General features: G+C 67.4%; 50 protein-coding genes, 1 other RNA gene and 2 pseudogenes (1 of these 53 running past the window's edge). 25 read left to right on the forward strand and 28 right to left on the reverse strand.

Annotated elements, in window-relative coordinates:
* A partial coding sequence (locus tag CWS39_RS09225; RefSeq protein WP_102142622.1) for an HNH endonuclease occupies window positions 1-1,018 on the forward strand: 1,018 nt, incomplete at its 5' end.
* Here the strand turns inward: CWS39_RS09225 and CWS39_RS09230 are convergent.
* The 3 genes from CWS39_RS09230 to CWS39_RS09240 are packed head-to-tail and all read right to left on the reverse strand — an operon-like array spanning window position 1,015 to window position 2,413.
* Window positions 1,015-1,512 (reverse strand): methyltransferase family protein, encoded by a 498-nt coding sequence (locus CWS39_RS09230; RefSeq protein WP_102142623.1) that lies wholly within the window; start codon window positions 1,510-1,512, stop codon window positions 1,015-1,017. The two genes, CWS39_RS09225 and CWS39_RS09230, sit on opposite strands and share 4 nt — an antisense overlap.
* Complete coding sequence (locus tag CWS39_RS09235; RefSeq protein WP_102142624.1) at window positions 1,513-1,947, reverse strand: VOC family protein; 435 nt, start codon at window positions 1,945-1,947, stop codon at window positions 1,513-1,515.
* Between the two features lie 10 nt (window positions 1,948-1,957).
* On the reverse strand, window positions 1,958-2,413 hold the full coding sequence (locus tag CWS39_RS09240; RefSeq protein ID WP_102142625.1) for a helix-turn-helix domain-containing protein: 456 nt from the start codon (window positions 2,411-2,413) through the stop codon (window positions 1,958-1,960).
* A 60-nt stretch (window positions 2,414-2,473) separates the two neighbouring features.
* Here CWS39_RS09240 and rnpB point away from each other — a divergent pair.
* An RNA gene (rnpB, locus tag CWS39_RS09245) (RNase P RNA component class A) lies at window positions 2,474-2,867 on the forward strand.
* Window positions 2,868-3,084: 217 nt separating this feature from the next.
* On the opposite strand, the gene CWS39_RS09250 is transcribed toward rnpB, so the two are convergent.
* Window positions 3,085-6,594 (reverse strand): DUF4020 domain-containing protein, encoded by a 3,510-nt coding sequence (locus CWS39_RS09250; protein WP_102142626.1) that lies wholly within the window; start codon window positions 6,592-6,594, stop codon window positions 3,085-3,087.
* 79 nt (window positions 6,595-6,673) lie between these two features.
* Entirely contained in the window at window positions 6,674-8,170 is a 1,497-nt protein-coding gene (locus tag CWS39_RS09255) for a CYTH and CHAD domain-containing protein (protein ID WP_102142735.1), read from the reverse strand.
* Window positions 8,171-8,343: 173 nt separating this feature from the next.
* Between CWS39_RS09255 and CWS39_RS09260 the strand changes: the two genes are divergently transcribed.
* Together CWS39_RS09260 and CWS39_RS09265 are read left to right on the forward strand one after the other, a co-directional pair.
* The gene (locus CWS39_RS09260; protein WP_102142627.1) at window positions 8,344-10,116 is read left to right on the forward strand and encodes a fatty acyl-AMP ligase; all 1,773 of its coding nucleotides are present in this window, start codon (window positions 8,344-8,346) and stop codon (window positions 10,114-10,116) included.
* 21 nt (window positions 10,117-10,137) lie between these two features.
* Window positions 10,138-10,917 (forward strand): enoyl-CoA hydratase/isomerase family protein, encoded by a 780-nt coding sequence (locus CWS39_RS09265; protein WP_102142628.1) that lies wholly within the window; start codon window positions 10,138-10,140, stop codon window positions 10,915-10,917.
* Here the strand turns inward: CWS39_RS09265 and panB are convergent.
* Complete coding sequence (gene panB / locus CWS39_RS09270) at window positions 10,914-11,762, reverse strand: 3-methyl-2-oxobutanoate hydroxymethyltransferase (RefSeq protein ID WP_102142629.1); 849 nt, start codon at window positions 11,760-11,762, stop codon at window positions 10,914-10,916. The genes CWS39_RS09265 and panB overlap by 4 nt on opposite strands.
* Window positions 11,763-11,919: 157 nt before the next feature.
* Here panB and CWS39_RS09275 point away from each other — a divergent pair, with 157 nt between their 5' ends.
* From CWS39_RS09275 to CWS39_RS09305, 7 genes are all read left to right on the forward strand, one after another.
* A complete protein-coding gene (locus CWS39_RS09275) occupies window positions 11,920-13,311 on the forward strand; it encodes a WS/DGAT/MGAT family O-acyltransferase (protein ID WP_102142736.1) in 1,392 nt (463 codons plus the stop codon).
* 44 nt (window positions 13,312-13,355) lie between these two features.
* A complete protein-coding gene (locus CWS39_RS09280) occupies window positions 13,356-14,870 on the forward strand; it encodes an alpha/beta hydrolase (protein WP_199178019.1) in 1,515 nt (504 codons plus the stop codon).
* Between the two features lie 69 nt (window positions 14,871-14,939).
* Window positions 14,940-16,436 carry an alpha/beta hydrolase gene (locus CWS39_RS09285; RefSeq protein ID WP_102142631.1) on the forward strand — a complete coding sequence of 499 codons (1,497 nt, stop codon included), beginning with the start codon at window positions 14,940-14,942 and terminating at the stop codon, window positions 16,434-16,436.
* A 52-nt stretch (window positions 16,437-16,488) separates the two neighbouring features.
* Window positions 16,489-17,829, forward strand: coding sequence for a glutamine synthetase family protein (locus CWS39_RS09290; protein ID WP_102142632.1), 1,341 nt, complete (start codon window positions 16,489-16,491; stop codon window positions 17,827-17,829).
* Window positions 17,830-17,838: 9 nt separating this feature from the next.
* Entirely contained in the window at window positions 17,839-20,790 is a 2,952-nt protein-coding gene (locus tag CWS39_RS09295; RefSeq protein WP_102142633.1) for a bifunctional [glutamine synthetase] adenylyltransferase/[glutamine synthetase]-adenylyl-L-tyrosine phosphorylase, read from the forward strand.
* A 15-nt stretch (window positions 20,791-20,805) separates the two neighbouring features.
* The gene (locus tag CWS39_RS09300; RefSeq protein ID WP_199178027.1) at window positions 20,806-21,435 is read left to right on the forward strand and encodes a PaaI family thioesterase; all 630 of its coding nucleotides are present in this window, start codon (window positions 20,806-20,808) and stop codon (window positions 21,433-21,435) included.
* Entirely contained in the window at window positions 21,432-22,292 is an 861-nt protein-coding gene (locus CWS39_RS09305) for a TIGR03619 family F420-dependent LLM class oxidoreductase (protein ID WP_102142635.1), read from the forward strand. Before CWS39_RS09300 ends, CWS39_RS09305 begins: the two co-directional genes overlap by 4 nt.
* Here CWS39_RS09305 and CWS39_RS09310 read toward each other — a convergent pair.
* The 4 genes from CWS39_RS09310 to glnA form a co-directional block, all read right to left on the reverse strand.
* Window positions 22,289-23,248 carry an asparaginase gene (locus CWS39_RS09310; protein WP_102142636.1) on the reverse strand — a complete coding sequence of 320 codons (960 nt, stop codon included), beginning with the start codon at window positions 23,246-23,248 and terminating at the stop codon, window positions 22,289-22,291. The genes CWS39_RS09305 and CWS39_RS09310 overlap by 4 nt on opposite strands.
* Window positions 23,249-23,295: 47 nt before the next feature.
* A complete protein-coding gene (locus tag CWS39_RS09315) occupies window positions 23,296-23,700 on the reverse strand; it encodes a DoxX family protein (RefSeq protein WP_102142737.1) in 405 nt (134 codons plus the stop codon).
* Between the two features lie 32 nt (window positions 23,701-23,732).
* Complete coding sequence (dtd, locus tag CWS39_RS09320; protein WP_102142637.1) at window positions 23,733-24,164, reverse strand: D-aminoacyl-tRNA deacylase; 432 nt, start codon at window positions 24,162-24,164, stop codon at window positions 23,733-23,735.
* Window positions 24,165-24,241: 77 nt separating this feature from the next.
* Window positions 24,242-25,678 (reverse strand): type I glutamate--ammonia ligase, encoded by a 1,437-nt coding sequence (glnA, locus tag CWS39_RS09325; RefSeq protein WP_102142638.1) that lies wholly within the window; start codon window positions 25,676-25,678, stop codon window positions 24,242-24,244.
* 119 nt (window positions 25,679-25,797) lie between these two features.
* Here glnA and CWS39_RS09330 point away from each other — a divergent pair, with 119 nt between their 5' ends.
* Window positions 25,798-26,274: an RDD family protein gene (locus tag CWS39_RS09330; protein WP_102142639.1), complete on the forward strand. Its 477-nt coding sequence runs from the start codon at window positions 25,798-25,800 to the stop codon at window positions 26,272-26,274.
* Here CWS39_RS09330 and CWS39_RS09335 read toward each other — a convergent pair whose 3' ends face one another.
* From CWS39_RS09335 to sucB, 5 genes and pseudogenes are all read right to left on the reverse strand, one after another.
* Complete coding sequence (locus tag CWS39_RS09335) at window positions 26,275-27,027, reverse strand: DUF4191 domain-containing protein (RefSeq protein ID WP_102142640.1); 753 nt, start codon at window positions 27,025-27,027, stop codon at window positions 26,275-26,277.
* A gap of 4 nt (window positions 27,028-27,031) precedes the next feature.
* Window positions 27,032-27,991 carry a lipoyl synthase gene (gene lipA, locus CWS39_RS09340; RefSeq protein WP_102142641.1) on the reverse strand — a complete coding sequence of 320 codons (960 nt, stop codon included), beginning with the start codon at window positions 27,989-27,991 and terminating at the stop codon, window positions 27,032-27,034.
* Between the two features lie 27 nt (window positions 27,992-28,018).
* Window positions 28,019-28,716, reverse strand: a pseudogene (gene lipB, locus CWS39_RS09345) (lipoyl(octanoyl) transferase LipB); the annotation flags it as partial.
* A complete protein-coding gene (locus CWS39_RS09350) occupies window positions 28,713-29,621 on the reverse strand; it encodes a TIGR01777 family oxidoreductase (RefSeq protein ID WP_102142643.1) in 909 nt (302 codons plus the stop codon). The gene CWS39_RS09350 and the pseudogene lipB, both read right to left, overlap by 4 nt.
* A gap of 6 nt (window positions 29,622-29,627) precedes the next feature.
* A complete protein-coding gene (sucB, locus tag CWS39_RS09355; RefSeq protein ID WP_102142644.1) occupies window positions 29,628-31,340 on the reverse strand; it encodes a 2-oxoglutarate dehydrogenase, E2 component, dihydrolipoamide succinyltransferase in 1,713 nt (570 codons plus the stop codon).
* A 159-nt stretch (window positions 31,341-31,499) separates the two neighbouring features.
* Here sucB and CWS39_RS09360 point away from each other — a divergent pair, with 159 nt between their 5' ends.
* On the forward strand, window positions 31,500-31,850 hold the full coding sequence (locus CWS39_RS09360; protein ID WP_102142645.1) for an oxidoreductase: 351 nt from the start codon (window positions 31,500-31,502) through the stop codon (window positions 31,848-31,850).
* 51 nt (window positions 31,851-31,901) lie between these two features.
* Complete coding sequence (locus CWS39_RS09365; RefSeq protein WP_102142646.1) at window positions 31,902-33,659, forward strand: SDR family oxidoreductase; 1,758 nt, start codon at window positions 31,902-31,904, stop codon at window positions 33,657-33,659.
* A gap of 1 nt (window position 33,660) precedes the next feature.
* Here CWS39_RS09365 and CWS39_RS09370 read toward each other — a convergent pair whose 3' ends face one another.
* Together CWS39_RS09370 and CWS39_RS09375 are read right to left on the reverse strand one after the other, a co-directional pair.
* A complete protein-coding gene (locus CWS39_RS09370) occupies window positions 33,661-35,187 on the reverse strand; it encodes a leucyl aminopeptidase (protein ID WP_233213425.1) in 1,527 nt (508 codons plus the stop codon).
* Window positions 35,188-35,202: 15 nt separating this feature from the next.
* The gene (locus CWS39_RS09375) at window positions 35,203-36,291 is read right to left on the reverse strand and encodes an adenylate/guanylate cyclase domain-containing protein (protein ID WP_199178020.1); all 1,089 of its coding nucleotides are present in this window, start codon (window positions 36,289-36,291) and stop codon (window positions 35,203-35,205) included.
* A 46-nt stretch (window positions 36,292-36,337) separates the two neighbouring features.
* Here CWS39_RS09375 and gcvT point away from each other — a divergent pair, with 46 nt between their 5' ends.
* Window positions 36,338-37,441 carry a glycine cleavage system aminomethyltransferase GcvT gene (gene gcvT, locus CWS39_RS09380; RefSeq protein WP_102142648.1) on the forward strand — a complete coding sequence of 368 codons (1,104 nt, stop codon included), beginning with the start codon at window positions 36,338-36,340 and terminating at the stop codon, window positions 37,439-37,441.
* 22 nt (window positions 37,442-37,463) lie between these two features.
* The gene (locus CWS39_RS09385; RefSeq protein WP_102142649.1) at window positions 37,464-38,570 is read left to right on the forward strand and encodes a branched-chain amino acid aminotransferase; all 1,107 of its coding nucleotides are present in this window, start codon (window positions 37,464-37,466) and stop codon (window positions 38,568-38,570) included.
* Between the two features lie 166 nt (window positions 38,571-38,736).
* Here the strand turns inward: CWS39_RS09385 and CWS39_RS09390 are convergent, their stop codons facing one another.
* Genes CWS39_RS09390 through CWS39_RS09405 form a run of 4 tightly spaced genes read right to left on the reverse strand, consistent with a single transcriptional unit; the run spans window position 38,737 to window position 41,646 of the window.
* Window positions 38,737-39,468, reverse strand: a complete 732-nt coding sequence (locus CWS39_RS09390) for an adenosylcobinamide-GDP ribazoletransferase (RefSeq protein ID WP_102142650.1) — start codon at window positions 39,466-39,468, stop codon at window positions 38,737-38,739.
* Window positions 39,465-40,505, reverse strand: a complete 1,041-nt coding sequence (gene cobT / locus CWS39_RS09395; RefSeq protein WP_102142651.1) for a nicotinate-nucleotide--dimethylbenzimidazole phosphoribosyltransferase — start codon at window positions 40,503-40,505, stop codon at window positions 39,465-39,467. The genes CWS39_RS09390 and cobT overlap by 4 nt, the downstream gene beginning before the upstream one ends.
* Window positions 40,502-41,032, reverse strand: coding sequence for a bifunctional adenosylcobinamide kinase/adenosylcobinamide-phosphate guanylyltransferase (locus CWS39_RS09400; protein ID WP_102142652.1), 531 nt, complete (start codon window positions 41,030-41,032; stop codon window positions 40,502-40,504). Before CWS39_RS09400 ends, cobT begins: the two co-directional genes overlap by 4 nt.
* Before the next feature lie 2 nt (window positions 41,033-41,034).
* Entirely contained in the window at window positions 41,035-41,646 is a 612-nt protein-coding gene (locus CWS39_RS09405; protein ID WP_233213430.1) for a DUF3043 domain-containing protein, read from the reverse strand.
* Between the two features lie 209 nt (window positions 41,647-41,855).
* Here CWS39_RS09405 and CWS39_RS09410 point away from each other — a divergent pair, with 209 nt between their 5' ends.
* Window positions 41,856-42,215, forward strand: a complete 360-nt coding sequence (locus tag CWS39_RS09410) for a HesB/IscA family protein (RefSeq protein WP_102142739.1) — start codon at window positions 41,856-41,858, stop codon at window positions 42,213-42,215.
* Between the two features lie 4 nt (window positions 42,216-42,219).
* Here the strand turns inward: CWS39_RS09410 and CWS39_RS09415 are convergent, their stop codons facing one another.
* Entirely contained in the window at window positions 42,220-42,870 is a 651-nt protein-coding gene (locus CWS39_RS09415; protein ID WP_102142653.1) for an Rv0361 family membrane protein, read from the reverse strand.
* A 155-nt stretch (window positions 42,871-43,025) separates the two neighbouring features.
* On the opposite strand from CWS39_RS09415, the gene CWS39_RS09420 reads away from it, so the two are divergent.
* Entirely contained in the window at window positions 43,026-44,024 is a 999-nt protein-coding gene (locus CWS39_RS09420) for a carbohydrate kinase family protein (RefSeq protein ID WP_102142654.1), read from the forward strand.
* Here CWS39_RS09420 and asnB read toward each other — a convergent pair.
* A complete protein-coding gene (gene asnB / locus CWS39_RS09425) occupies window positions 43,993-45,924 on the reverse strand; it encodes an asparagine synthase (glutamine-hydrolyzing) (RefSeq protein WP_102142655.1) in 1,932 nt (643 codons plus the stop codon). The genes CWS39_RS09420 and asnB overlap by 32 nt on opposite strands.
* A gap of 113 nt (window positions 45,925-46,037) precedes the next feature.
* Between asnB and ctaC the strand changes: the two genes are divergently transcribed.
* From ctaC to CWS39_RS09445, 4 genes are all read left to right on the forward strand, one after another.
* On the forward strand, window positions 46,038-47,072 hold the full coding sequence (gene ctaC, locus CWS39_RS09430) for an aa3-type cytochrome oxidase subunit II (protein WP_102142656.1): 1,035 nt from the start codon (window positions 46,038-46,040) through the stop codon (window positions 47,070-47,072).
* A 9-nt stretch (window positions 47,073-47,081) separates the two neighbouring features.
* Window positions 47,082-47,501, forward strand: a complete 420-nt coding sequence (locus CWS39_RS09435) for a cytochrome c oxidase subunit 4 (protein ID WP_102142657.1) — start codon at window positions 47,082-47,084, stop codon at window positions 47,499-47,501.
* 131 nt (window positions 47,502-47,632) lie between these two features.
* The gene (locus tag CWS39_RS09440; protein WP_102142658.1) at window positions 47,633-48,502 is read left to right on the forward strand and encodes an MmpS family transport accessory protein; all 870 of its coding nucleotides are present in this window, start codon (window positions 47,633-47,635) and stop codon (window positions 48,500-48,502) included.
* Window positions 48,502-49,101, forward strand: a complete 600-nt coding sequence (locus tag CWS39_RS09445; protein WP_102142659.1) for a DUF2561 family protein — start codon at window positions 48,502-48,504, stop codon at window positions 49,099-49,101. The genes CWS39_RS09440 and CWS39_RS09445 overlap by 1 nt, the downstream gene beginning before the upstream one ends.
* Window positions 49,102-49,134: 33 nt before the next feature.
* Here CWS39_RS09445 and qcrB read toward each other — a convergent pair whose 3' ends face one another.
* From qcrB to ctaE, 4 genes are read right to left on the reverse strand one after another with little or no spacing between them, the layout of a single operon-like run.
* Complete coding sequence (qcrB, locus tag CWS39_RS09450) at window positions 49,135-50,781, reverse strand: cytochrome bc1 complex cytochrome b subunit (RefSeq protein WP_102142660.1); 1,647 nt, start codon at window positions 50,779-50,781, stop codon at window positions 49,135-49,137.
* Window positions 50,778-51,983, reverse strand: a complete 1,206-nt coding sequence (gene qcrA / locus CWS39_RS09455; RefSeq protein WP_199178021.1) for a cytochrome bc1 complex Rieske iron-sulfur subunit — start codon at window positions 51,981-51,983, stop codon at window positions 50,778-50,780. The genes qcrB and qcrA overlap by 4 nt, the downstream gene beginning before the upstream one ends.
* Window positions 51,980-52,897, reverse strand: a complete 918-nt coding sequence (qcrC, locus tag CWS39_RS09460; RefSeq protein ID WP_102142662.1) for a cytochrome bc1 complex diheme cytochrome c subunit — start codon at window positions 52,895-52,897, stop codon at window positions 51,980-51,982. The genes qcrA and qcrC overlap by 4 nt, the downstream gene beginning before the upstream one ends.
* A 26-nt stretch (window positions 52,898-52,923) precedes the next feature.
* Window positions 52,924-53,535 carry an aa3-type cytochrome oxidase subunit III gene (gene ctaE / locus CWS39_RS09465; RefSeq protein ID WP_102142663.1) on the reverse strand — a complete coding sequence of 204 codons (612 nt, stop codon included), beginning with the start codon at window positions 53,533-53,535 and terminating at the stop codon, window positions 52,924-52,926.
* A 68-nt stretch (window positions 53,536-53,603) separates the two neighbouring features.
* Between ctaE and trpD the strand changes: the two genes are divergently transcribed.
* Window positions 53,604-54,686 carry an anthranilate phosphoribosyltransferase gene (gene trpD, locus CWS39_RS09470; RefSeq protein ID WP_233213426.1) on the forward strand — a complete coding sequence of 361 codons (1,083 nt, stop codon included), beginning with the start codon at window positions 53,604-53,606 and terminating at the stop codon, window positions 54,684-54,686.
* On the opposite strand, the pseudogene CWS39_RS09475 reads toward trpD, so the two are convergent.
* Window positions 54,624-56,549, reverse strand: a pseudogene (locus tag CWS39_RS09475) (DEDD exonuclease domain-containing protein); the annotation flags it as partial. The gene trpD and the pseudogene CWS39_RS09475 overlap by 63 nt on opposite strands.
* Here CWS39_RS09475 and CWS39_RS09480 point away from each other — a divergent pair.
* Both CWS39_RS09480 and ripC read left to right on the forward strand, forming a co-directional pair.
* Window positions 56,503-56,736: a hypothetical protein gene (locus CWS39_RS09480; RefSeq protein WP_102142665.1), complete on the forward strand. Its 234-nt coding sequence runs from the start codon at window positions 56,503-56,505 to the stop codon at window positions 56,734-56,736. The pseudogene CWS39_RS09475 and the gene CWS39_RS09480 sit on opposite strands and share 47 nt — an antisense overlap.
* A 152-nt stretch (window positions 56,737-56,888) precedes the next feature.
* A protein-coding gene (ripC, locus tag CWS39_RS09485; RefSeq protein WP_102142666.1) for a peptidoglycan hydrolase RipC crosses the window boundary here: on the forward strand, window positions 56,889-57,671 show its 5' portion. Its footprint extends 366 nt past the window's final position; the window shows 783 of its 1,149 coding nt (coding positions 1-783); it begins with the start codon at window positions 56,889-56,891; its stop codon lies beyond the right edge, outside the window.

The raw sequence follows: 57,671 nt of genomic DNA on the forward strand, positions 1-57,671 counted from the left end.
CAATGACGCCGACATCGTCATCGAGAGCGACGCGCAACATGGGGCGCTCTCGGAGTGGCGGGCCACGCTGATTGTGCGGGAGTCGGCGTGTTTGAGTGTGGCCGATCGGCGGGCCTTGGATGCCGAGATGTGTGCGGATCTGGCCAATCTGGAGGGTAAGGGGGATAAGCGCATTGCCGCGGCGGCCAAGGAGATCGCCTGTCGGCTCGATACCCAGGCGGTGGTGGATCGCGCCGCCAAGGCCGAGGCGGATCGGCGGGTGGGTATCCGGCCGGCCCCCGATGCGATGGTGTGGGTGAGTGCGTTGTTGCCGGTGGCGCAGGGGGTGGGGGTGTATGCGGCGCTCAAACGCGCCGCCGACACCACGTTCGATGAGCGGTCGCGGGGTCAGGTGATGGCCGACACCCTGGTGCAGCGGGTCACCGGGCGCCCCGCCGGGACGCCCGAGCCGGTGGCGGTGAATCTGGTGGTGACCGATCAGACGCTGCTGGGTGGGGATAACAGCGCGGCGATCGTGGACGGGTATGGCCCGATCCCCGCCGAGGTGGCGCGGCGCCTGGTGGGCGGCGCGGTGGCCGATGAGGGTTCGCGGGCCACGTTGCGGCGGTTGTATGCCCATCCAACCTCGGGGGCGTTGGTGGCGATGGAGTCGCGGTCGCGGTTGTTCCCGAAAGGCTTGGCGAGGTTTATCGGGTTGCGGGATCAGACCTGTCGCACACCGTATTGTGATGCGCCGATTCGGCATCGTGATCATGCCCAGCCGCGGAGTCGGGGTGGGCCGACCAGCGCGGCCAATGGGCTCGGGGAGTGCGAGCGCTGCAACTACGTCAAGGAAGCACCGGGCTGGCGAGTCCGCGCGGGCACCGATGACAACGGCGCCCACACCGCGCAATTCGTCACCCCGACCGGGGCGACCTACCGCTCGACCGCGCCGCCGCTGCCCGGCGCGCCACTGATCACCATCAGCGAAGTCGAACTCAAAATCGGCATCGCCCTCACCGAACTCCACGCCGCCTAAGCGACCGGCATCCACGGCGTCAGGCGTGGGATCCAGGCCCCGACATTGCGGCGGTACTCCTCGTACTGCTCGCCGTACGTCCGCACGAGCGTCGGTTCTTCGTACCAGCGGACGAATGATGCTGTGATGATCCATCCGATCGCGGCGTAGAGCACGAGCCACCAGCTGCCGAAGAGCAGTGCCTGCCCCAGGATCGCGATCAGCAGACCGAAATACATGGGGTTGCGGATGTAGCGGTTGAACCCGGTGACCACCAGCCGCTGTGTGGGCGCGATGGGCATCGGCGTGCCGCCGGCTTTGACGAACTCGACGAACGCATGCACCGGCGGCACGAGCCCCACGACGATCAGCACGGCGCCCACCACGATCCGCCACCACGGCGTGGACCCGGGCACCTGCCAATGAGTGATCAGCCAGGGGCCGAGGCCGACGAAGGTGCCCGGCGCGACGACGAAGAACGCGGCGGAACTGATTGCGGCGGCGGGTGTTCGCACCTAGCCAGTATTGGCTGGGATCTCCGCCAGCTGGGTCAATCGCACGCTATTGCCCGACGGGTCGCGGAAGCCGGAGTCAATGCCGTACGGCATCTGGTGCGGCTCTTCGGTGAACTCCACCCCGCGAGCCCTGAGCTCCTCGAAGGAGCGCTGGCAATCGTCGGTCGTGAGGAACACCGTGCCGGCGAAGCCCTTCGCGGTGAGATCGAGTACTTGCCGTCGGGTGGTTTCATCCATGATGGGCGGGCCCGGCACGGCCATCAACACCAGCGAGACGTCGTTCTGTCCGGGCGGGCCGACCGTCAGCCACCGGAACGGCGTGTTGTCATCGGGAAGCGAAACATCTTGGCGCACTTCCATTCCGACCTTCTCGGTCCAGAATTTCAGTGCGACATCCTGGTCGTGAACCCATATCTGGGCGCTTGCGATTCTCATGGGCACGACGCTACGACGCCGGTCGTCGGCCCGTCTTCTCCCGGTGTGCTGTCTTGGGAACCCGGCTATCGGCAGGCGGCCGGGTGTCGCGTTTGAGAATGCAACTGGGCACCCGCGCGTACATGGCTGCCGGCGGCATGCTGGCACGGTACGCGGCCGGCGGCTTGCCGTACACCCGGGCGAAGCTCGTGGTGAAGGAGCCGACACTGGTCAACCCGACCATCGCACAGATCTCTGCCACCGAACGATCCGTCTGCCGCAACAGCGCCGCCGCCCGCTCCAGTCGCCGGGTCTGCAGATACGCCCGCGGCGACTCGCCGAACGTGCGGGTGAACATCCGGCTGAAGTGCGCCCGCGACAGCCCCGCCGCCGCGGCCAGGTCGTCGACGGTGATGGGCTCCGCGTAGCGCGCGTCGGCCAGGTCTTTGGCCCGCATGAGGTAGCGCGCGGGAGGAACCTGCGCCATGGCTTCAAGTATGGACTGCTCGCGAAACTGGCACCTGACGCAGTACGTTGGTATTGCGGACGAGTTGGCCGGGCGGCCGCGGATCGCCCACAAGGCGATTCGAGGAAAGTCCGGACTTCACAGAGCAGGGTGGTTGTTAACGGCAACCCGAGGTGACTCGCGGGAAAGTGCCACAGAAAACAGACCGCCACCTTCGCGGTGGTAAGGGTGAAACGGTGCGGTAAGAGCGCACCAGCATCCCGGGTGACCGGGATGGCTAGGCAAACCCCACCCGAAGCAAGGCCAAGAAGGCCGCACCTGGTGCGGCCGCGCAGGCGTCCGAGGGTTGCTCGCCCGAGCCTGCGGGTAGGCCGCTTGAGGCACCCGGTGACGGTGTGTCCAGATGGATGGTCGCCGCTTCGTCGCCAGACATGGAGGCGAGGAACAGAATCCGGCTTACAGGCCAGCTCGTCCGCCTTGCCATGTTCACCAGCCAATATCTTCGTTTCGAACGACCGTCGCTACGCAGGGGCTACGCAGTAGATCGTACGATCCGGGTATGAGCGCACCGCCTAAGAAACGCTCTGTACGGGCAGGCGTCGAAGACCTGTGGCATCATGCACCCCTTAAAGATTGAGCAGGTGTTCTAGCCTGCTGACAACTCTGACGGCCCGGTGTGGTGTACCGACCTTCTACCAATCGGCAGCGTTTGTCGCGCCGAGCCGCATGGCTTCGTTCACCAACTCGGTGAGGTCGGGCGGGGGATCGCCTTCACGGAGGCGAGGCATCAGCTCTCGGAGGTAGTGCCCGATGCCCCATTGCTGCCCACTAGTGTTCTTGAGCAGGTGGGTCAGTAGGCGAGCCCAGTCCTCGGCCTCGGCAGCAATGTCGAGGTCCATCAACCGATGAAGAAACCCTCCGTGCTGCTCGATGCCTGCCGCGGATGCCAGGACAAGGTCGATTGCCTCACTTCGGACTCCTGGCAGGCCGACGACCCAGCCGGCCGTGGCGGAGGCTTCGGCCGGAGTGAATGGTTGCGGCACGGACTGATTGCGACCCGACCAGTATGCGCGGATCCATCGATTCCATTGACTCGTTGCCTCACCGGCTTGAAGCTGTGTCAGCGCGTGCTCGACTTGTTGTGCCCACGAGACTCGAAGGTCTTCTGGCGCGGCGAGTACGAAGCGTGCCAACCACGTTGCCGGGTCCACGGAGGCGAACATCGCGATCGACGTCAAGTGCATCGCGAGCTGGCGACGGAGGTTCTCCGGAAACGCAGCGGTATGCGTCGTCGCGGTCAGGTAGTGCTCGAGTAGACCGGCCTCGAGCAGCCCGTCGTTCGCGCGCCCCCATGTGAGAAAGCCCTGCCATGCTGCCGCTGCCTGCTCCTCGCTTGTCCAGTCGAAGAGGGGAAGAAGCCGGGCTTCACACCAGTCGCGGTCCGCGCTGAAGAAGAAGTGCAATTGCGAGGAAAGGAAAGTTCGGGCCAGCAGTCCGTTACGGTCGTTGGCGGAGATCAGATGGTTGAGCTCTTTGGCGATTTCCCCCGGGAGGCCATCCCAAGTCGCCTCAGCTTGCGACCACTCCCACTGAACGACCTTTGTCCAGAACTCGGCCAGGTCACCTGCTGGGTGGTTGATCGCTTCCATCACAAGGTCAGCCCCACCGACGATCGAGCCCTCCGTAGGCGTCGTGGGCCATAGGGCGGATGCCAGTGTCCGTGCTGATTCGTACTTATGCCAGGCGGTGGGGTGTTCGGGAGTTCCGCCGTTAGACAGCATGGCAGAGGCTGGCCTGCGAATCTCCTCGTGATCCCATCCCGCGATGGTTGCGAGAGCTTGCTCAACAAGGGCATCGCTCAGCGTCGCGCGATCCCAGCCATTGATGACTGCCGATCTGAACTCGCCATCATCGTCTTGTAGAATTTGAGCGACGAGTAAGCCGTCCGCCGGATGCACTGTGACGCAGGCTTGCAGCGATCTTAGTGCGCCGGTCCAGGTTGGTCCTTGGAGTGCGTGCGTCTCTGCCTTGAACTCGCGAAGCCGAGCGAGCGCGGCCGTTGGTTCGTCGGCTATCAACTCGTGGAGCTCGGCTGCTGTGAAGGGCAATGCATCCTCGACGAACCCAGACACGCTGTAGTGGTTGAGATCTGGGTGTTCCCTTCGGTCGTACTCGGGGTGTGCAGCCTGCGCTTCTTCAAATGCTTTGGCTGCCATCTGAAGTTTGGGTGCTGACTGTGCGAGCCAGCCGAGCAGGTTGTAGACCCGATAGGTGGACTGCTCACCGCCAGCGCCCCCCTCAGGACCGGCGATAGCAGCGTCTACAAGGCTGCGGGCCACGTCCTCGCTCGCAGATGGGAGAGCGTCCCTGATTAGCTGGAGCACTTCGTGCTGGACCGCCAGGTCCCAAAGAAGGTTCTGCACTAACAGCCAAGTCAACTTCCCATCGGGGCCGACGTCCGTTCGTACCCGCCAGCCGTGCACAGCAAGGCGTCGAAGGATCGCGTTGGGAGAGGATCTCCACACTTCTAGGTATTCCACTGCAAGGGAAAGATCATGGGACAGAGCCGCCTCGATCGAGTCGCGTGCTGCGTCAATCAGGACATCGATGCGGTTGCGGTGGCTGTCTTGCTCGTGCCGCTCGATGGCTGATCGCGAGAACGAAATTCGATCGAATGACCTATCAGGATCCAATCCGCCAAGGCTTCGATAGACCCGCGAAATCTGCTCCGTTGCCAGACTGAGGAGTTCGGCGAAGTGCTGATCGAGGACCGGGAAGAAGATCTTGGTCCAGTTGTCGGTGAGCCAATACTCGTCGCCGCAGAGGTCGACTTCGAATCGGGGTTGGTCGGTGGCGTCACCGAAGTCAAACGCTGGTATCAGCAAGGGGCGGGTCCGATCCTCGAACACCGTGAGTGCGAGATCGAAATTGTTCGTCCAGTCCTTGTCCACAAGCATCATGTCGAGCAGGTCATGTCGACGGGTCGGGGCGTTTTGAAGGACAAGCTGGAGCCATGGATTGAGCCACTTCGGGAACTCACCCTTGAAGGCGAAGAGGGTCTGGGTGATGACGTACCAGGTGTCTGGCGGCCATGACTTCTCGCGGAAGGCTCTCAGAACTCTCCCCGAGTACGCCTCGGTGAGGATGTACTGATCAGCGATCCAGGACATGAGGATCCTCGACGCTGGTTCGCTGGCTGTGTCGGGCGAGAACAAGCGAGGAAATGCAGGTTGGCCTTCGATCCACGCCAACCACCGATGGCCACGGTCGATGTCGACGAACCTTGCCTTCTCCGCGAAGTACCTGATCCGGTCCGCGTGTTTGAGCGCCGCGTCGAGGTAGGAGACTTCCTCGGGGATCGTGGGCGGCTCCCCTGACACGAGGTCGGCAATTCGTGCGCGATGCTCGATGTGCCCCATCGTCGCCAGTTCTCGCCATCGCTCCAGTGATGCGGGCAGAGCCGAGTGGTCGCCAGCCTCATTAGGGTATGAGATGGGTGTCAATCCCAACCTGCGCCACTCTGCGTTCTGCTCATCGTCAGTTAGTACATATCGGTTGTGATTCGGTCCGAGAGAGCGGGCGAGATACTGCATCACGACGTCGCCATGGCTGTAGCCGATGAAGATGACCGTGAATCTCAAGAACATCCGCTCCAGGAACCGGGCAGCCCACGCCTCGCGCAGATAAGCGCGGCCAAAATCGGTGTCCGTAACCACGAGACGGCGGCTGGGCTGCGACAAAGACCCGTGGAGGTGCACGATCCCTTCGAAATCGTCACCGACGGGTAGAGCCGGAGCCTCGTAGACATCATGATCGGCGGACAGGGAAATGGCTGCCGAGGTCAGGTGCCGGTCGTAGTTGGTCGTGACAATCTTAGGGGTCGGATACGCGGCAGCCAGCCCAGCGATTGCGAGGTGAAGGGTGTTGGGCTGCGATCCGGCAAGGTCGATCGCGTTGGCGACGAGTTGGTGTACGTCGTTCCCGCGGTCCTGAAGGTGGCCGAGGAACACATCCGGGTGTCGGACCTCGTCGTCGGTCGGTTCGCGCCCGACGAGCGCGCCGATATTCCGCACCAGTTGCGCGAAGTCCGGCAGATTAGAGGGATGTGAACGAGATGCACCTGCTCCGACGAAGATCACCAGTTTGCCTGCTTCGGCGGCATCAAGAACGGGCTGGGGCACGTCGATGTCGCCGATCCACATGCGTCAATTCTGGCCTACCGGCGAACTGGGAAGATGCCGAGAGGCAATCTCCGGCTTACAGGCCAGCTCGTCCGCCTCGCTAGTCGGCCTTGCGCACCGATTTGTTCAGCCTCTTCAATGCATCGTCGAGCTGTTCGCGACAGCGCCGGGCCAAGTCGTCCTCCTGCTGATACAGCAGCCCGTAGGTGAAGGTGTCCTCCCCGGCGGCGTGCGCCGTCTCGGCCTGCTGGCTCAGATGCGTACGGCTGACGACGCTGTCCTGGTGGTCGCCCAACAAGGTCTGAATCACCTTGGCGCGATCGGCCACCTTGTCGGCGCCCGTCGCCGCAGCGGTGTAGCGAAGTCGCTTGGCGCCCTTGCGTATTCGGTGCAGAGCCTCATCGCGCTCTTCCTCGGCGGCACTGGCCGCCCGCTTGGCCGCCTTGCGCACGCGTTTGTACGCCGAGTCGATGCTCACCTGCGGTGCCTCTTCGCCGGGCGGCGTCGGCGGCGGCTCGGCGGCCGCCAGCGCCTCGAGCGCATCGAGTAGCCGGAAGTAGCGCTGCGAGCGCATCGCCGTCAGAGACCGCCGCAGCCCCGCCTTGTACCGGCGTTTTGCGCCCTCGACGAGTCGCTCGCGGATCGGGCCGCGAATCAGCTCCGCCGGCAGCTCGTCCAACGCGCGTTCGTATCGTTCGGCGAGCACCTCCGCGTCGCGGGCCACCCCCAAAACGGCGGCCAGCTGGCGCAATTCGTCCAGAATCCACGCGTCCCCCGCCGTTCCAGAGATTCCGAACGCGCCCTCCGAGGACTGCAGCAGGCTGCGGATCTTGCGCGTCGTCACCCGCATCTGGTGCACCGCGTCATACGCGTCGGCGCGTACCGCGCGATCCCATACCAGTAGCTGTTCGACCTGCTCGGCCACCGCCCGGTGCACCGGATCCTTCGGTCTGACAGGGGCTTCGGCCGGCGCATCCGCGGCGGAGGCCAGCACCCGGGCCAGTTTCGAACCGTGTCCGGCGGGCACGGCGCCGGCATCGAGGAGCCGATTCGCGAGTCGATCCAGCACATCGCCGGCGGTGCCGTCGAGCAGCTCGAGCTCCCACTCGCGCCACCGCTGCGACACACCGTCGGGTTCGGCGGCCGCGGTCACTTGGTCGTCGCAGAACTCGGCGACCGCCGCGCCGTCGTGGCCGTAGAGCACGTCGACGGTGCGGTGGTTGGTGATGCGCGCGACCGGAACCAGCGGCCGGTCCCGCACGAGGGCCAACACCACGTCGCGCAAAGCCTCCGGCACGCCCTCCTCGCCGTCGCCGAGCGGTGCGCGGATCTCGGTCCTGGCATCGGGTCCGGCCGGCAGTTTGAGATGCCACCCGGCGTCGTCCCCTCCGGTGCGACGGCGCAACGTGACGTGGTGTGCGGCCAGGGCACGCTCGGGTGTGTCGAAATAGACAGCATCGAGTTGCTGTGACGGCGACCGCTCGACTCGGGCCACCGCAGACAATCCGTCAAACGAGGGCGAGACGGTCTCGTCGACCACCTCGAATTTGCGTTCGACCTCGGTGTATTTGGAGGTTTCGGGCGAACTGGTGGCCATCTTCACCTTCGTCGTGAGCCGCAGGAATTCTGGTGCGAAACTCAGCCTGCCATACCGAGATTAACGGCGATTTTTCCGGCACAGGGGTACCAGAGCACACCAAACCTTTAACGATCTCTTAAAGTTGCTGTATGTGTCGGGAACCTGAGTCGCCGGCTGCCGGGCTGGCCACGATGAAGATCGAAGACTACCTCGATTCCTCGGGGCACATTGCGATACCCGCCGGTGTCACGCTGACGTCCTATCTCGACCAGAACGTCGCCGCGCTCGGTGAAACCCCGTCGTATCGCTATCTCGATTACGAGCACGACCGTCGGGTGATCGAACTGACGTGGAGTCAGCTCGGGGCGCGGTTGCGCGCGGTGGGCGCCCGCCTGCAACAGGTGACTCGCCCCGGTGACCGCGTCGCCATCCTCACCCCGCAGGGTGTCGATTACGTGGTGGGATTCTTTGCCACCATCCAGGCGGGCAATATCGCCGTGCCGTTGTTCGCCCCGGAGCTGCCCGGCCACACCGAACGGCTCGACGCCGTCCTGCGCGACTCCCAGCCCACGGTGGTGCTCACCACGACCGCTGCCGCCGAGTCCGTCGGCGCGTTCCTGCGCAAGCTGCCGCGGTCCCGTCGCCCGCGGATGATCGCCGTCGACGCCGTGCCGGATTCGGTGGGTGCGACGTTCGTCCCGGCGCAGCTGGACACTGACGACGTCGCCTATCTGCAGTACACGTCCGGGTCGACGCGCACCCCGGCCGGTGTGGAGATCACCCACCGCTCCGCGTGCACCAACGTGCTGCAGATGATCCTGTCGGTCGGCCTGGACTGGAACATCCGCAGCGTCAGCTGGTTGCCGCTGTTCCACGACATGGGTCTGCTGATGATCATGTTCCCGGCGCTGTGCGGTGGGCACATCACCCTGATGTCGCCGGTGGCGTTCGTGCGCCGCCCGAACCGCTGGATCACCGAGCTGGGGGCCTCGGATCTGCCGACCTTCGCCGCGGCGCCGAACTTCGCGTTCGAGCTGGCCGCCCAGCGTGGCCTGCCCGCCGAGGGGCAGCCACTGGATCTGTCCAATGTGGCCGGGCTGATCAACGGCTCCGAGCCGGTCAGCATGGCGTCCATCGAGAAGTTCCACGCCGCGTTCGCGCCGTACGGGCTGCGCGAGACCGCCGTCAAGCCGTCCTACGGGATGGCCGAGGCGACGCTGTTCGTCTCGACGATCGCGCCCGACGCCCGCCCGAGCGCGGTGTATCTGGACCGCGAGCAGCTGGGCGCCGGCCATGCGGTCGAGGTTGCTCCCGACGCGCCCAACGCGGTGGCGCAGGTCTCCTGCGGCCAGGTGGCGCGAAGCCAGTGGGCGGTCATCGTCGACCCGCAAACCGAAGCCGAGCTGCCCGACGGTCAGGTCGGCGAGATCTGGCTGCACGGCGACAACGTCGGCCGCGGCTACTGGGGCCGCGAGCAGGAAACCGAGCTGGCATTCCGCAACAAGTTGCAGTCGCGCCTGGAGCGGGGCAGTCACGCCGAAGGGTCTCCGGTGGGCGGTACCTGGTTCCGCACCGGCGATCTGGGCGTCTACCTCGACGGGGAGCTCTACATCACCGGCCGGATCAAGGACATGGTCATCGTCGACGGCCGTAACCACTACCCGCAGGACCTGGAAGCCACGGTTGCGGAGGCGTCCCCCGCGGTGCGGTCGGGGTTTGTGGCGGCGTTCTCGGTGCCGTCGGATGCCGGTGAGAAGCTGGTTGTGGTCGCAGAGCGCGCGCCGGGTGCCGGCCGGACCGACCCCGAGCCGGTCAAGGAGGCGATCCGCGCGGCCATCTCCAGACGCCATACGTTGCCGGTGCACGACATCAAACTCGTTGCGGCGGGCACGATTCCGCGTACCACCAGTGGCAAACTCGCCCGCCGGGCCTGCCGGGAGGAATACCTCGCGGGCAGGATCTAGCCCGGGCGATAGAGTCCCGGTGTGACCCAATACCAGACCATAACGTTCGACCAGGCCGGACCCGTCGCGCGGATCGCGCTGAACCGGCCGGATGCCGCAAATGGCATGAACGACACCATGACTCGCGAACTGGCCGACGCCGCCCGGCGCTGCGACACCGAGTCCACGAAGGTTGTGCTGCTGACTGCCTCGGGGCGATTCTTCTGCGCCGGGGGTGATCTGAAGTCGTTCGCGGCGGCGCCGAGCCGCGGACGGTATATCAAGGGCGTGGCAGACGACCTCCATCGTGCGATCTCGACGTTCGCCCGGATGGATGCCGTGCTGATCACGGCGGTCAACGGCGTCGCCGCCGGCGCGGGCTTCAGTCTCGCGGTGACGGGCGATCTGGTGCTGGCCGCGGCGTCCGCGTCGTTCACGATGGCCTACACCAAGGCGGGATTGAGCCCGGACGGCAGCTCGTCGTACTACCTGCCGCGGCTCATCGGTATTCGCAAAACGCAGGACCTGATGCTGACCAACCGTATGTTGTCGGCGGACGAGGCGGCCCAGTGGGGTTTGGTGACGGAGGTGGTCGCCGATGATCAGCTCGCGCAGCGCGCCGAAGAACTTGTCGGCCAATTCGCTTCCGGGCCAAGGAAATCCAACGCAGCAGTGAAGCGGCTGTTGCTCACGTCGCTGCAGAGCGGTATCGAGGAGCAGATGGAGGCAGAAGGTCGCCTGATCGCCGAATGCGCCGAGTCGGCCGACGGTCACGAAGGCGTCGACGCGTTCATGGCCAAGCGGCCACCGAAGTTCGCCTAGTACGAGTGCTCATCGGCGGGGAACACCCCGCTGGCGACCTCGTCGGCGTATTGCGTTGCGGCTCTGCGCAATTCGCCACCGATGTCGGCGAATCGCTTGACGAACTTGGCCGTCTTACCGGTGGTGAGCCCGGCCATGTCCTGCCATACCAGCACCTGGGCGTCGCAGTTGGGGCCCGCGCCGATGCCAACCGTCGGGATGGTCAGCTTGCCGGTGATCTGGGTAGCCAGCTCAGCCGGCACCATCTCCAGCACCACCGCGATCGCACCGGCTTCCTGCACCGCGATCGCGTCGTGGATGGTCTGCTCGGCGGCATCTCCGCGGCCCTGCACCCGGAAACCGCCCAGGCTGTTGACGCTTTGCGGGGTGAAGCCGATGTGGGCTACGACGGGAATGCCCGCCGCGCTAAGCGCGGCGATCTGGTCGGCGACGCGTTCGCCGCCTTCGAGTTTGACGGCCTGCGCGCCGGCTTCCTTCATGAAGCGGATCGCCGTCTCGAGCGCTTGGGCGGGGCCGGCTTCGTAGCTGCCGAACGGCAGGTCGGCCACCACCAGGGCGTGGGGCGCGCCCCGCACGACGGCGCGGACCAACGGGATCAGTTCGTCGACGGTCACCGGAACCGTGGTGTCGTAGCCGTAGACCACGTTGGCGGCCGAGTCACCCACCAGCAGCACCGGAATCTCGGCATCGTCGAATGCGCGGGCGGTGGAGTAGTCGTAGGCGGTGAGCATCGCCCACTTGTGTCCTTCGGCCTTCCACTTCTGCAGATGGGTGGTACGGACCTTGGTGCGGGGTTTCGTATCGTGCGCAGCGTTGGCAGCACCGTAAACAGTCTGCTCAGACATCGTTGTCCCTCAAATGAGTGGTCGGGTCGATCCTCGTGGCCTATCCAGGTCCCCGGGTTCGTCTGACCCACCCAGTCTGCCACCCCGCAAGAAGATGTGGAAAGCCGCGTTGAGTGGATTTCCTCACACTTTGCGCCGGCCGTCCTACGATCGCGACATGCAACGGCTCAGCGGACTCGACGCCAGTTTCCTCTACCTCGAAACCGCAGCGCAGCCATTGCATGTGTGCTCAATCCTCGAAATCGACACCTCAACCATGCCCGGCGGTTACACATTCGACCGGCTGCGTGACGAATTGGGCTTGCGGATCAAGGCCATGCCTCAGTTTCGCGAAAAGCTGGCCGACAGCAGGTTCAATCTCGATCACCCAGTCTGGGTGGACGACAAAGACTTTGACGTCGACCGCCATGTGCATCGCATCGGCCTGCCCGCACCGGGCGGTCGTCGCGAGCTGGCCGAAATCTGCGGGCACATCGCGTCTTTGCCGCTGGACCGCAGCCGTCCGCTGTGGGAGAAGTGGGTCATCGAGAACATCGCAGGCACCGACGCCCATCAGGGTGGTCGACTGGCGGTGTTCACCAAGGTGCACCACGCGGGGGTGGACGGCGTTACCGGCGCCAGCATGATGTCGCAGCTGTGCAGCACCGAACCCGACGCGCCGCCACCGGATCCCGTCGACGGGGTCGGCGACGCCAGCTCATTGGAGATTGCGCTGAACGGCGCAGTGCAGTTCGCCACCCGGCCGCTGAAGCTGGCCAACATGCTGCCGGCGACCGTGTCGACGGTCGTCGACACCGTCAGACGCGCCCGCAGCGGACTGACCATGGCGGCACCGTTCGCGGCCCCCAAGACCGCGTTCAACGCCAACATCACCGGCCATCGCAACATCGCGTTCGCCGAGCTCGATCTGGAGGATGTCAAAGCGGTCAAGAACCACTTCGGGGTCAAGGTCAACGACGTGGTGATGGCACTGGTGTCGGGCGTGCTGCGCAAGTTCCTCGAGGACCGCGGCGAACTGCCCGAGGAGTCACTGGTGGGCATGGTGCCGGTGTCGGTGCACGAAAAATCGGATCGCCCGGGACGCAACCAGGTGTCGGGCATGTTCTCCAGCCTGCGCACCGACATCGCCGATCCGGCTGAACGTCTCAAGGCCATCGCCGAAGCCAATTCGGTTGCAAAGCAACACAGTTCGGCGATCGGCGCGACACTGCTGCAGGACTGGACCCAGTTCGCCGCGCCCGCGGTGTTCGGTGTCGCGATGCGGCTGTATGCCCGCAGCCGGCTGACCGAGGCCAAACCGGTGCACAACCTGGTCATCTCGAATGTGCCCGGCCCGCAGGTGCCGCTGTACTACCTGGGCTGCGAGGTCAAGGCGATGTACCCGCTGGGGCCGATCTTCCACGGCTCGGGGCTCAACATCACGGTGATGTCGCTGAACGGCAAGCTCGACGTCGGCATCGTGTCGTGCCCGGAACTGCTGCCCGATCTGTGGGATCTGGCCGACGACTTCGAACCCGCGCTCGACGAGCTGCTCGACGCCACGAAATAGGCCTTCACCAGGCTGGGCGCAAGTTCATGGCAGCATGTGGTGCCATGAACCTCAAGATCGGGGTGTTCGCGTCGCTGTCGGCCGTCCTGCTCGTCGCGGGCTGCAGCAAAATGGTCGACGGCCGCGCCGTCGTCGCCGTGCCCCGGCCGGGCACGCCCATCAACTGGTCGGAATGCAAGACCGCCGAACCATCCGACCAGTCCCGCATCCCGGCCGGCGCCGAGTGCGGGATGCTGTCGGTGCCCGTGGACTACGAGAAGCCCGACGGGGACGTCGCGCAGCTGGCGATGATTCGCTTCAAGGCCACCGGCGACAAGATCGGCTCGCTGGTGCTCAACCCGGGCGGGCCGGGAGAGTCCGGCGTCGAGGCGGCGGCCAACATGTTGGCGACGCTGCCGGCCCCCGTCCGTGAGCGGTTCGACGTGGTCGGGTTCGACCCCCGCGGGGTGGCGTCGTCGACGCCGGCGGTGTGGTGCAACTCCGACGCCGACAACGACCGGCTGCGCGCCGACCCGCAGGTCGACTATTCACCCGAGGGTGTCGCCCACATCGAGAGCGAGACCAAGGCGTTCGTTCAGCGATGCGTGGACAAGATGGGCAAGGAGTTCCTGGCCAACGTCGGAACCGCCAATGTGGTCCGCGATCTCGACGCGATCCGCGCGGCGCTCGGCGACGAGAAGCTGACCTACCTGGGCTACTCGTACGGCACCCGCATCGGCTCCAACTACGCCGAGGAATATCCGGACAAGGTGCGCGCGATGATCCTCGACGGCGCGGTCGATCCCAACGCCGACCCGATCGAGGCCGACATCCGCCAGGCCGCGGCGTTCCAGCAGGCGTTCGACGACTACGCTGCCGACTGCGCCAAGGACCCGGAATGCCCGCTGGGCACGGACCCGGCCAAGGCCGTCGACGTCTACCACAGCATGGTGAACCCGTTGGTGGAGGAGCCCGCGGAAACCAAGGATCCGCGCGGGCTGAGCTACAGCGACGCGATAATCGGCACCATCCTGCCGCTGTATTCGCCGAACCTGTGGCGGCATCTGACGCAGGGTCTGACCGAGCTCAAGAATGGTCGCGGCGACACCATGCTGGCGCTGGCCGACCTGTACATGGGCCGCGACGCGCAGGGCCACTACAACAACTCCACCGACGTGCGGGTGGCGGTGAACTGCGTCGACCAGCCCGCGGTGACCGACCGGGAGAAGATCGTCGAGCAGGACCGCCGGATGCGCGAGGTCGCCCCGTTCATGAGCTACGGCGAGTTCACCGGGCACGCCCCGCTGGGCACCTGCGCGTTCTGGCCCGTGCCGCCGAGCAGCACGCCGCACGAGATCTCGGTGAGTGGGCTGCCGCCGATCCTGGTGATCTCGACGACGAACGACCCCGCGACGCCGTATCAGGCCGGTGTGGACCTGGCGCGCCAGCTGGGCGGCACGCTGCTCACGTTCGAGGGCACCCAGCACACGGTGGCCTTCCAGGGCAACGCGTGCGTCGACGACATCGCGGCGAAATACCTCATCGACGTGGTGGTGCCGCCGCCCGACAGCCGCTGCTGAGCCTGCCTGATCACAGCCTGGTCACCGTTGTATTCCAGCCGCTGACCCGGCGCGGGTGGCCATGCGAACATGTTCGCCATGTGGCGGGCGGCGGTGGTGATGATGCTCGCCCTCCTACCGATCTTGGCCTGCCCGACGGCGTCGGCTGCGCCGGAGGTTGCGCCGCTGGCGTGGGGGAGTTGCGCCCGCTGGATCCCTGACACCCGCGGTATCCCGACCGCGCAGTGTGCGACGGTGCCGGTGCCCGTTGATTACGCGAATCCCCAAGGCGCACAAGCACAATTGGCGGTGATCCGGATTCCCGCCAGCGGCCCGAAGATCGGTGTCCTGGTGGTCAACCCGGGCGGACCGGGCGCGTCGGCAGTCGACACCGTTGCCACCATGGGGGCCGCGCTGGGCGGCACCGAGATCGGGCGCCGGTTCGACCTGATCGGCATCGACCCGCGCGGCGTCGGGCACTCCACACCGGAACTGCGTTGCCGCACCGACGCCGAGTTCGACGCCTGGCGCCGTGAGCCGTTCGCCGACTACAGCCCCGCCGGCGTCGCGCACATCGAGAGCATCTACCGGCAGTTCGCGCAGCGCTGCGTCGAGCGGATGGGCGCCGAGTTCCTGGCCAACGTCGGTACCGCTTCGGCGGCACGCGATTACGACGTCGTGCGTGAGGCGCTCGGTGAGAGCCAGATCAACTATCTCGGCTTCTCGTACGGCACCGAATTGGGGGCGCGCTACGCCGAACGCTTTCCCGACCGGGTACGCGCCATGGTGCTCGACGGCGCCGTCGACCCCAGCCTGGACCCGATCGAAGAGATCGTGCGCCAAATGGCCGGATTCCAAAAGGCGTTCAACATCTACGCCGCCGACTGCGCCGAATCGGCCGGCTGTCCGCTGGGCACCGACCCGGCACAGTTCGTCAACCGCTTCCACCAACTCGTCGACCCGCTGGTGCACCGGCCCGCCTACACCTCCGACCCGCGCGGGCTCAGTTACCAGGATGCGATGACGGGCACCGGCAACGCGCTGTACACCCAGCGCTACTGGACGTATCTGACCAGTGGGCTGCTCGGGCTGGCACGCGGTACCGACGCCGGTGACCTGCTGCTGCTGGCCGACGACTACCAGCGCCGCGACTCCAACGGCCACTACGAGAACCGGCAGGACGCGTTCACGGCGATCCGCTGCGTCGACGCGCACTACCCGACCGACCCGGCGGTGTGGGCCGAGGCCGACCGGCGGATCCGCGAAGTCGCACCGTTCCTCAGCTACGGCAGCTTCACCGGTTTCGCGCCCCGCGACGTCTGCGCGATGTGGCCGGTGCCGCCGACCTCCGCACCGCATCCGGCGGTCAACCCCGGGCCCGGCAAGGTCGTGGTGGTGTCGACCACGGGTGATCCGGCCACGCCGTATCAGGCCGGCGTCGACCTGGCCCGGCAGATGGGCGCGCCGCTCATCACATTCGAGGGCACCCAGCACACCGTGGTGTTCAATGGCGACGCGTGCGTCGACACCGCCGTCGTCGCGTATCTGACGGATCTGAGGTTGCCGCCGAGCAACCTTCGGTGCTAGGTCCTATCAGCGCCGTAACACAGATTTAACAGCCGCTGCCTACGCTGCGGTCATGGACCGCCAGAAGGAATTCGTGCTGCGCACGCTGGAGGAACGCGATATCCGCTTCGTCCGGTTGTGGTTCACCGACGTGCTCGGATACCTCAAGTCGGTGGCGATCGCACCGGCCGAGCTGGAGGGTGCCTTCGAAGAGGGCATCGGCTTCGACGGTTCGGCGATCGAGGGCTTCGCCCGGGTGTCGGAGGCCGACATGGTGGCCCGCCCCGATCCGTCCACGTTCCAGGTGCTGCCCTGGACCTCCAGCTCGGGTAAGCACCACTCGGCCCGCATGTTCTGCGACATCACCATGCCCGACGGGTCGCCGTCGTGGGCCGACTCCCGGCATGTGCTGCGCCGGCAACTGGCCAAGGCCAGCGACCTCGGCTTCTCCTGCTACGTGCATCCCGAGATCGAGTTCTTCCTGCTGAAGCCCGGTCCGGACGACGGCACGCCGCCGATCCCGGCCGACAACGGCGGCTATTTCGACCAGGCTGTGCACGACGCGGCGCCCAACTTCCGCCGCCACGCCATCGACGCGCTGGAGCAGATGGGCATCTCGGTGGAGTTCAGCCACCACGAGGGCGCGCCCGGTCAGCAGGAAATCGACCTTCGCTACGCCGACGCACTGTCGATGGCCGACAACGTGATGACGTTCCGCTACGTCGTCAAGGAGGTCGCGCTGGGCGACGGCGTGCGGGCGTCGTTCATGCCCAAGCCGTTCGCCGAGTATCCGGGCTCGGCGATGCACACTCACATGAGCCTGTTCGAGGGCGAGAACAACGCCTTCCATGACCCCAACGACGCGCTGCAGCTGTCCGACGTCGGCAAGTCGTTCATCGCAGGCATTCTGGAGCACGCCTCCGAGATCAGCGCGGTGACCAATCAGTGGGTGAACTCCTACAAGCGGCTGGTGCACGGTGGCGAGGCGCCGACGGCCGCGTCCTGGGGTGCGGCCAACCGCTCCGCGCTGGTGCGAGTGCCGATGTACACCCCGCGCAAGGCGTCGTCGCGACGCGTCGAGGTGCGCAGCCCCGACTCGGCGTGCAACCCGTACCTGACGTTCGCGGTGCTGCTGGCCGCGGGTCTGCGCGGTGTGGAGAAGGGCTACATGCTCGGGCCGCAGGCCGAGGACAACGTCTGGAGCCTCACACCCGAGGAGCGCCGCGCGATGGGCTACCGCGAGCTGCCGTCGTCTCTCGGCGTCGCGCTGGAGTCGATGGAGAGCTCCGAGCTGGTTGCGGAAGCGTTGGGGGAGCACGTATTCGACTTCTTCCTGCGCAACAAGCGCGCCGAATGGGAGAACTACCGCAGCCACGTCACCCCGTACGAGCTGAAGACCTACCTGTCGCTGTAACGTCGGGGCATGGCCAAGCCGGCGACCGAGCGACCCAAGCTGCCCAGTGTGGGCCGGCTCGGGCTGGTCGAACCGCAGGCCGGCGCGGAGCTGGACCGGCTGGGCTGGAACACCGAATCACACGTCGAACTGCTGTGGTCGCTGTCGCGCGCCCCGGACGCCGACGTCGCGTTGCGCGCGATCGTGCGCCTGGCCGACGCGCTCGGTGGCGAGTGGGACCAGCTGGACCGCGCCTTGGTGTCCGACCGTGGCCTGCGCGGCCGGCTGTTCGGTGTGCTGGGTTCGTCACTGGCACTGGGCGACCACCTCGTCGCGCACCCGCAGTCGTGGCACCTGCTGGCCGGTAAGACGGAACTGCCGTCCGCCGACGACCTTCGCCGCGCATTCGTCGAAAAAGCCAGCGGCGCAACAGATCCGCTGCCGGAGCTGCGCAAGCTCTACCGCGATCGGATCCTGGTGCTGGCGGCGCTGGACTTGGCGTCGACAGTGGAAAACGAGCCGGTGCTGCCGTTCGTGACGGTGGGCGCGCACCTGTCCGACCTCGCCGACGCGGCGCTGGAGGCGGCGTTGACCGTGGCCACCCGGTCGGTCTGCGGGGAGCAGCCCGGACCGCGGATCGCGGTGATCGCGATGGGCAAATGCGGTGCGCGCGAACTGAATTACGTCAGCGACGTGGACGTCATCTTCGTCGCCGAAGAGGCCGACGCCGTGACCACGCGGGTGGCGGGCGAGATGATGCGCTTCGCCGGCGACGCCTTCTTTGAAGTCGATGCAGCGCTGCGGCCGGAGGGCAAGCACGGTCAACTGGTGCGCACGCTCGACTCGCACATCGCCTACTACCAGCGCTGGGCCAAGACGTGGGAGTTCCAGGCGCTGATGAAGGCGCGGCCGGCGGCCGGTGACGCCGACCTCGGCAAGGCCTACGTCGAGGCGTTGATGCCGATGGTGTGGACGGCATGCGAGCGCGAGGATTTCGTGTCCGAGGTGCAGGCAATGCGCCGTCGCGTCGAGGAATTGGTGCCCGCGGGGGTGCGCGCCCGGGAACTCAAGCTCGGCACGGGCGGGCTGCGCGACGTCGAATTCGCCGTGCAGCTACTGCAATTGGTGCACGGCCGCAACGACGAGTCACTGCATGTGGCGTCGACGGTGGACGCGCTGGCCGCGCTCGGCGCGGGCGGCTACATCGGCCGCGACGACGCCGCGAACATGACTGCGTCGTACGAATTTCTGCGCCTGCTCGAACATCGGCTGCAGTTGCAGCGGCTCAAGCGCACACATCTGCTGCCCGCCGACGACGACGACGAGGCGATGCGCTGGCTGGCCCGCGCCGCGCATGTGCGGCCCGACGGCCGCCACGACGCGCTCGGCGTGCTGCGCGAGGAGCTCAAGCGCCAGAACCTGCGGGTGTCGCGGCTGCACGCCAAGCTCTTCTATCAGCCGCTGCTGGAATCGGTGGGCCAGCCGGCTTTCATCGGCGAGGGGATGAGCACCGAAGCCGCCGAACGTCAGCTCGCTGCACTGGGATACGAGGGGCCGCAGAGCGCGCTTACGCACCTGGCGGCGCTGACCGGGCACAGCGGGCGTCGCGGCCGGGTCCAGCAGGTGCTGCTGCCGACGCTGCTCGACTGGCTCTCCGACACACCGGATCCCGACGCCGGGCTGCTGGCGTATCGCCGGATCAGCGAAGAGCTGTCCGAACAGCGGTGGTATCTGTCCACGCTGCGCGACGAGGGTGCGGTGGCCAAGCGACTCATGCGGGTGCTGGGGACCTCGGCGTATGTGCCCGACCTGTTGATGCGGGCACCGGAGGTCATCCAGCTCTACGCCGACGGCCCGAACGGGCCCAAGCTGCTCGACGTCGAACCCGAAGGCGTGGCACGGGCATTGGTGGCCTCGGCGGGCCGGCACGCCGATCCGGTGCGCGCGATCGCCGCCGCCCGCACGTTGCGGCGCAGGGAGCTGGCCCGCATCGCGTCGGCCGATCTGCTCGGCATGCTCGAGGTGACCGATGTGTGCAAGGCGCTCACGTCGGTGTGGGTGGCGGTGCTGCAGGCCGCGCTGGAGGCGGTGATCCGGGCCAACACCCCCGACGAAGGACCGCCGGCGCGCATCGCGGTGATCGGCATGGGCCGGCTCGGGGGCGGCGAATTGGGTTACGGCTCCGACGCCGACGTGATGTTCGTCTGCGAACCGTCACCCGGCGTCGACGAGTCGGCTGCGGTGCGCTGGTCGGTGAGTGTCGCCGAACAGGTGCGACGGCTGCTGGGCACGCCCAGCGTGGACCCGCCGTTGGAGGTGGACGCGGGGCTGCGGCCGGAGGGCCGCAACGGTTCGCTGGTGCGCACGCTCGCGTCGTACGAGGCCTATTACACACAATGGGCGCAGCCGTGGGAGATTCAGGCGCTGCTGCGGGCGCACCGGGTGGCCGGCGATCTGGACCTCGGTGAGCGGTTCCTGTTGATGGTGGACAAGACGCGCTATCCGCCGGGCGGGGTGTCGCCGGAGGCGGTGCAGGAGATCCGGCGCATCAAGGCACGGGTGGACGCCGAGCGGTTGCCGCGCGGTGCCGACCCGAACACCCACACCAAACTGGGCCGCGGCGGGCTCGCGGACATCGAATGGACGGTGCAGCTGCTGCAGCTGCGGCACGCGCACGAAGTCCCAGCACTGCACAACACGTCGACGCTGGAGACGCTGAACGCGATCGGGGCGGCCGAGCTGATCGCCGAGGGCGACGTGGAGCTGCTGCGGCAGGCGTGGCTGACCGCGACGCGGGCGCGCAACGCGCTGGTGCTGGTGCGTGGTAAGCCGACCGATCAGCTGCCGGGCCCCGGTCGCCAACTCAACGCGGTGGCGCTGGCCGCCGGCTGGGGCAGCGACGACGGCGGCGAGTTCCTCGACAATTACCTGCGGGTGACCCGCCGGGCAAAGGCAGTGGTACGAAAGGTTTTCGGTGGATAGGTACAGATCGTGAGCATGGACTTCGGCATCGACGTGATCAGCGCGGAGGAATACGAGCGGCAAAAGGCGCTGTATGGACCGCTGACCGAATCGCTGCGCAGGCTCATCGAGGCGGGGCTGCACACCGAGGTCGACGAGGACACGGTCCGCGACGCGCAGGCCGCGATCGCGGCGGTCACCGAACTGCTGGAGCGCAAACAGCGCAATGTGGCCTCGACGCTGCGCCATGAAGCCACCGGGCGCCCGCTCGCGTGGGCGAATCCCGCTGTGGGAGTGCGCAATGCGATCGCACCTCCGATGGAGATCCACCACGAAGCCGACGGCCGCTGCTGGAGCGAGTTCAATCTCAGCGCCGCCTACGAAGGACCGCCGGGCTGGGTGCACGGGGGCATCTGCGCACTGGTGCTCGACCACATTCTCGGCGAGGCGGCCAGCGACGGCCTGACCAAGCCGAAGTTCACCGGCACGATCACAGTGCGCTACCTGCGCGGCACGCCGCTCGGCCCGCTGCGGGCCGAGGCATCCGTCGAGCGCATCGACGGCGTCAAAACCTATGCGCGCGGCAATATCTCCGACGCCGACGGGACCACAGTTGAGGCCGAAGGCATCTTCATCCAGCCGGCGTGGGCCCGGGACGTGGGATGAAGTTTTACATCAGCCCGGCGTTTCTCGAAACCGGCGAGATCGTCGAAATTGCCAGGGCCGCAGATGAGCTCGGCTACGACGGGATGGGCATTCCCGATCATGTCGTCAACCTCGAAACATTGGCGACGCCGTATCCGTACACCCGCGACGGGCAGCGCCGCTGGCAGCCGTTCACCCACTGGCCGGATCCGTGGGTGCTGGTTGGCGCGCTGGCGCAGGTGACGACCCGGCTGCGGTTCGTCACAACGGTGTACATCCCCGCGATGCGCGATCCGTACTCGGCGGCCAAAGCGATTGGGACCGCGGCGTATTTGGCAGGCGGCCGGGTGGAACTCGGCATCGGCGTGGGCTGGTGCGAAGAAGAGTTCACGTTGATGGGGCAGCGGTTCGATCGTCGAGGGAAGCGCACCGACGAGATGCTCGAACTGTTTCGCTCGCTGTGGCAGCCGGGCTGGACGGAATTCGAGGGTGAGTTCTACCGGACGCCGAGGCTGGAAATGGAGCCGACGCCGCCGCACATCCCGATCTACGTCGGGGGACTGAGCGATATCGCGTTGCGTCGCGCGGCGCGCAACGACGGCTGGATCGGCGATCTGATCACGTTGGACCGGGCCATCGCGGCGGCGGGCCGACTTCGGGAACTGCGGGCCGAAAAAGATTTGCCGATGGACGGTTTCACCATCCTGACGCCGCTCACCGATGCGTTCACGATCGCCGATTACGAGCGCGCGGCCGCGGCCGGCATCACCCATATCCTGACCATGCCGTGGATGTTCTATACGGGGCCGGATGCGACGCTGGCCGAGAAGATCGACGGCATGAAGCGATTCCGCAAGGACCTCGCACTCGACGACTAGCCCCAGCGGTTGATCACGTCGCCGACGGGCTGACCGGACGCCAGCGCGGCCATCATCAGCACCCGCGCTTGGCTGGGCCGCAGGTTCGGCACCATCACCGCACCGGCCTTCACCATGTCATCGCCGGGACCGTATTCGGCCACCACCGGACCGGTCGGCACACGGGTGGAGATCGCGAAGGCCACACCGGCCGGCGCGTGCCGGCGCACGGCATCCACCACGGCGTCGCCCGCGTTGCCGGATCCCAACGCCGCCAAGACGATTCCGCGGGCACCGGCGGCGACGGCCGCGTCGATCGGTCCGGCGCCGTCACCCGGATAGGCGGCGACGATGTCGACCCGCGGCGCCGACGCGGCCGATACGTCGGCCACGAAGGGGCGTTGCGCCGGTTGGGTCAGTGTGAACGTCCCGTTTGCGACGGTGCCGACGGTCGGGCCGGCGAACGCGGCCAGGTCGGCAGTGTTCATCTTGCGCGTGCCCAACGCCTGAAACACATTGCCGGCGAACGTGATCAATACGCCCTGACCGCGGGCGGCGGGGCTGGCCGCCACCGTCAACGAATCCCGTAGATTCCTCGGCCCGTCGGCATCGGGAGCATCCGAACTGCGCTGTGCGCCGGTCAACACGATCGGCGCGGACCCGTTGTAGGTGACATCCAGCCACATGGCGGTGTCTTCCATGGTGTCGGTGCCGTGGGTGATCACCACGCCGTCGGCGCCGTCGGCGACCGCACGCTTGGCGGCCCCGCCGATCGCATCCCAGTCCGCGGGCGTCAACTGCGAACTGTCCTTCTTCATCAGGTCGACGACCTCGACGTCGAGGCCCGCGGCGAGTTCTTCCCCGCCAACCGTCGGCCGCCGGACACCGCTGGGGTCGGTGCTCGTCGCGATCGTCCCACCGGTGGTGATCACGACAAGACGCGCATTCTCGGGCTGCGCGCTGGCCGGTCCCGTCATGCTCATCAATAACCCCGCCGCCACCGCGACGACGCCGAGCAGGACGCCTAGCGCTGGTTTATTGCCCACGGCCCCGGGCCCATGGCGGCTATCAGCAGGAAGGCGAAGCAGTACAGGATGGCCAACTCGCCGCCGTTGCCGCCCAGTTGGGGGTCAAGGGGCCAGAACGCGTTGGGTTGGTGCTGCCAGAAGTACGCCACCGCCATCTCACCCGAGGCGATGAAAGCCGCTATCCGGCTGAACAATCCGATCATGATCAGCAGACCCGCGACCAGTTCGATCAGGCCGGCCCACCACGTCGGCCAGCTGCCGACCTCGAGGGCGGTGCCCAGCGGCCATCCGAACACTTTGGATGCGCCGTGCAGGGTGAACAAGAAGCCGAAGACGATGCGGAAGATGCTCAAAACGGGGGAGGCGTACGTGCTCAGCCTGGACTCGAGTTTGGACGTCATGGGCAGACCATACGCCGACGCCCACAGGAATTTCACAGCTCCAGAAGCACTGTTACCGGGCCGTCATTGACGAGTTCAACTTTCATATGCGCGCCGAACACTCCCGTCGCCACGTCCGCACCCAGCTCGCGCAGCCTTGCAGCAAATGCCCTCACCAATGGTTCGGCGACCGGACCGGGTGCGGCGGCGTTCCACGTCGGGCGTCGGCCCTTGGCCGTATTGGCGTAGAGCGTGAACTGGCTGACGACCAGGATCGGAGCGCCCACGTCGGCCGCAGCCTTCTCATCGTCGAGAATCCGCAATTGCCAGAGCTTCTCGGCCATCCGCCCGGCTTTGGCGGCGTCGTCGTCGTGGGTGACTCCGACCAGCGCGACGAGTCCCTGTGACTCCGGTCGGATCGCGCCGACGACTTCACCGTCCACCGACACACTTGCCGACGTCACCCGCTGCAGCAGAACACGCATGCGCCCATTGTCGAGGCGCCGTGCAACGAAACGCCGGGCGACCCCCGAAAGGGCCACCCGGCTTTTCGCGAACCGACTTACACGTCGAAATACAGCGCGACCTCGTACGGGTGAGGCCGGATCTGCACCGGCAGGATCTCGTTCTCCCGCTTGTAGGAGATCCAGGTTTCGATCAGGTCCTCGGTGAACACGCCACCCTCGGTCAGGTAGTCGTGATCCTCCTCGAGCTTGTCGATCACCGCCGCCAGCGACGTCGGCGCCTGCGGGATGTTCGCGGCCTCGTCCGGCGGCAGCTCGTAGAGGTCTTTGTCGACCGGCGCCTGCGGCTCGATCTTCTTCTTGATGCCGTCGATGCCGGCCATCATCATCGCCGAGAACGCCAGGTACGGGTTACCCGAGCTGTCCGGGCAACGGAACTCCAGACGCTTGGCCTTCGGGTTGTTGCCGGTGATCGGGATGCGCACACACGCGCTGCGGTTGCGCTGGCTGTACACCAGGTTGATCGGGGCCTCATAACCCGGCACCAGACGCTTGTAGGAGTTCACCGTCGGGTTGGTGAACGCCAGCAGCGACGGCGCGTGGTGCAGGATGCCGCCGATGTAATGGCGCGCGGTGTCCGACAGGCCTGCGTAGCCCGACTCGTCGTGAAACAGCGGCTCGCCGTCCTTCCACAGCGACTGGTGGCAGTGCATGCCGGAGCCGTTGTCACCGAACAGCGGTTTGGGCATGAACGTCACGGTCTTGCCGGCCTGCCACGCGGTGTTCTTGATGATGTACTTGAACAGCAGCAGGTCGTCGGCGGCGTGCAGCAGGGTGTTGAACTTGTAGTTGATCTCGGCCTGCCCCGCGGTGCCCACCTCGTGGTGGCCGCGCTCCAGCGTGAACCCGGCGTTCTGCAGGTTGGTGCACATTTCGTCGCGCAGGTCGACGAAGTGGTCGTAGGGTGCGACGGGGAAGTAGCCACCCTTCGGCCGGACCTTGTAGCCGCGGTTGGCGCTGCCGTCGGACTCGACCGGCTCGCCGGTGTTCCACCAGCCCGCCTCGGAGTCGATCTCGTAGAACGTGCCGTTCATCTGCGAGTCGAAGCTCACCGAATCGAAGATGTAGAACTCGGCCTCGGCACCGAAGTAGGCGGTGTCGGCGATACCGGTGCTGGCCAAGTAGTTCTCCGCTTTGCGCGCGACGTTGCGGGGGTCGCGGGAGTACGCCTCGCGGGTGAACGGGTCGTGCACGAAGAAGTTCAGGTTCAGCGTCTTGGCGGCGCGGAACGGGTCGATGCGTGCGGTCTCGGGGTCGGGCAGCAGCATCATGTCCGACTCATGGATCGACTGGAAGCCGCGCACCGACGAGCCGTCGAATGCCAACCCGTCTTCGAACACGCTCTCGTCGAACACCGAGGCCGGAACCGAGAAGTGCTGGAAAACGCCGGGCAGATCGCAGAAGCGAATGTCGACGTACTCGACGTCTTCGTCCTTGATCAGCTTGATGATGTCGTCGGCCGTCTTTTCTGCCACGTGAGGACTCTCCTTATATCTGGTAACCCGCGCGTTGACGCTAAGGACACGATGTTGCACGGTCGTCAACCGCATGTTGCGCCGACGTTACGTCGCGACGGCCCGCATATGCTCACAGTATGGCCCGTGCAACCGGGTCCTGGTTGTCCGGCCCCGAACCGCCGGAATCGGGCAGCCCGGACCAAGGACTCAACGACTATCCGGGCCAGCGGCTCGGCCTACCGGAATCCGGTCCCGGCTCCATCGCTCGCTTCGGCCGCCGGCTGGCCGCACTGCTGGTCGACTGGTTGATCGCCTACGGACTGGCGGCGCTGGCCATGACGTTTGGCCTGGGCTCGATGGCCACCCTGTCGACCGCCGTGCTGGTCATCTGGTTCGTGCTCGGCGCCGTATCGGTCCGGCTGTTCGGGTTCAGCCCCGGTCAGTTCGCGCTGAGCCTGCGAGTGGCGTCGGTCGACAACCGCCGGCACGTCGGGCTGGGCCGGGCTGCGGCACGCGGGCTGCTGATCGCGCTGGTGATCCCGGCGCTGTTCACCGACTCGGATCTGCGCGACCTGCACGATCTGGCCACGAAGACCGCGGTGGTGCGGCGTTAATCACCGCCTGCGCACCGTACGCTGCACGCCGCGCATCTTGGCCTGCGTGGGCAGCGGACCCTTCGGCATCGCGGCCGGGCCGACCTTGCTGCCCAGCGCCACCAGCCGAGACTCCAGCGAATCCATCTGCTTGACCGTGATGTTGGCGGGCAGCTTGGTCAGGTGGCGCTCCAGCTTGGCCAGCGGGACCTCGCCCTCGCCGTTGCCGACGATGATGTCGTAGATCGGCGTTTCGCCGATCAGCCGCGCGGTGCGCTTCTTCTCCTGCGCCAGTAGGGGTTTGACGCGTGTGGGGGAGCCTTCCCCGACGAGTATCACGCCGGGCCGGCCGATCACGCGATGCACAGCGTCGAAGTTGCCGGTGGCGGCGACACCAGGGGTGACGCGCCATTTGCCGCGCAGGTTCTCCAGCGCCCAGGCCGCCGCGCCGGTCTGGCCCTCGGCTTTGCGGTAGACCGACTTCTGCGCCCGCCGGCCGAAGATGATGAACGCCACCAGCGCGCCGAGGATGACGCCCAGCGGGATCATCAGCCAGCCCGTGAAGCCGCCGGCGAAGGTGCCCAACGCCACCGCCGCCGCCACGATGAGCACGAACGCCCCGATCATGTACGGCAACAGGCGCTTGTCCTCTTTGCGCTGAATCTGGAACGCCTGCCAGAGTTGGCTGCGACGCTGCTTGGAGGCCGCCTTGCGCGCCGCCTTGGCCTCGGCCTTCGCCGCCTTGTCGGCCGCGGGATTGCGGGATTTCGCCATTAGTTCAGGATACGGCTCGCGATTGGACCGCCTGCGCGTACAGCCGACCCGCCCGGTAGGAGGAGCGCACCAGCGGGCCCGCGAGCACACCGGCGAAGCCGAGTTGCTCCGCGAACTGCGCGTGCTCGGTGAACTCCTCGGGCTTGACCCACCGCTCCACGGGGTGATGGCGCACCGACGGCCGCAGGTACTGGGTGATGGTGACGATGTCACAGCCGGCGTCGTACAGATCGCGCAGCGCGGTGCGCACCTCGTCGGGCGTCTCACCCATGCCGAGGATCAGGTTGGACTTGGTTACCAGGCCGTAGTCGCGGGCTGCGGTGAGCACCGCCAGGCTGCGGTCGTAGCGGAACGCCGGGCGAATCCGCTTGAAGATGCGCGGAACGGTTTCGACGTTGTGCGCCAACACTTCCGGGCGTGCTTCGAAAACCTGCTCGAGCAGTTCGGGCACCCCGTTGAAGTCGGGGATCAGCAATTCGACGCCGGTGTTCGGGTTGAGCTTGCGGATGTAGCGCACGGTCTCGGCGTACAGCCATGCGCCGCCGTCGGGGAGATCGTCGCGGGCGACTCCGGTGACCGTCGAATAGCGCAGCCCCATCGCCGCAACGCTTTCGGCGACCCGGCGCGGTTCGTCACGATCCAGCTCGGCGGGTTTGCCGGTGTCGATCTGGCAGAAGTCACAGCGCCGGGTGCATTGCTCGCCGCCGATCAGGAAGGTCGCCTCGCGGTCCTCCCAGCACTCGAAGATGTTCGGGCAACCGGCTTCCTCGCACACGGTGTGCAGGCCCTCACGACGGACCAGTTGCTTGAGCTCGGTGTACTCCGGGCCCATCTTGGCGCGGGTCTTGATCCACGGCGGCTTGCGCTCGATCGGCGTCTGGGCGTTGCGAACTTCCAGGCGCAGGAGCTTTCGACCTTCCGGAGCCGGAGGGCCGGCGACATTGGGTTCAGGCGCGACCGTCACTATGTCGATGCTACTTCCGGCAAGCAGGAGCGGTGGGCCCTGCGCTTGCGAGGGGACGACTCGGGGATCGATGCGAGGCGGCCGTCGAGCACATCACACACTGCGTCGGCGACCCGGTCGATCACGTCGGCCACCGCGACCCGCCGCCCGAGTTCGGCGGTCAACGACGTCACCCCGGCATCGGAGATCCCGCACGGCACGATCGACGAGAACGCCGCCAGGTCGCAGTCGCAGTTCAGCGCGAACCCGTGCAGCGTCGTCGCGCGGGAGACCCGGATACCGATCGCCGCGACCTTGCGGGCGGGCCGGGCGTCGTCGGCAGGCACCCACACCCCCGAGCGGCCCTGGACCCTGCCGGTGGACAATCCCACCTCGGCGCACACCGCGATCAGCGATTCCTCAAGGCGCCGAACGAAATTCACCACATCCAGCGGTTCGGCCAGCCCGACGATCGGGTAGCCGACCAGCTGGCCCGGGCCGTGCCAGGTGATCTTGCCGCCGCGGTCGGTGTCGACGACGGGCGTGCCGTCCGTGGGGCGTTCGTGGGGCTCGGTGCGCTTTCCGGCGGTGTAGACGGGCGGATGCTCGAGCAGCAGCAGGGTGTCCGGGCCGCCTGCCACCCGGGCATCGGCCAGCTCGCGCTGCAATTGCCAGGCGCTGTTGTAGTCGAGGGTGCCCAGCCGCCGCACGTCGATTGGGGTGCCCGCCGACCGGATGGACGTCATGACTCGACGGTACTCGTGGCGAACGCCAACGCCTCGCCGATGGTGTTGTGGCGGAACTGAAAACCCGCGCGTTCCAGTGCGGCGGGAATCGCGCGCTGCCCGCCGAGCAGGCCTTCATCGGCGAACTCGCCGAGCAGTGTGCGCAGCGCAAAGCCCGGCACCATCAATGGAGTCGGGCGATTGACGGCGCGCCCCAGAGCGGCGGTGAACTCCGCGTTGGTGACGGGGGCGGGGCCGGTGAAATTGACGGGCCCGGACAGCGCATCGTTGTCGATCGCGAAGAGCAACGCCCGCACCTCGTCCTCGAGCGTGATCCACGACATGTATTGGCGGCCGTTGCCGAGCCGGGCGCCCAGCCCGAGCGAGAACAGTGGCCGCAACCGGCTGAGGATGCCGCCCGACGGCGACAGCACCAGCCCGGTCCGCGCCAGCACCACCCGGGCGCCGTCGTTGATGGCCGGCGCGGTGGCCGCTTCCCAGTCCTGGCACAGCTGGGCCAAAAATCCCTCGCCCGGCGGGGCGGATTCGTCGGCGGTGCGATCGCGGGTGTCGCCGTAGTAGCCGACGGCGCTGGCGTTGACCAGGACCGGAACCCCGGCCTCGACCACCGCCTCGGCCAACACCTCGGTGGGATCGATGCGGCTGTCGCGCAGACTCTGCTTGAACGCTCCTGACCAGCGTTTTTGGCCGACGTTGACGCCGCACAGATTGACCACGGCGTCGACGCCGCGCAGCACATCGGCGTCGAATTCGCCCGTGTCCGGATTCCAGAACACCTCGTCGGCGGTCGAGGGCGGCCGGCGCACGATGCGCAGCGCCCGACGATTCGTGGCGCGCAACGCATACACCAACGCCGAGCCGATCAGACCCGACGATCCGGCGACCGCGATGATGGAGGTGGCCACGTTCGGCTAGAGCCCGAGGTCGGCCTCGAATGCGGCCTCTTCGAGGCGACGTTTGACCGTGGTCAGGAAGCGTCCGGCGTCGGCGCCGTCGATCAACCGGTGGTCGTAGGTCAGCGGCAGGTAGCACACTGACCGCACGCCGATCGACTCGTTGCCGAACTCGTCGACGATCACCCGGGGCCGTTTGACGATGGCGCCGGTGCCCAGCATCGCCGCCTGCGGCGGCACCAGGATGGGCGTGTCGAACAGCGCGCCCTGGCTGCCGATGTTGGTGATGGTGAAGGTGCCGCCGGACAGCTCGTCGGGTTTGAGGTCACCGGACCGGGCGCGCGCCGCGATGTCGGCGATGGCCCGCGCCAGCCCCGCCAGTGACAGGTCACCCGCGTCGTGAACGACCGGCGACAGCAGGCCCTGCTCGGTGTCGACCGCGAAGCCGAGATGCTCGGCGCCGTAGTAGGTGATCTCCGCGGTTTCCTCGTTGTAGCTGGCGTTGATGTTCGGATGGATCTTCAGCGCGTCGATCACCGCGCGGGCGATGAACGGCAGATACGTCAGATTGACGCCTTCCCGCTCGGCGAACTCGTTCTTCGCCCTGGCCCGCAACGCCACGATCTTGGTCATGTCGACCTCGTGGGTTTGCGTCAATTGCGCTGTGGTTTGCAGGGATTCGCGGGTCTTCTTCGCGGTGATCTGCCGAATCCGGCTGGCCTTCTGGGTGGTGCCGCGCAGATGCGCCAGTGGCGATGCCGGGGCGGCCGCCGCCGCGGCAGGCGCCTTTGCCGGGGCCTCGGCGGCGGGCTTCTCCGCCGGGGGAGCCTTCTTGGCCTCGGCCGCGGCGAGCACATCCTGCTTGCGGATGCGTCCGCCGACGCCGGTGCCCTTGACCGTGGACAGGTCAATGTCGTTCTCGGCAGCCAGTTTCCGCACCAGCGGCGTGACGTACGGACCGCCGTCGCCCGAGGGCGCTGCGGCCACGGGTTTCGGCTCCGGTTTCGGCTCCGGCTTGGCTTCGGTTGGCGCTTCTTGGGTGGGCTCCGGCTTGGGTTCCGGTTTCGCCTCGGGCTCTGGCTTGGGTTCGGGCTCCGGCGGCTGCGGCGCCTGCGCCTCCGCGGCGCCGGGCTCGCCGATCTTGGCGAGCTCGCCGCCCACCGCCACGGTGTCGTCCTCCTCGGCGGTGATGGACAGCAGCGTGCCGGCCACCGGCGACGGGATCTCGGTGTCGACCTTGTCGGTGGACACCTCGACCAGTGGCTCGTCCACCTCGACCGTGTCGCCGACCTTCTTCAGCCACCGGGTCACTGTGCCCTCGGTGACCGACTCGCCCAGCTCGGGCATCAGCACCGGGGTCGACTTGCCCCCTGACGCGGCGGGTGCGGCTTGCGGTTGCGGCTCGGGTTCGGGCTGCGCGGCCGGCTCCTCGGCGGGCTTCTCCTCTTCGGCGGGCGGCGCCTCGGCCGTCTGGGCTTCGCCGTCTGCTTCACCGGCCTCGCCGATCACCGCCAGCTCACCGCCCACCTCAACGGCGTCGTCCTCCTGCGCGATGATCTTCTTCAGCACACCCGCTGCGGGCGAGGGGATCTCGGTGTCGACCTTGTCGGTGGAGACCTCCAGTAACGGCTCATCCTGTTCGACCGTGTCGCCCTCTTGTTTGAGCCACCGGGTGACAGTCCCTTCGGTGACGCTCTCACCGAGTGCGGGCATCTGAACGGAGATGGCCATGTGCTTCGACTCCCTCGCTCCCTCGAACGGGCTGCAGGTCCTAATCGGCGAATGTCGGTTCCCATCCTGTCATGTCCGCCTGCGAAGTTCGTCGCAGACCTGGGACTGATGCCTCTGGCACTATCGAAGGAGGTAGTCGCTAGAAGGAGTACGGCCCAAGTGGGATTGTTCGACAGGCTGCGGGGTGGCCGGTCCGCGCGCGGAGGCGACGGCCATGACCCGGCGTCCGATCTGAAATACCTCCGCGGTTGGGTCGCCGAGCACGACGGCGTCGAGGCCTATGTCGAGCCGAAAACGACCGTCACCGACGTGACGGTCGTGCTCGTGGCCGCCGACGGCGAATGGACCCGCCGCCGCGCCGGGGGAGACGCCGGCGCCCGGCGGCTGGGCGAGCGCCTCGGCATCCCGGTCTATGACGTCCAGAAGGTGGGCTATCCGCAGCGGATGCGGGATTACGACGCGCGGCGGCGCATCGAACGCAAACGCGCGGCCCGTCAGGAACTCGAGTAGCAGTAGGATCGGATCCACCCGATACCGGCGGTACCTGATACGAGGGGTCCGATGAAAACTGCGCAGGAAGCCAGCCCGCACTTCGTCGACAGCAGCGACGGGGTCCGGATCGCCACGTACGAAGAGGGCAATCCGGACCGCCCCCCGCTCGTGATGGCCCACGGTTGGCCGGACTCGCATGTGCTGTGGGACGGCGTCGTGCCGCTGCTCGCCGAGCGGTTCCGCATCATCCGTTACGACAACCGCGGCGCCGGGGCGTCGACGGTGCCCAAACCGATTGCGGCGTACACAATGGCGAAGCTCGCAGACGACTTCGAGGCCGTCATCGAGGCGCTGTGCCCCGGCCAGCCCGTCCATGTGCTGGCCCACGACTGGGGCTCGGTCAGCGTCTGGGAGTACCTGAGCCGGCCCGGCGCCCAGGACCGTGTCGCGTCCTTCACGTCGGTGTCCGGTCCGAGTAGCGACCACTACGGCGCATCCATTTTCGGTGCGTTGGCGAAGCCGTACCGCCCTGTGCAGTTCGTGCGGGCGTTCGGTCTGGCGTCGCGGCTCACGTACTGGATCCCGTTCTCGGTGCCGGTGATTGCGCCCGCGTTGATGCGCGCCGGCCTGGCCCGAAGGATGCAGGCGGTGGACTCACCCGGCAGCCCGAAGTTCCGGTCGGAGACCTTCGATGTGGATGCGGCGAACTCGCTGAAGATCTATCCCGCGCTGTTCCGCACGGTCGGCAAGGCCCGGCGTGACCACTACGTGTCGATCCCGGTGCAGACGATCGTCGGTGAGAACGACCCCGTCGTGAAGCAACAGGGCCTCGAGGACTTGTCGCGGTGGGTGCCGCGGCTGTGGCAGCGCACCATCAGGGCGGGGCACTGGTCGCCGATGTCGCATCCGCAGGTGCTCGCGCAGGCGGTGACCGAGTTCGTCGACTTTCTCGACGGCAAACCGGCCAGCCGGGCATTGCTCCGCGCACAGGTCGGCCGTCAGCGCGAATACTTCGGCGACACACTGGTTTCGGTGACCGGGGCCGGCAGCGGCATCGGCCGCGAGACGGCCCTGGCGTTCGCCCGCGAGGGCGCCGAACTCGTCGTCAGCGACATCAACGAAGCCGCGGTCAAGGACACCGCCGCGCAGATCGCCGCACGCGGCGGCGTGGCGCACGCGTATGTTCTCGATGTGGCCGACGCCGAGGCGGTGGAGCGCTTCGCCGAGGAGGTGTGCGCCGCCCACGGCGTGCCAGACATCGTCGTGAACAACGCCGGCGTGGGTCAGGCCGGCGCGTTCTTGGACACGCCGGCCGAGCAGTTCGACCGGGTGCTTGACATCAACCTCGGCGGAGTGGTGAACGGCTGCCGGGCGTTCGCGAAGCGGCTGGTAGAGCAGGGTACGGGCGGACATATCGTCAACGTGGCGTCGATGGCGGCGTATCAGCCGCAGCAGCAGATGAACGCGTACTGCACGTCCAAAGCGGCGGTGTACATGTTCTCCGACTGCCTGCGCGCCGAGCTGGACGCGGCCGGCATCGGTCTGACCACCATCTGCCCAGGGATCGTGGACACCAACATCGTGCACACCACCCACGTCGACGCCCCGCCGGACAAGGTCGACGCGGCCGAAAGCCGGCGCGCGCAGATCGAGAAGCTCTACCAGCGACGTCGCTACGGCCCCGACAAGGTGGCCAAGGCCATCGTGTCGGCGGTCAAGAAGGACAAGGCGATTCGCCCCGTCACACCGGAGGCGTACGCCGTATACGGGTTGGCGCGGGTGATGCCGCAGGCGCTGCGCAGCGCGGCCCGGCGAAAACTGCTGTAGCTCAGTCGTTCTCGCAGATGTCCTCCAGCACGGCGAACATGGTGCGGGTCGGCACGCCGGTGCCTCCCTTGCCGGTGTAGCCCCACGGCCCGCCGGTGTTGTACGCCGGGCCGGCGATGTCGAGGTGTGCCCACGCGACGCCCTCGGCGACGAACTCCCGCAGGTAGGTCCCGGCGACCAGCATGCCCGCGTAGCGCGATCCGCTGACATTGGCGAGGTCGGCCACCGTCGACTTCAGATCGTCCTTGAGCTCTTCGGGTAGCGGCATCGCCCAGGCGTTCTCGCCGACCTGCTGAGACAGCTTCGCGACACGATCACGGAACTCGTCGCTGCCCATCACGCCCGGCGTACGCGCGCCGAGTGCGACCGTCTGCGCACCGGTCAGCGTCGAGGTCTCGATCAGGTAGTCCGGCTTGTCCTCGCACGCCCGCACGATCGCGTCGGCCAGGATCAGCCGGCCCTCGGCATCGGTGTTGAGCACCTCGACGGTGGTGCCGCCGTACTGGGTGAGCACGTCACCGGGGCGCTGCGCGGTGGACGACGGCATGTTCTCGGCCATTGGCACGGTGGCGATCACGTCGATCGGCAGCTGCTGCTGCGCGGCGAGCACCACGGTCGCGATGACCGCCGCCGCGCCGCCCATATCGGAGGTCATATGGTGCATGTTCTGCGCCGGCTTGATGGAGATGCCGCCGGTGTCGAAGGTGATGCCCTTGCCGATCAGCGCCACCTTCTTGGCCTTCTTCGGGTTGCGGGCCAGCTGCGAGCCGCGGTGGGTGAGCCGCACCAGCCGCGGTGGGCGCGACGAGCCCTTGCCGACGCCGATGATGCCGCCGTAGCCCGCCTTGGCCAGCGCCTTGTCGTCGAGCACCTCGACGTCCAGACCGGCTTCTTCACCCAAAGCCTTTGCGCGCTTGGCGAATTCCGCGGGGAACAGGTGGCTCGGGGGAGTGTTGACGAAGTCGCGCGCGGTGGCCACCGCCGTTGCGATCGCGGTGGCGCGTGTGGCGGCGTCCTTGGTGGTGGTCTTGGTGTCGGGTGTCAGCGCGGTGATCTTGCGCAGCCCCTTGTCCTTGGGCGCGGTCTTGTCGCTGCGGAACTCGGTGAACCGGTACGCGCCGAGGATCAGCCCTTCGACAGCCGCACCGAGGTCGATGCCCGACAGCGTGGTGATGACGGCCTCGGCGCCGTTCAGCGACCGTGCCGCTACACCCGCGGCGCGCCGGATCACGTCGGCGGGCCACTGTTCTCGGTCCTTGCCCAGCCCGACCGCCAGCACACTGGCCACCGGCAGCGACGGCGCCACCACCCGGGTGACCTGGTCGGCGCCGCCCTTCGCGCCGAGCGCCTTGAGCGCGACCTCGATCTCGCCGACGGCTTCGGCGTCGAGGAAAGGATTGGCGACGACGGTCGCGGTCGAGTCATTGTCGTCACCGTTCACCACGGCAACGACGAGGACGGCGTCGCTGCGGCGTTTGGGCAGCGACGAACTGACGGTGACGCTGGGGGCCTGATAACCGGTGCTCACAGCACCCAACAGTAACTACCCGCCGCTGCGGCTCATGTCGTAGGCCGTTACCGGTACGTCGAACCCCTTGAGCGTCAAGGGTTCCTGTTCGACGGCGGGCCAATCCGGCAGGGCATCCCGGACATCCGACGCGGCCAGGATCTGCCCAGGACGCGCCGCGGCGACGAGGCGGGCGGCCAGGTTGACCGGATTGCCGAAGTAATCGCCGTTGAGGTCCAGCACGGTGCCGTAGGCCAGCCCGGCGCGGACTTGCAATCCGGTTTCCCGCGCCCTGGGGTGGTCGACGAGGTCCGCGGCGGTGCTCACGAGCTGCTCGGGTGTGGTGCTGACCCACATCACTTCGTCGCCGATGAACTTGATCACCCGGCCGTCGTCGGCGTGCACGACATCGGTGACGGTGGCGTTGAATTCTGTGAGCAGCGCCGACAACTCCGCGGGCGTGAGCGATTGCGTCAGCGCGGTGAAACCGGACAGATCGGCGAAGCCGATGCCACACACCACGTGTTCGGAGGGTCCCCGGATGACGCCTTCAAAGTAGGTGCGGGTGCTGACCAGATGGTGGCGGTGCACCGCATCGAGTAATGCCCCGATCCGCGGAATGAGTTCTGCCACAGCGCGATAGGTTTTCGCCGTGGCGAGTTCGTCCTGACTGTGCACGATCCACAGGTCGGGCCGGCCGGCGCGCACTACCGATGACTCGGCGTCCGCCAGCCGTGCCATCAACGCGCCGATGACGCGCAGCAGCCCGGAAGCGGCGTCGTCACCCATCCCGTCCCTCATCGCAACGCAGGTCTGCAGCGCATCGAGGTCGGCCTGGCTCAGCATGACCTGATCGGGGTCGGCGACAGTGAGGCCGAGCACGGTCCAGAAGTGCGTTATGTCGTCGAGCGGCACACCGAGCGCCTCGGCCGCGCTGCGCAGGCTGTGGATCGGCGGCCCGGACCGTTGCAGGGCGTCGCCGGCGAGCCCGAACAGGCGCCCGCGGCGCTCGGCCTCGACCATCTCCTCGGCGGTGAATCCGAGGCTGTCCAGATACTCGATCAGCGGTGCCCGCTCGCGCGCGTTGGCGATTCCGGCGGCCTGCAGCGCATCGAAATCGACCACCTACCGAAGTCTGCCAGCGACAGCGCCCTGATTAGGGTGGATCGCCATGGGCGACATCCAGCACGGGCCGTTGGAGGACCGACACCGCGAACTCGGCGCCACGTTCGCCGAGTTCGGGGGCTGGCTGATGCCGGTGTCCTACGCCGGCACCGTCGCCGAGCACACTGCCACCCGCACCACCGTCGGCCTGTTCGACGTCAGCCACCTGGGCAAGGCGCTGGTGCGGGGGCCGGGAGCGGCCGAGTTCGTCAACTCGGCGTTCACCAACGACCTGCGCCGCATCGGTCCGGGCAAAGCGCAATACACGTTGTGCTGCAAAGAAGTCGGAGGCGTCGCAGGTGTTATTGATGATCTCATCGCCTACTACGTCTCCGACGACGAGATCTTCCTGGTGCCCAACGCCGCCAACACCGCGGCCGTGGTGGCGGCCCTGCAGGAACGCGCCCCGGCCGGCCTGACCATCACCGACGAGCACCGCTCCTATGCCGTGCTGGCCGTGCAGGGGCCGAAGTCCGCCGAGGTGCTGGGCGGTCTGGGGCTGCCCACCGAGATGGATTACATGGGTTTTGCGGACGCGACGTTCGACGGGGTGCCGGTTCGGGTGTGCCGGACCGGCTACACCGGCGAGCACGGTTACGAGTTGTTGCCGCCGTGGGATCGGGCGACTGTGGTCTTCGACGCGCTGGTCGATGCGGTGGGCAGCGCGGGCGGTGAGCTGGCCGGCCTGGGTGCCCGCGACACGCTGCGCACCGAGATGGGCTACCCGCTGCACGGCCACGAACTGTCGCTGGAGATCTCGCCGCTGCAGGCCCGGTGCGGCTGGGCCATCGGGTGGAAAAAGCACGCGTTCTGGGGCCGCGAGGCGCTGCTGGCGGAGAAACAAGCCGGGCCGCGGCGGCTGTTGCGGGGTCTGCGCGCGGTTGGCCGCGGCGTGCTGCGGCCGGGGCTCGCCGTGCTCGACGGTGACAAACCGGTGGGCGTGACGACGTCGGGAACCTTTTCTCCCACTTTGAAAGTCGGCATCGCGCTGGCGCTCATTGACGCGGCTGCCAATATCGACGACGGCCAACGCGTCACCGTCGACGTGCGTGGACGCGCCGTCGAATGCGAGGTGGTCAAGCCGCCGTTTGTCGAGCCGAAAACTCGGTAGTGCACGGATATACAATCGCTGCATGACTGACGGCCCCCTCGAGTTCACCGTTGAGCGCAATGCCAATCCGGTGAGTGACGAGGTACGGGCCCAGATCCTCGCTAAGCCCGGGTTCGGGAAGTATCACACCGACCACATGGTGTCGATCGACTTCACCAGGGACAAGGGCTGGCACAACGCCAGGGTGATCCCGTACGGGCCGATCCAGCTGGACCCCTCGGCGATCGTGCTGCACTACGCGCAGGAGATCTTCGAAGGCCTCAAGGCCTACCGCTGGGCGGACGGTTCGATCGTCTCGTTCCGGCCCGAGGCCAATGCCGCGCGGCTGCGGTCGTCGGCGCGCCGGCTGGCGATTCCCGAGTTGCCCGAAGAGGTGTTCATCGAATCGCTGCGCCAGTTGATCGCCGTCGACGAGCCCTGGGTGCCCCCGGCCGGCGGTGAGGAGTCGCTGTATCTCCGGCCGTTCGTGTTCGCGACCGAGCCCGGCCTGGGGGTGCGGCCGGCCGACGAGTACCGCTACCTGGTGATCGGCTCACCCGCCGGGGCGTATTTCCCGCGCGGCATCAAGCCGGTCAGCGTGTGGCTGTCGACGGAGTATGTGCGCGCGTGCCCGGGCGGAACCGGTGCGGCGAAATTCGGCGGCAACTATGCGGCTTCGTTGCTGGCACAGGCCCAAGCCGCCGAAAACGGGTGCGATCAGGTGGTGTGGCTGGACGCCATCGAGCGCCGCTTCGTCGAGGAGATGGGCGGGATGAACCTGTTCTTCGTGTTCGGCAGCGGCGGGTCCGCGCGGCTGGTCACCCCCGAGCTGAGCGGCTCTATCCTGCCCGGCGTGACGCGAGATTCGTTGCTGCAGTTGGCAACCGACGCTGGCTTCGCCGTCGAGGAGCGCAAGATCGACGTCGACGAGTGGCAGAAGAAGACCGCCGCCGGTGAGATCACCGAGGTGTTCGCGTGCGGCACCGCGGCAGTCATCACGCCGGTGGCGCAGGTCAAGTACGCCGACGGCGAATTCACCATTGCCGACGGTGAACCCGGCGAAATCACCATGGCGCTGCGCGACACGCTGACCGGAATTCAGCGCGGCACCTTCGCCGACACGCACGGCTGGATGGCCCGACTGAGCTGAGCTGCCCGATGCAACTCGATGAAGGGGAGGTCGCATCACGGCACCTGTCGCGGGGTTCGACCCGGCCACCAGTGGGCAGCAGCCAGTAGACGAGAACGGAAATCCGGTACCGGTCGGTGTATGGGGTGATGCCAATGTCGGCGGCGGGGTTCGGTACCAGCCGGTGCTAGGACAACCCGACGGCGAGCCCGATGGCTGCGACCGTGGTCGTCACCTCGATCGCGGCGCCCAGTACGTCGCCGGTGATCCCGCCGAACCGCCGCACGCAATGCGCGACCAGCGCTGCGGCGCAAGCTAAACCGACCAACACTGCCAGCGGACCCTGCCATGGCCGCTCGCAGGCGAACACCGCCACCGCCGCGCCCGCGAGGACCCACGCCAGCGCCACCGCGACGGGCTGGGTGCCGGCAACCGCCCGGCCCAGAGTGCTACCCGCGGCGGCGGGCACCGACCGGCGACACGCCACGACCGCCGCCACCCGACCTGCCATCACCGCGACGACGACAGCGACAGCGCTCAGCTTTGCAAGGGCCAACGCCTGCAACAGGATCGCCACCACCACCACGGCTACCCCGAACGGTCCGGCGGACCCGTCGCGCATCACCTCCAGCGCCCGCTGCGGAGGCCCGTAACAGCCCAGTGCATCGGCGGTGTCAGACAGCCCGTCGATATGCATGCCCCGGGTGGCGATCAGCAACGATGCGACGGCCAGCACGCCGGCCAGCGGGCTGCCATCACCGAAGGCCCACGACCCCGCCCACAGCACCGCGGCCGCCAGTGCGCCGAGCGCGACGCCGACCACCGGAAAAGCGGTGAGCGCGCCCCGGCCCAGCGTCGAGCTGCCCGGTGTCGGCAGTATCGTGCCGAACGCGAAAGCCCCTGTAAGCGACCGAATCACGTAGGAACGCCGGCCTCGTCGAAGGTGGCCATCGAGGCCAGCACGGCCACCGCGGCACGCACGATCGGCAACGCTATCGCCGCGCCGGTACCTTCGCCCAGGCGCATCTGCAGATCGACGAGCGGCTCCAGGTTCAGCAGCTGTAGTGCCAGGCCGTGCGCCGGTTCGGTGGACCGGTGACCGGCCTGCCACCACTGCCGCGCACCCGGCGCCAGCCGATCGGCGACCAGCGCCGCCGCCGTCACCACCAGCCCGTCGAGCAGCACCGGCGTGCGCCGCACCGCGGCCTGGGCGCAGAAGCCGGCGATGGCGGCCAGATCGGCGCCGCCGCAAACCCGAAGCAGCCCAACGGGATCGCCTTGAACACCGCGGGCCCGGTACAGCGCGTCGCGAATCGCTGCGGTCTTGCGAGACCAGCCCGCGTCGTCGATCCCGGTGCCTCGTCCGACCGCCGCGACCGGTTCGGCCCCGCAGAGTGCGGCAACCAATGCCGTTGCCGGCGTGGTGTTTCCGATCCCCATGTCGCCTGCGATCAACAGGTCGGCGCCGGAATCGACCTCCTGATCGGCGATCTGGCGACCGGCGTCGATCGCCGCAGCCGCCTCGGCGGCGGACAGGGCGTCCTCGACCGCGATGTTGCCGCTGCCGCGGCGGATCTTGTGCGCGCCGATGGCCGCCGACAGCGGCTGCTCGGTGTCGACGGCGATATCGACCACCCGCACGCTGGCCCCCGCCGTCTCGGCGATCACGTTGATGGCCGCGCCACCAGCGTCGAAATTGGCGACCATCGCGGCAGTGACGTCCGGGGGATAGGCCGACACCCCGGCGCTGGTCACGCCGTGATCGCCGGCGAAAACCACGATCCGGGGCCGCTCGAACTGCTTCGGCGGGCAGCCCCCCTGACACGACGCCACCCACACCGACAGGTCCTCGAGCCGGCCGAGCGAACCCGGTGGCTTGGTCAGCTGGTCCTGGCGGGCTCTGGCCGCGGCGGCGGCCCGCTCGTCGGGTGGGCTGACGTCCGGAAAGTCGATCACGGCGCCTTCACCGTCACTGGCTGCCCGGCCACCACCAACACCACGCGCTCGCACACCGCGGCCAGTCGCTGGTTGAGCGTGCCCAACTCGTCGGCGAACCGGCGGCCCGCCGCAGTGGCAGGCACCACCGTCAGCCCCACCTCCGGGCTGACCAACGCAAGCGCAGAGCCGAACCCGTCGACCGCGTCGATGAGCTCGTCCACATCGGTGGCAACCGAGCCGGACGTCCACGCGCCGCGCCGGTCCATCACCGCGGTGAGCCAGCCGCCGACGTCGTCGACCAGCGTCGCGGTGTGGGTGTCGGTCCGCAATTGCGTTGGCACATCGATGGTTTCGACCGTCGACCAATGGGCGGGCCGGCGCTGCCGATGGGCGGCCACCCGGGCCGACCACTCGGCGTCGTCGGCCGAACCGGACCCGGTGGCCAGATAGCGCACGGCCCGGCCGTCCCCGGCGGCCTCGGCGATCGCTGTCTCGGCCCACTGCGATTTGCCCGACCGGATACCGCCGAGCACCAGCATGCGCACGGTCAGGTGACTTTGTCGCCGCGGTTGACCCGGGGCCGCGGCGCCCGCATCCGGCGAATCTGCGATGCCCGGCTGGCGGCGTAGAAGCCGAGCCGCCACCCGGATTCGGTGTTGTCCGGGAACTTCTCGTCCACCAGGCGGTTCACCTTGCGCCCCACGATGAAGCCGTCGATGACCATGATCAGCACGAGCACCAGCATCGCGGGCGACAGGAACGCCTGAACCTGCACCGACGGCACCGCGAGCATCACGAAGATCAACCCCAGCGCGGCGGGCATGAACAGGCCCAACACGTTGCGCCGGGAGTCCACCACGTCGCGGACAAACCCGCGGATCGGCCCCCTGTCCCGCGGCAGCAGGTAGGCCTCCTCACCGGCCATCATCCGTTCCCGTCGCTCGGTCATCTCGGCCCGGCGGGCGATCCGGTCGGCCTTGCGCTCCTCGCGGGACATCTTGGTGCGCATTTCCTTGCGACGGCGACGAGCCTCCGCAGCGGTCATCGGCGCCGGTGGGACCGGCCCGCGGCGGCGGGCGGCCTCGCTGCGTTTGGGGGTGGGCCTGCCCTTCGGCGGTGTGGTGCCGCCGGCGGGGGTCTGCGCAGGCTCCTCCGGCACATCGGACGCCCCGGCCTCGAGGGCGTCAGTGTGCTCGGTTTGCTCCTTGGCTTTCTTCCTGCCCAGCAGATCCACGTCTGCCACCTTAATCTGCCGGGAAAGCCCGCTCGGCGGAGGTCACAGCGCCAGAAGTCGGGAATAGCGCCCTGACAAGGTACCGTTGATGCAGTGGGCCAAGCCCACCCACGTACATGCACCCAGGAGATGCGATGACTGTTCAGGACTCGGCGACCAGCACGACGACTCACGGTGTGCTCCTGACCGATGCCGCGGCCGCCAAGGCGAAGGCGCTGCTGGACCAGGAGGGCCGTGACGACCTGGCGCTGCGCATCGCCGTCCAGCCGGGCGGCTGCGCCGGCCTGCGGTACAACCTGTTCTTCGACGACCGCACCCTCGACGGCGATCTGACCGCGGAATTCGGCGGCGTCACCTTGACGGTGGACCGGATGAGCGCCCCCTACGTGCAGGGCGCCACCATCGATTTCGTCGACACCATCGAGAAGCAGGGCTTCACGATCGACAACCCGAACGCCACCGGCTCCTGCGCCTGCGGCGACTCGTTCAACTGATCCCTCAGTACTGTCCGGTCCGCAGCAGGTAGGAGCAGATCAGGATCTCCTTGTCCTGGACGAGCACCTGCACGACCGCCTGTTCCTCCCGATCGCGGGGTTCGTCGCGGTCCTCGCCGCGCGCTGAGCCCGCCGGCACGACGCGCATGGTGAACAGCACCTGCGCTTGATTGGCCGACCACGGCACGATCTTGTCGATCGAGGTGACCTCGGCGCTGCTGAACTGCTTGCGAAACGCGTCGCTGGCCAGATTCGCCAGCGACAGATCCGAGCGGCGTTCCTTGACCGCGTCGTAGAGCCCGCACAGCGTGTGGCGGGCGACGGTCTCGTCGTCGCCGCCGGCCAGCGCGTCCAGGTAGTTCTGGATCGCGGTGCGGGCCGTCTCCTCCGTCAGCACGCCGCTACGGGCGGCGGAGTTGTCATCACGGGCGGCAAACACCACCGCCGCCACCAGGCCCGCCACCACGGCAAGAACGAGCAGCGCACCGACCACCCACCGCCACCGTCGGCGTTTCGGATACGGAACGGGCGGCGGCAGCATCCCCGGATAGGCCGACGGCGCAACGGGATTCTGCGGGTACGGCTGCGGAGGTCCCGGATAGGGTTGCGGGCCGACCGCTCCCGCGCCGTAATCGGGCGGATTCGGACCAGCCATACAGTTGCTCCCCCGGGGGATTGTGTGCGATTGCCGTCTACAGTGACCGGGACGGGCACTTGTACGCAGGTTAGCGCAAGCCGACGGATGCGAACTCGGTCGTTAGTCTGGGTAAGGTTTCATAGACGGCTTAACGAAATGAAGGGTGACGATTCGTGACCATCGCGGTGACCGGCTCGATAGCGACCGACCATCTCATGCGTTTTCCCGGTCGGTTCTCCGAGCAACTGCTGGCCGATCACCTGCAAAAGGTGTCGCTGAGCTTTTTGGTCGACGATCTGGTGGTACATCGCGGCGGCGTGGCCGGAAACATGGCGTTTGCCATCGGCGTGCTCGGCGGCGACGTGGCCCTGGTCGGCGCGGCGGGCCCGGACTTCGCAGACTACCGGCAGTGGCTGGAAGCGGTCGGCGTGGACTGCGGCAGCGTGCTGATCTCCGAAACCGCCTACACCGCGCGTTTCGTCTGCACCAGCGACGAGGACATGGCCCAGATCGCGTCGTTCTACCCGGGCGCGATGTCGGAGGCCCGCGACATCTCGCTGGCCGACGTCGTATCCCGCATCGGCACACCGGAATTGGTGATCGTCGGCGCCAATGATCCCGAAGCGATGTTCTTGCACACCGAGGAGTGCCGGAAGCTGGGCCTGCCGTTCGCGGCGGATCCGTCCCAGCAGCTGGCCCGGCTGTCGGGGGAGGAGATCCGCCGGCTGATCGACGGGGCCACCTACCTGTTCACCAACGACTACGAGTGGGACCTGCTGCTGCAGAAGACCGGCTGGAGTGAAGCCCAGGTAATGAGCCAGATCGGCCTGCGCGTCACCACGCTGGGTCCCAAAGGTGTGGACCTGGTGTCCTCTGACGGCACGTTCGTCCATGTGGGCGTGGTGCCGGAGAAGCATCGCGACGACCCGACCGGCATCGGTGACGCATTCCGCGCCGGTTTCCTGACCGGCCGCAGCGCCGGGCTCAACCTGGAGCGCTCGGCGCAGCTGGCGTCGCTGGTGGCGGTGCTGGTGCTCGAAGCGCCCGGCCCGCAGGAGTGGACCTGGGACCGCGACGAGGCCGTGCGCAGGCTGTCCGACGCATACGGCGCCGAGGCCGGTGAAGAGATCTCGCAGGCGATTACAGCTGGACGGGGTATACCGGCTCGCTGATCTGCGGCGTCACGCTGTGCTCGACGAAGATCGCGTGCCACAGCATGAAGATCAGCACCGTCCACAGCCGGCGGCTGTGATCGCTTGTGCCGTTGCGGTGTTGATCGAGCATGATGCGCACCGCGTCGAGATCGACCAGATGCCCGGCCTGTGACGAGCCGACCATCCCGTAGGCCCAGTCCAGCAGCTCGCCGGCCCGCAACCAGTGCCGGATCGGCACCGGAAAGCCCAGCTTCGGCCGGTTCAGCACATGTGCGGGCACGATCGGCTCCAACGCCCGGCGCAACGCGTATTTCGTTGTGGCCCTGGTGATTTTGGCGTCCGCGGGCAGCCGCGAAGCCACCGCGAACACCTCGGGATCCAAGAACGGCACCCGCAGCTCCAGCGAATTGGCCATCGTCATCTTGTCGGCCTTGACCAGGATGTCGCCGCGCAACCAGGTGAACAGGTCGATGTGCTGCATGCGTGCCACCGGATCCCAGCCGGCTGACTCGGCGTAAATCGGCGCCGTGACGTCGGTGTGGGTCCATTCCGGACGGAATCCCGGCAGCACCGCCCGCAACTGCTCGTCGGAGAAGCTGCGGGCGTTGCCGTAGTAACGCTCTTCGAGGGTGAGCGACCCGCGGTGCAGCAGACTCTTGCCCCGCATGCCTTCCGGCAACGGCTTGGAGGCCTTGCCCAGCGAGCGCCGCACCGGCCGGGGTAGATAGTCAAACGGCTTGAGCGACAACGGCTCCCGGTAGATGGTGTACCCGCCGAACAGCTCGTCGGCGCCCTCGCCGGAGAGCACCACCTTGACGTGCTTGCGGGCTTCGCGGGCGATGAAGAACAGCGGGACCAACGCCGGGTCGGCGACGGGTTCGTCGAGATACCAGACGATTTCGGGGAGCGCCTCGACGAATTCGGCCTGGCTCACCACCTTGGTGACGTGCCGGGCGCCGATCGCCTCGGCCGACGCCACCGCGACGTCGACCTCGGAGAAGCCTTCCCGTTCGAAGCCGGTGGTGAAGGTGATCAGCCGCGGGTTGTGGCGCATGGCGAGTGCGGCGATGGCCGTGGAGTCGATGCCGCCGGACAAAAACGCGCCCACGGTGACGTCGGCGCGCATGTGCTTGGCGACGGAATCCTCCAGCGCCGCGGTGATCTCGTCGTAGCGGGCCTGCGCATCGCCATTCCCGAAGGGTTTGGCGTCGAAGCGGGGAGCGAAGTAGCGGGTGACTTCGGGCTGTTGACCCGGCCGCAGCCGCGCGTAGCTGCCCGATTCGAGCCGGCGCACCCCGCGGTGCAGCGTCTCGGGTTCGGGCACGTACTGCAGCACGGTGTAGTGCTGCACGGCGCGCTCGTCGATGTCCAGGTCGATGCCGAGCACCGGCGCCAGCTCCAGCAGGCACTTCTTTTCGCTGCCCACCGCGGTGCCGCCGGTGCCGGTCGCCATGAACAGCGGCTTGATGCCGAAGGGGTCACGGGCGCAGAACATTTCCCGTTCCACGGTGTCCCACAGCGCGAATGCGAACATCCCGCGCAGCCGGGTCAGCGCCGCGGTGCCCCAGTGGTGGTACGCGGCGATGATGGCCTCGCCGTCGCCGTCGGTGTGAAACTGCGCGCCGTGCGTGGCGGCCAGTTCCTCGCGCAATTCCAGGTAGTTGTAGATCTCGCCGTTGAACACCAGCATGTAGCGGTCCGGGGCGTCCGGCGGGCCCCAGCGCAGCGGCTGGTGGCTGTGCGCGATGTCGATGATGGACAGCCGGTTGAAGCCCAACACGGCGTCGTCGTCGGACCAGGTGCCTGGCTCGTCGGGCCCGCGATGGCGCATCAGGTGAGAGGCGCCGGCCACCGCGTCGACGACGTCGGGGGTAATGGCGGCAGACGGGTCACGAAGGTAGGCCAGCAGTCCGCACACCGCGCCAGTATGCCTAATCGCCGAGGTGTGTCGAGACTCGCACCGAGGCGTGGTCTACGCTGCGTAGTATTCGCCTAGCTCGCTAGCTTTACCGACTTCTAGGAGGCTCCAGCGTGACACCTCGCCGGTTGAGGGTGGCGGCGTTGTCGGTTGTCCTGGGTGCGACGGCGCTGCTGCTGTCCGGCTGCAGCTGGACCGATGCGCTCGCCTTGGGCTGGCCCGAAGGGATCACCCCGGAAGCCCACGTCAACCGCGAGTTGTGGATCGGCTCGGTGATCGCCTCGTTCGTCGTGGGCATCATCGTGTGGGGCCTGACGTTCTGGGCCGCTGCGTTCCACCGCAAGAAGGCCACCGACACGGAGCTGCCGCGACAGTTCGGCTACAACATGCCGCTGGAGCTGGTGCTGACCGTGGTGCCGTTCCTGATCATCTCGGTGCTGTTCTACTTCACCGTGGTGGTGCAGGAGAAGATGCTGCACACCGAGCCCAACCCCGAGGTCGTCGTCGACGTGACGGCATTCCAGTGGAACTGGAAGTTCGGCTACCAGAAGGTCAACTTCGCCGACGGCACCTTCACCTACGACGGGCTGGACACCGAACGCAAGGAAGCCGTGGAATCGCGCCCCGAGGGCGTCGATGCACATGGTGAGGAGCAGGTCGGCGCCATCGCCGGTAAGAACCCGGAGGACCGCAGCTACCTGAACTTCGACAAGGTCGAGACCCTGGGCACCTCCACCGAGATCCCGGTGCTCGTGCTGCCCGCCGGCAAGCGCATCGAGTTCCAGATCGCCTCGGCCGACGTGATCCACGCGTTCTGGGTGCCGGAGTTCCTGTTCAAGCGCGACGTGATGCCCAACCCCAAGGAGAACAACTCCGACAACGTCTTCCAGGTCAGCGAGATCACCAAGACCGGTGCGTTCGTCGGGCGGTGCGCGGAGATGTGCGGCACCTACCACTCGATGATGAACTTCGAGGTGCGGGTGGTGGAGCCCAACGACTTCAAGGCCTATCTGCAGCAGCGCATCGGCGGCAAGACCAACGCCGAAGCGCTGATGGCGATCAACCAGTCGCCGACGGCGATCACCACCCGCCCGTTCGACACGCGCCGCGGCGAGCAGGCGCCCCAAGCGCCCCAGGCAAGCAAGTAGGGACACCGCATGCACATTGAAGCCAGGCTGTTCGAGTTCCTGACCGCGTTCTTCATCCTGTCGGCGATCGTCTACGGCGTGCTCACCGCGATGTTCGCCAACGGCGGCGTGGAGTGGGCGGGCACCACCGCTTTGGTGATGACCGCGGGGCTGACGCTGATCACCGGAACCTTTTTCCGGTTCGTGGCGCGCCGGCTCGACACCCGTCCCGAGGACTACGAGGACGCCGAGATCAGCGACGGCGCCGGCGAGCTCGGCTTCTACGCCCCGCACAGCTGGTGGCCGGTGATGGTCGCGCTGTCGGCCTCGGTGACCGCGGTGGGCGTCGCATTGTGGCTGCCGTGGCTGATCGTCGGCGGCGTCGGCTTCGTGTTGGCGTCCGCGGCCGGCCTGGTGTTCGAGTACTACACCGGACCCGAGAAGCACTGACGGTCGTAGGTCACAATCGGGCAAACAGTTCGCCCGCCCACCGTGCTGCGAGATCCGTTCGCGCCGCCCGGTTGGGTAATGTTGCCGAGGCACCTAACGCCGTTAGAGCAAGTCGAGAAGGATAGGCGTAGATGAGCGGGCCGAATCCCCCCGGGCCGGACACTGAAGGGTCGGACCTCCCAGAACGCGAGCCAACCAGCCAGCCCACCGACGACGCGGCCGACGTCGTCGGTCCTCCGACGGCCGAGACCGCGCGGGCATATTCAGCGCCGGAATCCGAGCAGTTCACCAGCGGGCCGTACGTCCCGCCGGATCCGGCGCTCTACGACTACGACAGCTACGACCCGGCGACCGAACTCGTCGAGGAGGCCCCGCCGCCGCGCTGGCCGTGGGTCGTCGGCGTCACCGCGATCATCGCCGCCATCGCCCTGGTGGTGTCGGTGTCGCTGCTCGTGCTGGGCACCGATACCGACAACCTCGCGACGCCGGAGACCAGCACCACCGCGTCGGCGCCGCCGGTGCAGGACGAGATCACCACAACGACGCCACCGCCGCCGCCACCTCCGCCTCCGCCGACGTCCGAGGAGCCGCCTCCGCCGCCGCCGGAGACCGTCACGGTGACGCAGGAGCCACCGCCACCGCCGCCTCCGCCTCCCGCGGAGGAACCCCCGCCGCCGGTGACCACCACGCCCCCGCCGCCGGTGACCACCACCACGACGACGCGGTCGGGCCCGCGTCAGGTGACGTACTCGGTGACGGGGACCAAGGCGCCCGGCGACATCATCACCGTCACCTATATCGACGCGAATGGTCGTAGCCGCACGCAGCGCAACGTCTACATCCCGTGGTCGCTGACTGTGACGCCGATCTCGCAGTCCGAGGTGGGCTCGGTGCAGGCCTCCAGCCTGTTCCTGGTGAGCAGGCTGAACTGCTCCATCACCACCAGCGACGGCACGGTGTTGAGGTCGAACACCGGCAACTCTCCGCAGACAAGCTGCTGATGGGATACGACAAGCTCGACCGCATCCTGCTCGGGGCGTGTGCTGCGGTCTGGCTTGCCGCCCTCGGCGCCGCAGTGGCCGCCACGGTCGCCCTGGTGGACCTCGGCCGTGGCCACCCGGAGACCGCGAACGGCACACCGTGGCTGCTGTACACGGTCATCGGCGTCTCGGTCGTGGTGATCGCGGCCGCGGTGCCGCTGCTGCTGCGGGCCCGCGCGACGGCGGATCAGCCGCCGGCGCGCAGCGCACCGCCACGCCCGCCGCGGCCTCCTCGGCAGTCGGCCGCGCGGGCCTTCGGCGCGTTCGACGACCCGATGGCTACCCGGCCCGGTTATTCACGGCCCACCGTCAGTCGGCCCGCGTGGGCGTTTCCGACGGATGCGGTGGATCAGGTGTGGTTCCGCTGCGCGGTCGTGCTCGGAATCGCCATGGGCGCTGCGATTTTCATGATCGGCGTGGCCACGTATCTGATGGCCGTCGACAACGACACGTTCGCGTGGACCCTCTACGTGATCGTCGGTCTGGTCACGCTGGGGATGGTCGCCATCCCGGTGTTCTATCTGCGCGAGCTGCACAGCATCGTCGACTCAGCGGCGTAGCTTTCCGGCGCGTTGCCGCCCGGCTGACGGTGATCAGTGGTGCCCGTTGGTCTCGCCGTTGGGGGAGCCGTACGTCGTGTCCTGATGCTCGCGCAGCGCGGTCAGCGCCTTGCGCTCGGAGGCGTGTGCGGCCTCGGTGAGCGCTTCGTGCTCCTCGATCGGGTCGGCCGTCAAGAAGCTGCCGCTGCCGGGCGCGCCGGCGGAGCCCAGCTTGTTCATCCGCTTGGGCAGGGCAGCGCCCTGGTATTCCAACGGAATCGGATGGCCGTGCTCGTCGACCGGGCCGAGCGGTTGGTGCAGTTCGATGTAGGCGCCGTGCGGCAGGCGTTTGATGATGCCGGTTTCGATGCCGTGTTCGAGCACCGCGCGGTCGCTGCGCTGCAGGCCCACGCACCAGCGGTAGGTGATGTAGTAGACGATCGCGGGCAGCACTACCATGCCGATGCGGCCGATCCAGGTCGTCGCGTTCAGCGAGATGTGGAACTTCAGCGCGATGATGTCGTTCATCGCCGCCAGTGTCAGCACCATGTAGAAGGCGATCGCCGCCGCGCCAATTGAGGTGCGCACCGGCACATCTCGCGGCCGCTGCAACAAATTGTGGTGCGCGTTGTCGCCGCTGAACTTCTTCTCCAGCCAGGGGTAGATGATCAGCAGGATGAAGATCAGACCCATCGTCAACGCCACCCAGACCGGTGCCGGGATGGTGTAGTTGCCGAGGTAGATCTCCCACGGCGGGAAGATACGGGCCAGGCCCTCGGTCCACATCATGTAGAAGTCAGGCTGAGAACCTGCCGACACTTGAGAGGGCTTGTAGGGGCCCAGGTTCCAGATCGGGTTGATCTGCAGCAGCCCGCCCATCAGGCCCAGCACGCCGACGACCATCGCGAAGAACGCGCCGGACTTGACCGCGAACACCGGCATCACGCGCACACCGACGACGTTGTGTTCGGTGCGGCCCGGTCCGGGGAACTGGGTGTGCTTCTGGAACCACACCAGCGCCAGGTGAACACCGATGAGCGCCAAGATGATTCCCGGTATCAGCAGGATGTGCAGGGCGTAGAGCCTCGGGATGAGGATCTCGCCGGGGAAGTCGCCGCCGAACAGCGCCCAGTGCAACCAGGTGCCGATCACCGGCATGCCCAGCGTGATCGACGACAGCGCGGCCCGCAGCCCGATACCCGACAGCAGGTCGTCGGGCAGCGAATAGCCGAAGTAGCCCTCGAACATGGCCAGGATGAGCAGCAGCGCGCCGATCACCCAGTTGGCTTCGCGGGGCCGGCGGAACGCGCCGGTGAAGAAGATCCGCGCGAGGTGCACCATGATCGCCGCGGCGAACATCAACGCCGCCCAGTGGTGGATCTGGCGCACGAACAACCCGCCGCGCACTTCGAAGCTGATGTCCAGCGTGGATTCGTAGGCCCGCGACATCTGCACGCCGCGAAGTGGTTGGTACACGCCGTCATAGGTCACGTGCGCCATCGACGGGTCGAAGAACAGCGTCAACCACACACCGGTAATGAGCAGCACGATGAAGCTGTACAGGGCGATCTCACCCAGCAGGAATGACCAGTGGGTGGGGAAGACCTTGTTCAGCTGCCGGCGTACCGCGGCGGAGGGGTGATAGCGAGAATCGACCGCATCGCCTTGTGCCGCTGCGATCTTGGCGAGGTCAGGACTCATGAGCGCCGCTCCCAGAATGCCGGTCCGACGGGCTCGATGAAGTCGCCGTTGGCGACCAGATACCCGTCCTGGTCAATGGTGATGGGCAGCTGCGCCAATGCCCGCGCAGCCGGACCGAATATGGGCCTCGCCCAGTGCAACGCGTCGAACTGCGACTGGTGGCACGGGCAGAGGATGCGATAGGTCTGCTGTTCGTAAAGCGAAGAGGGGCAACCCAAGTGCGAGCACACCTTGGTGAATGCGTACAGGTCGCCGAAGTTAAAGCTCTCTTGACCCTTGCGCTTGACCACCTTGTGCGCGTCGGCGGGCTTGATGCGGATCAGCATGACCGGATTGCGCACGCCCATCGCGATTTCGGTGAGGTGGTGCGCCGATTCGACGGTGGTGCCGTCGCCGTCGGACTCGCGCCACGGGAACACCGTCTCCATACCGCCGGCGTCGATGTCCTCCGGGCGCATCTTGACGAACGGTGATTCGCCGGGCAGGCCGGTCGCGCGGGCCAGGTAGATGGTTTCGCCGTGGTAGCGCGGGGTCCATCCGGACGTCCACAGCACGGCCTTCTTGCCTTCGGCGGTGGGCACCACCGGCTTCCACGGGTTCTTGATCAGCCCGCCGATGAACGCCACCAGCGTGCCGAGTCCGAACGCGCCCAGCCCGACACCCAGCGACAGCCCGATCATCTTGCGCCGCTTGATGGTCGAGCCCTCGAGCGCGTCGGTGAGGTTGGCCGCGATGGTCTTGCGGTGGATCTCGGGGGAGCGGCCGTCGTGGCGTTGCTGGATCGAGATCTCTTCGGGGATGAACTTCTTCTGGTAGAGCACCGCGCCGATGCCGATCGCCAGGATCGACAGCCCGAACAGCAGCCCGTAGAGCGGGGTGGCCAGGGTGTAGAGGAACTCGCCTTCCGACCCGTACGGCTTGTACTCCCACGGCCAGAAGATGAAGACCACCAGCAGCGCCAGGCCCGAAAACCCGCCCAGCAGAAGCCAATTCGCCACACTACGCTCGGCGCGCTTTTCGGCCTTGGTGCCGGGCACCGGCCAGCGCGGCTCCTTGTAGACGGTCTCGACGCCGTCCATCCGGCCGCCCAGCTCGACGAGTTCCTCGCGTGACATCGACGCCAGTTCGGCGTCGCTGGGCTGCCCGGGAACGCCGGTTTGGCCCGGGGTGTCCGTGCCTTTCATCTCCTCGCCGTCACTCATGCTCGTGCTCCGATCCACAGCGCCGCCCCGATGACGGCAACCATGCCGATAATCCACATCGCCATGCCCTCGGGCGCGGGGCCGAAGCCGCCGAGGCCATACCCGCCGGGACTGGGCGTCTCAGCGGATTCGCGCACGTAGGCAATGATGTCGCGCTTCTCTTCCGGTGAGAGCTGGCGGTCGGAGAACTTGGGCATGTTCTGCGGACCCGTCAGCATCGCGGTGTAGATCTGCGCCGGCGTGGCGTCGCCGAGGTCTGGGGCGTACTTGCCCGACGACAGGGCGCCGCCCTTGCCGGTGAAGTTGTGGCACGACGCGCAGTTGAGCCGGAACAGGTCACCGCCGCGGGCGACATCGTCGCCGAGAAGCGACTCTTCGGCGATGTGACCGTTCTCGTCGCGCGGCACGACCGGTCCGCCGCCGTTGGCCTGCACATAGGCGCCGAGCGCGTCGATCTGCGCCTCGTCGAAGATCGGTTCCTTCTCGGGCGCCTGCGCCTCGCCGCGCATCGCCGGCATGCGCCCGGTGGACACCTGGAAGTACACGGCCGCCTCGCCGACGCCGATCAGGCTCGGCCCGCGATCGGGCACACCCTGCAAGTTCGCGCCGTGGCAGGTCACACACGAGGTGTCGAACAGCTGCTTGCCGGTGCGCAGCAGTGCCGACTGCGATTCATCGGCAACCGCCACTTGGGGTGTCGGCGTCAAGGTGGCCGCAAGACCACCGGCCACGGCCAGTCCGACCAGCAGCAGCAGTGCTGCTGAGAAGCGTCGGCGCAGCCGACGGCGCTTCACTGTCGCCGGCCTTCCGGCTCGGTCCAATGTCGCCGGCGTTCCGGCTCGGTCCAATGTCGCCGGCGTTCCGGCTCGGTCCAATGTCGCCGGCGTTCCGGCTCCGCGGTCCTTGTCGGTCATCGAACCCCTTCTCATCGGTGAGCCGGTCATCGAACGAAGTAGATCGTGGCGAACAGGGCAATCCAGACGATGTCGACGAAATGCCAGTAGTACGAGACGACGATTGCGGCGGTGGCCTGCGCCGGCGTGAACTTGCTCATCCGGGTGCGGGCGAGCAGGAAGATGAAGGCGACCAGTCCGCCGATGACGTGCAGGCCGTGGAATCCGGTGGCCAAGTAGAAGACCGAGCCGTATGCGCTGCTCGACAACGTCGTGCCGTGCTCGACGAGATGGATGTACTCGTAGCCCTGGCCCAACACGAAGAACAGGCCCATCAAGAAGGTCACCACATACCAGCGGCGCAGCCCGAACACGTCACCGCGCTCGGCGGCGAACACGCCCATCTGGCAGGTGAATGACGACGCGATCAGCACCAGCGTCACCGGCACCGCCTGAACCAGATTCAGCTCGGTGGGTGCGGGTGGCCAGTCGCCACCGGCCTGGGCGCGCGCGGTGAAGTACATCGCAAACAGTCCAGCAAAGAACATCAGCTCGCTGGAAAGCCAGACGATGGTGCCGACACTGACCATGTTGGGTCGGTTCAGCGAATGTACGCGCGAGGTGATTGCGGTTCCCGAGGTGCCAACAGCGCTCGTCACAACCGCAAGTATGACGCTTTGTAGTTGTTGAACTCCACCCGGGTCGAGCAATTGGTCATAATCACCCGGTGGCATCTCCTCAAGCGCAGCCCGTCCCATCCGCCGACGCGCCGACGTGGCCGCGCATCCTCGGTCGGCTGACCACCGGGCAGGCGCTGCCACCGGGACATGCCGCGTGGGCGATGGACCAGATCATGACGGGTGCCGCGACACCCGCCCAGATCGCCGGCTTCGGCGTGTCGATGAAGATGAAGCGCCCCACCGCCGCCGAGGTGACTGAACTCGCCGACACCATGCTCAAGCATGCGCGACTGGTGCCCACCGACGTGATCGGCACGGACACCGTCGATGTGGTCGGCACCGGCGGCGACGGCTCCAACACCGTCAACCTGTCCACCATGGCCGCGATCGTGGTGGCTGCGTGCGGGGTGCCGGTGATCAAGCACGGCAACCGCGCGGCGTCCTCGCTCTCCGGTGGCGCCGACACCCTGGAGGCGCTCGGGGTGCGCATCGACCTCGGGCCCGACGACGTCGCGCGCAGTGTCGCCGAGATCGGCATCGGTTTCGCCTTCGCGCCGCAGTTCCACCCGTCTTACCGGCACGCCTCCGTGGTGCGCCGCGAGATCGGGGTGCCGACAGTGTTCAATCTGCTTGGGCCGCTGACGAATCCGGCCTCACCGCGGGCCGGTCTGATCGGCTGTGCGTGGGCTGATCTGGCCGAGGTGATGGCGGGGGTGTTCGCCACCCGCCGCTCCAGCGTGCTCGTCGTGCACGGCGACGACGGACTCGACGAGCTGACCACCACCACGACCAGCACGATCTGGCGGGTGCAGGCCGGCACCGTCGAGCGGCTGACGTTCGACCCCGCGGCCTTCGGCTTCAAGCGCGCCCATCTCAGCGAGCTGGTCGGCGGCGACGCGGAGGCCAACGCCGCCGAGGTCCGCGCGGTGTTCTCCGGCGCCAAGGGACCGGTGCGAGATGCCGTGGTGCTCAACGCTGCAGGCGCGATGGTGGCCCACGCCGGACTAGCCAGCGACGCCAAATGGGTGCCGGCCTGGGAGTCGGGGCTCGCGCGCGCGGTCGAGGCGATCGACTCCGGGGCGGCTGAACAGCTGCTCGCGCGTTGGGTGCGGTTCACGCAGAAGCTCTGAGCCTTCGATCGCTTGCTCGGCGGCCAGCCGTGCCGAGCGGGCGGAGGCGGCCCATGCCGTCCACCGACCCGCAGATCCGACGGGCGACGCATACCCGGGTTCGGAGCGCACGATGCGCACCCCCGGCTCGGCCAGCCACCGCGCGATCAGCGCCGTCTCCTCCACCAGCGCCCCGCCCAACGGCGCCGACGCCGGCAGGATCACTTGCGCCCCAGCGCAAATCGCGTCGACGACGGGCATCGGCGGCACTCCCCGTGGCGCCGTCCCCGCGGCCGCCAACTGGCCGTGTCGGACCACCGCTAGGTGCCACCCGCCGCTGCCGTCCGGCCGTGCCGCCACCAGCTCGGTGACGGCTGCCAGCGCGCGCAGACGCTGACCGCGCCACAGCACGTCGATCGCTGCGGCCGCGTGGTCGCGCAGCCGCGCCGCGGTCTCGTAGCGGTTGGCCGCCGCGAGGTCGGTGATTCTCGCCAACGCCGCCGCCAGCACGTTGCTGTCGTGGCCGTCGATCAGCACCCTGGCCCGTTGCGGGCCGCACGCGTAGCCGGCCGCGTCGACGTCCTGCGGCGCCGGACACGGCGACAGTTCGCGTTCCGGGCATGCGTGCAGCGCTTTTCGATTCAGCCGCTTGGTGCAGGTGCGTACGCCGGTAAATCGGGCCAGCAACTCCGCCGTCTCGACCGCTTCGGCGCGAGAGCGAAACGGACCGACGGCATGATCGTGCTTCGGGCCGCGAACTACCGAGAAGCGGGGGAACGGTTCGTCGGTCAGCACCAGCCACCACCAGCGGTGCGGAAACTTCGAGCGGCGGTTGTAGGGCGGCGCGTGCGCGGCCAGAAGTCGCAGCTCGCGCACCCCGGCCTCGAGAGCGTGCGCACATTCGACGTGGTCGACGGCGGTGGCCAGCGTGGCCATCTCCTTGATGCGGGTGCGCGGGTCGGCGCCCGTGAAGTACTGACCGACGCGGCGGCGCAGATCCACGGCGGTGCCGACGTAGAGCACCTCGTTCGACGGCCCGCGGAACAGGTAGACGCCCGGGCGGTGCGGGAGCGCGTCGGCCAGAAACCGCTTGCGCCGCTGGGCCGGTGTCACGTCGGGCAGGTAGGCGCGAAGGTCGGCGTAGGTGTGCACACCCTGGTTGCCGACCCGCTCGATCAGGCCGTGCAGCACGTCGACGGTCGCCCGCGCATCGTCGAGCGCGCGGTGGGTGGGTGTGGTGGTGGCGTGGAACAGCCGGGCCAGCGCCGACAATCGCACGCTGGGCGCTTCGTCACGGGTGAGGACGCGGCGCGCCAGTTTGACCGTGCACAGCACCGGTGGGCGCGGCCAGACGATCTGAGCGCGTTGCGCGGCGGCCCGCAGGAAGCCGATGTCGAAGCCGGCGTTGTGCGCGACCAGGACCGCACCCCGGGCGAATTCCAGAAACGTCGGAAGAACGCTGTCGATCTTGGGGGCATCGCAGACCATCGCCGTCGTGATCCCGGTGAGCGCGACGATCTGCGGGGGAATGCTTCGGCCAGGGTCCACCAGTGTGGCCAGCTCGCCGAGAACCTCACCGCCGCGCACCTTGACCGCGCCGATCTCGGTGATCGCGTCGGGATCGTCGCCGTTGGCCCGTCCGCCGGTGGTCTCGAGGTCGACGACGACGAACGTCGTCTCGCGTAGCGACAGCTCGGCCAGCGGTTCGACATCCGCGAAGCTCAGCTGACCCATGGTCGTGACGGTAAGCAGTCGGACCGACAGGCAGCGGTTGCCGCGCGGGGGATGTCGGTGGGTGCCGATACCGTGCGCACAACACCGAAAGAGAGGACGGCCGATGGCACACACAAGTGACACGGGCGGCGACACGGGCACGGTGACCATCGACTGCGACGACTGTGCGGTGCGCGGTCCAGGCTGCAAGGACTGTGTGGTCAGTGTCCTGCTCGGAGTGCCCGAAACGTTGCTGGATGACGAGCGCCGGGCCCTAGAAGTGCTCGCCGACGTGGGATTGGCGCCGCGGCTGCGGCTGGTGCCGATTCACCGGAGCGGCAATTCCGGCGTCGCCTGACGACACGCGCTGGGTGCGGGCGTAGAAAAATCTGCCCTGACGGCTGTTAAATTTGCGTCTCCTGTTGGACAAGCCCGATGCCGTTTCGTAACCTATCTGAGACCTAAGAGCAGTTCGAGGCGGCTCATCACGCCAGTTGAAGGACGCAAATCTTGAGGCTCGACCGCACGCACTGGGGCATCCGTGTTCTGAAGCGACCCGTTATCGGTGTGCTGGCGGCTTTGACTTTATTCACCGGCGTTCTCGCCGCGAATGTGCAGGCGGACCCGGCCGATGATGCGCTGGCAAAGCTTCAAGAACTTTCCCGCCAGGCCGAGCAGACCACCGAGGCGATGCATTCGGCCCAGCTGGATTTGAACAACAAGCTGGCCGCGCAGCAGGCCGCCGAAGCCAAGCACGCTGCGGATGCTTTGGCCGCAGAGCAAGCCAAGGCGCAACTAGCAACGTTCCAGGCGTCGGTGAACAGAGTTGCTGCCGCGCAATATATGGGTGGTCGCACCGACGGCTTGAGCGCCATCCTCACCTCCGATTCGCCGCAGCAATTCATCGACCGGCTGTCGGTACAGCGGGTGATGGCCACCGAGATGTCGGCACAGATGGCTAGCTTCCGCAGCACCAGCGAACAGGCCGCACGCGCCGAGGAGGCCTCCGCCAAGTCGGCCGCCGAGGCGAAGACCGCCGCGGAGCAGGCCGCTGCAGTGCGCGCCGACCTGCAATCCAAGCAAAGTCGGCTGCAGTTGCAGATTGCCGTGGTGAAGTCGCAATTCGAAGCGCTGAACCCGGCCCAGCGTGAGGCCCTGGCAGCGTTGCCGCCGGTTCCGCCCACGGTGGCGGCCGCCGCGCCCGGGGCGTTGCCACCAGCGAACGATCCCTCCGTTTTGGCCGCCGCCCCCGGCGGTATCCCGCCCGGCGACATGGCCCCGGAAGCAGCCATC

The sequence above is a fragment of the Mycobacterium hubeiense genome (genome assembly GCF_002838065.1).
Classification (GTDB): domain Bacteria; phylum Actinomycetota; class Actinomycetes; order Mycobacteriales; family Mycobacteriaceae; genus Mycobacterium; species Mycobacterium hubeiense.

Excerpts from the sequence above, each read along its gene's own strand:
- CWS39_RS09250 (WP_102142626.1), bottom strand. The coding sequence starts at position 6,594 with ATGTGGATCGGCGACATCGACGTGCCCCAGCCCGTTCTTGATGCCGCC.
- CWS39_RS09300 (WP_199178027.1), top strand. The coding sequence starts at position 20,806 with ATGGACTTCGGCATCGACGTGATCAGCGCGGAGGAATACGAGCGGCAA.
- sucB (WP_102142644.1), bottom strand. The coding sequence starts at position 31,340 with ATGGCCATCTCCGTTCAGATGCCCGCACTCGGTGAGAGCGTCACCGAA.
- CWS39_RS09285 (WP_102142631.1), top strand. The coding sequence starts at position 14,940 with ATGTTCGCCATGTGGCGGGCGGCGGTGGTGATGATGCTCGCCCTCCTA.
- CWS39_RS09440 (WP_102142658.1), top strand. The coding sequence starts at position 47,633 with ATGAGCGGGCCGAATCCCCCCGGGCCGGACACTGAAGGGTCGGACCTC.
- CWS39_RS09410 (WP_102142739.1), top strand. The coding sequence starts at position 41,856 with ATGACTGTTCAGGACTCGGCGACCAGCACGACGACTCACGGTGTGCTC.
- CWS39_RS09235 (WP_102142624.1), bottom strand. The coding sequence starts at position 1,947 with ATGAGAATCGCAAGCGCCCAGATATGGGTTCACGACCAGGATGTCGCA.
- CWS39_RS09260 (WP_102142627.1), top strand. The coding sequence starts at position 8,344 with ATGAAGATCGAAGACTACCTCGATTCCTCGGGGCACATTGCGATACCC.
- qcrA (WP_199178021.1), bottom strand. The coding sequence starts at position 51,983 with ATGAGTGACGGCGAGGAGATGAAAGGCACGGACACCCCGGGCCAAACC.
- CWS39_RS09335 (WP_102142640.1), bottom strand. The coding sequence starts at position 27,027 with ATGGCGAAATCCCGCAATCCCGCGGCCGACAAGGCGGCGAAGGCCGAG.
- CWS39_RS09315 (WP_102142737.1), bottom strand. The coding sequence starts at position 23,700 with ATGACGTCCAAACTCGAGTCCAGGCTGAGCACGTACGCCTCCCCCGTT.
- gcvT (WP_102142648.1), top strand. The coding sequence starts at position 36,338 with ATGGGCGACATCCAGCACGGGCCGTTGGAGGACCGACACCGCGAACTC.
- CWS39_RS09435 (WP_102142657.1), top strand. The coding sequence starts at position 47,082 with ATGCACATTGAAGCCAGGCTGTTCGAGTTCCTGACCGCGTTCTTCATC.
- CWS39_RS09290 (WP_102142632.1), top strand. The coding sequence starts at position 16,489 with ATGGACCGCCAGAAGGAATTCGTGCTGCGCACGCTGGAGGAACGCGAT.
- qcrB (WP_102142660.1), bottom strand. The coding sequence starts at position 50,781 with ATGAGTCCTGACCTCGCCAAGATCGCAGCGGCACAAGGCGATGCGGTC.
- CWS39_RS09255 (WP_102142735.1), bottom strand. The coding sequence starts at position 8,170 with ATGGCCACCAGTTCGCCCGAAACCTCCAAATACACCGAGGTCGAACGC.
- CWS39_RS09295 (WP_102142633.1), top strand. The coding sequence starts at position 17,839 with ATGGCCAAGCCGGCGACCGAGCGACCCAAGCTGCCCAGTGTGGGCCGG.
- CWS39_RS09305 (WP_102142635.1), top strand. The coding sequence starts at position 21,432 with ATGAAGTTTTACATCAGCCCGGCGTTTCTCGAAACCGGCGAGATCGTC.
- CWS39_RS09385 (WP_102142649.1), top strand. The coding sequence starts at position 37,464 with ATGACTGACGGCCCCCTCGAGTTCACCGTTGAGCGCAATGCCAATCCG.
- CWS39_RS09445 (WP_102142659.1), top strand. The coding sequence starts at position 48,502 with ATGGGATACGACAAGCTCGACCGCATCCTGCTCGGGGCGTGTGCTGCG.
- qcrC (WP_102142662.1), bottom strand. The coding sequence starts at position 52,897 with ATGACCGACAAGGACCGCGGAGCCGGAACGCCGGCGACATTGGACCGA.
- dtd (WP_102142637.1), bottom strand. The coding sequence starts at position 24,164 with ATGCGTGTTCTGCTGCAGCGGGTGACGTCGGCAAGTGTGTCGGTGGAC.
- panB (WP_102142629.1), bottom strand. The coding sequence starts at position 11,762 with ATGTCTGAGCAGACTGTTTACGGTGCTGCCAACGCTGCGCACGATACG.
- CWS39_RS09275 (WP_102142736.1), top strand. The coding sequence starts at position 11,920 with ATGCAACGGCTCAGCGGACTCGACGCCAGTTTCCTCTACCTCGAAACC.
- CWS39_RS09240 (WP_102142625.1), bottom strand. The coding sequence starts at position 2,413 with ATGGCGCAGGTTCCTCCCGCGCGCTACCTCATGCGGGCCAAAGACCTG.
- CWS39_RS09280 (WP_199178019.1), top strand. The coding sequence starts at position 13,356 with ATGAACCTCAAGATCGGGGTGTTCGCGTCGCTGTCGGCCGTCCTGCTC.
- CWS39_RS09365 (WP_102142646.1), top strand. The coding sequence starts at position 31,902 with ATGAAAACTGCGCAGGAAGCCAGCCCGCACTTCGTCGACAGCAGCGAC.
- CWS39_RS09310 (WP_102142636.1), bottom strand. The coding sequence starts at position 23,248 with ATGACGGGACCGGCCAGCGCGCAGCCCGAGAATGCGCGTCTTGTCGTG.
- CWS39_RS09330 (WP_102142639.1), top strand. The coding sequence starts at position 25,798 with ATGGCCCGTGCAACCGGGTCCTGGTTGTCCGGCCCCGAACCGCCGGAA.
- CWS39_RS09480 (WP_102142665.1), top strand. The coding sequence starts at position 56,503 with ATGGCACACACAAGTGACACGGGCGGCGACACGGGCACGGTGACCATC.
- CWS39_RS09415 (WP_102142653.1), bottom strand. The coding sequence starts at position 42,870 with ATGGCTGGTCCGAATCCGCCCGATTACGGCGCGGGAGCGGTCGGCCCG.